This is a genomic window from Caulobacter radicis (genome assembly GCF_003094615.1).
Taxonomy (GTDB): Bacteria; Pseudomonadota; Alphaproteobacteria; order Caulobacterales; family Caulobacteraceae; genus Caulobacter; species Caulobacter radicis.
Genome location: NZ_QDKO01000030.1, coordinates 110,361 through 156,540, shown reverse-complemented (window position 1 = coordinate 156,540; position 46,180 = coordinate 110,361). Strand labels below are relative to the sequence as shown.

The 46,180-nt window shown below is 69.0% G+C and carries 40 protein-coding genes and 1 pseudogene (1 of these 41 running past the window's edge); 20 read left to right on the top strand and 21 right to left on the bottom strand.

The window, feature by feature from the left end; all coding sequences use genetic code 11:
• Positions 1-7,798 (top strand): calcium-binding protein (locus DDF62_RS17765; RefSeq protein ID WP_165832287.1); only part of this gene is annotated, 7,798 nt, incomplete at its 5' end.
• Between the two features lie 462 nt (positions 7,799-8,260).
• Positions 8,261-9,403 (top strand): tetratricopeptide repeat protein, encoded by a 1,143-nt coding sequence (locus DDF62_RS17760; protein ID WP_165832286.1) that lies wholly within the window; start codon positions 8,261-8,263, stop codon positions 9,401-9,403.
• Here DDF62_RS17760 and DDF62_RS17755 read toward each other — a convergent pair.
• The 9 genes from DDF62_RS17755 to dnaN all read right to left on the bottom strand — a co-directional run bounded on the left by DDF62_RS17755 (position 9,400) and on the right by dnaN (position 18,729).
• Entirely contained in the window at positions 9,400-10,251 is an 852-nt protein-coding gene (locus tag DDF62_RS17755; RefSeq protein WP_116490335.1) for a hypothetical protein, read from the bottom strand. The genes DDF62_RS17760 and DDF62_RS17755 overlap by 4 nt on opposite strands.
• A 73-nt stretch (positions 10,252-10,324) precedes the next feature.
• Positions 10,325-12,775 (bottom strand): DNA topoisomerase (ATP-hydrolyzing) subunit B, encoded by a 2,451-nt coding sequence (gyrB, locus tag DDF62_RS17750; protein WP_116490334.1) that lies wholly within the window; start codon positions 12,773-12,775, stop codon positions 10,325-10,327.
• Entirely contained in the window at positions 12,772-13,950 is a 1,179-nt protein-coding gene (recF, locus tag DDF62_RS17745) for a DNA replication/repair protein RecF (protein WP_116490333.1), read from the bottom strand. The genes gyrB and recF overlap by 4 nt, the downstream gene beginning before the upstream one ends.
• A gap of 54 nt (positions 13,951-14,004) precedes the next feature.
• On the bottom strand, positions 14,005-14,157 hold the full coding sequence (locus tag DDF62_RS25715; RefSeq protein WP_165832285.1) for a hypothetical protein: 153 nt from the start codon (positions 14,155-14,157) through the stop codon (positions 14,005-14,007).
• Positions 14,158-14,371: 214 nt separating this feature from the next.
• A complete protein-coding gene (locus DDF62_RS17740) occupies positions 14,372-14,749 on the bottom strand; it encodes a VOC family protein (RefSeq protein ID WP_116490332.1) in 378 nt (125 codons plus the stop codon).
• Between the two features lie 96 nt (positions 14,750-14,845).
• Positions 14,846-15,208, bottom strand: coding sequence for a hypothetical protein (locus DDF62_RS17735; RefSeq protein WP_116490331.1), 363 nt, complete (start codon positions 15,206-15,208; stop codon positions 14,846-14,848).
• Entirely contained in the window at positions 15,205-17,148 is a 1,944-nt protein-coding gene (locus DDF62_RS17730; protein WP_116490330.1) for a S9 family peptidase, read from the bottom strand. Before DDF62_RS17730 ends, DDF62_RS17735 begins: the two co-directional genes overlap by 4 nt.
• A gap of 19 nt (positions 17,149-17,167) precedes the next feature.
• A complete protein-coding gene (locus tag DDF62_RS17725) occupies positions 17,168-17,455 on the bottom strand; it encodes a GIY-YIG nuclease family protein (protein ID WP_116490329.1) in 288 nt (95 codons plus the stop codon).
• Positions 17,456-17,610: 155 nt separating this feature from the next.
• Positions 17,611-18,729 (bottom strand): DNA polymerase III subunit beta, encoded by a 1,119-nt coding sequence (gene dnaN, locus DDF62_RS17720; RefSeq protein WP_101716762.1) that lies wholly within the window; start codon positions 18,727-18,729, stop codon positions 17,611-17,613.
• Positions 18,730-18,950: 221 nt separating this feature from the next.
• Between dnaN and DDF62_RS17715 the strand changes: the two are divergent.
• Positions 18,951-19,118: pseudogene (locus DDF62_RS17715) on the top strand (DUF2061 domain-containing protein); the annotation flags it as partial.
• A gap of 217 nt (positions 19,119-19,335) precedes the next feature.
• On the opposite strand, the gene grpE reads toward DDF62_RS17715, so the two are convergent.
• Positions 19,336-19,953 (bottom strand): nucleotide exchange factor GrpE, encoded by a 618-nt coding sequence (gene grpE, locus DDF62_RS17710; RefSeq protein ID WP_058348953.1) that lies wholly within the window; start codon positions 19,951-19,953, stop codon positions 19,336-19,338.
• A 13-nt stretch (positions 19,954-19,966) separates the two neighbouring features.
• A complete protein-coding gene (hrcA, locus tag DDF62_RS17705) occupies positions 19,967-21,043 on the bottom strand; it encodes a heat-inducible transcriptional repressor HrcA (RefSeq protein ID WP_116490327.1) in 1,077 nt (358 codons plus the stop codon).
• A 138-nt stretch (positions 21,044-21,181) separates the two neighbouring features.
• Between hrcA and rph the strand changes: the two genes are divergently transcribed.
• Positions 21,182-21,901, top strand: coding sequence for a ribonuclease PH (gene rph / locus DDF62_RS17700; RefSeq protein WP_116490326.1), 720 nt, complete (start codon positions 21,182-21,184; stop codon positions 21,899-21,901).
• Positions 21,902-21,949: 48 nt separating this feature from the next.
• On the opposite strand, the gene DDF62_RS17695 is transcribed toward rph, so the two are convergent.
• From DDF62_RS17695 to DDF62_RS17670, 6 genes are all read right to left on the bottom strand, one after another.
• Positions 21,950-22,282 (bottom strand): hypothetical protein, encoded by a 333-nt coding sequence (locus DDF62_RS17695; RefSeq protein ID WP_133244947.1) that lies wholly within the window; start codon positions 22,280-22,282, stop codon positions 21,950-21,952.
• Positions 22,283-22,376: 94 nt separating this feature from the next.
• Positions 22,377-23,831 carry an FAD-binding oxidoreductase gene (locus tag DDF62_RS17690; RefSeq protein WP_116490324.1) on the bottom strand — a complete coding sequence of 485 codons (1,455 nt, stop codon included), beginning with the start codon at positions 23,829-23,831 and terminating at the stop codon, positions 22,377-22,379.
• A gap of 91 nt (positions 23,832-23,922) precedes the next feature.
• Complete coding sequence (locus tag DDF62_RS17685; protein WP_116490323.1) at positions 23,923-24,270, bottom strand: RidA family protein; 348 nt, start codon at positions 24,268-24,270, stop codon at positions 23,923-23,925.
• A gap of 52 nt (positions 24,271-24,322) precedes the next feature.
• On the bottom strand, positions 24,323-24,751 hold the full coding sequence (locus DDF62_RS17680; RefSeq protein WP_116490322.1) for a thioredoxin domain-containing protein: 429 nt from the start codon (positions 24,749-24,751) through the stop codon (positions 24,323-24,325).
• 43 nt (positions 24,752-24,794) lie between these two features.
• Positions 24,795-25,040 carry a helix-turn-helix domain-containing protein gene (locus DDF62_RS17675; RefSeq protein WP_116490321.1) on the bottom strand — a complete coding sequence of 82 codons (246 nt, stop codon included), beginning with the start codon at positions 25,038-25,040 and terminating at the stop codon, positions 24,795-24,797.
• 13 nt (positions 25,041-25,053) lie between these two features.
• Positions 25,054-25,584, bottom strand: a complete 531-nt coding sequence (locus DDF62_RS17670; RefSeq protein WP_116490320.1) for a DUF2975 domain-containing protein — start codon at positions 25,582-25,584, stop codon at positions 25,054-25,056.
• 367 nt (positions 25,585-25,951) lie between these two features.
• Between DDF62_RS17670 and rdgB the strand changes: the two genes are divergently transcribed.
• From rdgB to DDF62_RS17625, 9 genes are all read left to right on the top strand, one after another.
• Positions 25,952-26,557 carry an RdgB/HAM1 family non-canonical purine NTP pyrophosphatase gene (rdgB, locus tag DDF62_RS17665; RefSeq protein WP_116490319.1) on the top strand — a complete coding sequence of 202 codons (606 nt, stop codon included), beginning with the start codon at positions 25,952-25,954 and terminating at the stop codon, positions 26,555-26,557.
• 168 nt (positions 26,558-26,725) lie between these two features.
• Complete coding sequence (gene hemW / locus DDF62_RS17660) at positions 26,726-27,877, top strand: radical SAM family heme chaperone HemW (protein ID WP_116490318.1); 1,152 nt, start codon at positions 26,726-26,728, stop codon at positions 27,875-27,877.
• A gap of 55 nt (positions 27,878-27,932) precedes the next feature.
• Positions 27,933-28,805, top strand: a complete 873-nt coding sequence (gene rsmI / locus DDF62_RS17655; protein WP_116490317.1) for a 16S rRNA (cytidine(1402)-2'-O)-methyltransferase — start codon at positions 27,933-27,935, stop codon at positions 28,803-28,805.
• Complete coding sequence (locus tag DDF62_RS17650) at positions 28,802-29,206, top strand: YraN family protein (protein ID WP_116490316.1); 405 nt, start codon at positions 28,802-28,804, stop codon at positions 29,204-29,206. The genes rsmI and DDF62_RS17650 overlap by 4 nt, the downstream gene beginning before the upstream one ends.
• Positions 29,203-30,018 carry a SirB1 family protein gene (locus tag DDF62_RS17645; RefSeq protein WP_116490315.1) on the top strand — a complete coding sequence of 272 codons (816 nt, stop codon included), beginning with the start codon at positions 29,203-29,205 and terminating at the stop codon, positions 30,016-30,018. The genes DDF62_RS17650 and DDF62_RS17645 overlap by 4 nt, the downstream gene beginning before the upstream one ends.
• A gap of 127 nt (positions 30,019-30,145) precedes the next feature.
• Entirely contained in the window at positions 30,146-31,099 is a 954-nt protein-coding gene (gshB, locus tag DDF62_RS17640) for a glutathione synthase (RefSeq protein WP_116490314.1), read from the top strand.
• A 121-nt stretch (positions 31,100-31,220) separates the two neighbouring features.
• The gene (locus tag DDF62_RS17635) at positions 31,221-32,759 is read left to right on the top strand and encodes a YifB family Mg chelatase-like AAA ATPase (protein WP_116490313.1); all 1,539 of its coding nucleotides are present in this window, start codon (positions 31,221-31,223) and stop codon (positions 32,757-32,759) included.
• Between the two features lie 191 nt (positions 32,760-32,950).
• Entirely contained in the window at positions 32,951-34,480 is a 1,530-nt protein-coding gene (locus DDF62_RS17630) for a response regulator (RefSeq protein WP_116490312.1), read from the top strand.
• A gap of 40 nt (positions 34,481-34,520) precedes the next feature.
• Complete coding sequence (locus DDF62_RS17625) at positions 34,521-35,903, top strand: AmpG family muropeptide MFS transporter (RefSeq protein ID WP_116490311.1); 1,383 nt, start codon at positions 34,521-34,523, stop codon at positions 35,901-35,903.
• A 16-nt stretch (positions 35,904-35,919) separates the two neighbouring features.
• Here DDF62_RS17625 and DDF62_RS17620 read toward each other — a convergent pair whose 3' ends face one another.
• Complete coding sequence (locus tag DDF62_RS17620; protein WP_116490310.1) at positions 35,920-37,668, bottom strand: flavin monoamine oxidase family protein; 1,749 nt, start codon at positions 37,666-37,668, stop codon at positions 35,920-35,922.
• Positions 37,669-37,823: 155 nt separating this feature from the next.
• Positions 37,824-39,725: a peptide MFS transporter gene (locus DDF62_RS17615; protein WP_116490309.1), complete on the bottom strand. Its 1,902-nt coding sequence runs from the start codon at positions 39,723-39,725 to the stop codon at positions 37,824-37,826.
• 200 nt (positions 39,726-39,925) lie between these two features.
• Here DDF62_RS17615 and DDF62_RS17610 point away from each other — a divergent pair, with 200 nt between their 5' ends.
• The 3 genes from DDF62_RS17610 to DDF62_RS17605 all read left to right on the top strand — a co-directional run bounded on the left by DDF62_RS17610 (position 39,926) and on the right by DDF62_RS17605 (position 41,293).
• Positions 39,926-40,495 carry a DUF427 domain-containing protein gene (locus DDF62_RS17610; RefSeq protein ID WP_116490342.1) on the top strand — a complete coding sequence of 190 codons (570 nt, stop codon included), beginning with the start codon at positions 39,926-39,928 and terminating at the stop codon, positions 40,493-40,495.
• A 175-nt stretch (positions 40,496-40,670) separates the two neighbouring features.
• Positions 40,671-40,808, top strand: a complete 138-nt coding sequence (locus tag DDF62_RS25710; RefSeq protein WP_165828757.1) for a hypothetical protein — start codon at positions 40,671-40,673, stop codon at positions 40,806-40,808.
• Between the two features lie 68 nt (positions 40,809-40,876).
• The gene (locus DDF62_RS17605) at positions 40,877-41,293 is read left to right on the top strand and encodes an SRPBCC family protein (protein WP_116490308.1); all 417 of its coding nucleotides are present in this window, start codon (positions 40,877-40,879) and stop codon (positions 41,291-41,293) included.
• 123 nt (positions 41,294-41,416) lie between these two features.
• On the opposite strand, the gene DDF62_RS17600 is transcribed toward DDF62_RS17605, so the two are convergent.
• Positions 41,417-42,151: a phosphatase PAP2 family protein gene (locus DDF62_RS17600; protein ID WP_116490307.1), complete on the bottom strand. Its 735-nt coding sequence runs from the start codon at positions 42,149-42,151 to the stop codon at positions 41,417-41,419.
• Positions 42,152-42,313: 162 nt separating this feature from the next.
• Between DDF62_RS17600 and DDF62_RS17595 the strand changes: the two genes are divergently transcribed.
• The 4 genes from DDF62_RS17595 to DDF62_RS17580 all read left to right on the top strand — a co-directional run bounded on the left by DDF62_RS17595 (position 42,314) and on the right by DDF62_RS17580 (position 45,956).
• Entirely contained in the window at positions 42,314-42,685 is a 372-nt protein-coding gene (locus DDF62_RS17595; protein ID WP_116490306.1) for an RcnB family protein, read from the top strand.
• 249 nt (positions 42,686-42,934) lie between these two features.
• On the top strand, positions 42,935-43,942 hold the full coding sequence (gene cobS / locus DDF62_RS17590) for a cobaltochelatase subunit CobS (protein ID WP_116490305.1): 1,008 nt from the start codon (positions 42,935-42,937) through the stop codon (positions 43,940-43,942).
• A 166-nt stretch (positions 43,943-44,108) separates the two neighbouring features.
• On the top strand, positions 44,109-44,690 hold the full coding sequence (locus DDF62_RS17585) for a DUF805 domain-containing protein (protein ID WP_116490304.1): 582 nt from the start codon (positions 44,109-44,111) through the stop codon (positions 44,688-44,690).
• A 141-nt stretch (positions 44,691-44,831) separates the two neighbouring features.
• Positions 44,832-45,956: an NADH:flavin oxidoreductase/NADH oxidase gene (locus DDF62_RS17580; protein WP_116490303.1), complete on the top strand. Its 1,125-nt coding sequence runs from the start codon at positions 44,832-44,834 to the stop codon at positions 45,954-45,956.
• A 169-nt stretch (positions 45,957-46,125) separates the two neighbouring features.
• On the opposite strand, the gene DDF62_RS17575 is transcribed toward DDF62_RS17580, so the two are convergent.
• A protein-coding gene (locus tag DDF62_RS17575; RefSeq protein WP_116490302.1) for an Lrp/AsnC family transcriptional regulator crosses the window boundary here: on the bottom strand, positions 46,126-46,180 show its 3' end. It continues 404 nt past the right edge of the window; 55 of the gene's 459 nt are visible here — the last part of the coding sequence; its start codon lies off the right edge, out of view — the gene reads right to left on this strand; the stop codon is at positions 46,126-46,128.

The window sequence follows — 46,180 nt, the reverse complement described above, 5'->3', positions numbered from 1 at the left end:
CCGCCTGCTGTCCAGCGGCGCCTCCGTCACCGAGGCCCAGGCCGTCCGCTACGACCTGGCCGGCCGGGCGGTCTTCCAGGCCAACGCCAGCCTCAACGGCGCCACCTGGACCGTCGGCGACGCCCGCCAGACCCAGTACAACGCCTTCGGCGAAGTGGTCGCCCAGGGCGTCAACGGCGGCGCCCAGCAGACCTACGCCTACGACGCCGCCGGACGGGTCTGGCGCGATCTCGGAAACGACGGCGTCGCGCGCCTCCATGTCTACGACGCGGCCGGCAACCAGACCCTGACCATCGCCTCCTCGGGCGCCGACCTCTCGGCCCTCGGCCTGACCGGCGCCCTGGCCCTGGCCACCGGCGACGGCGCCCACGCCGTCGGCGCCGCCCCCGTCGCCGGCCTGACCACCACCATCACCGCCTTCGACGCCCGCAACCAGGCGATCGCCACCCGCCAGCCCTTGCGCGAGACCAGCGCCGGCGTCTTCGCCGCCATCCAGACCCAGAAAACCTACAACGCCTTCGGCGAGACCATCTCGCAGACCGACGCCCTCGGCGGCCAGAGCCTCTACACCTACAACACCCTGGGCAAGCTCCTGACCTCCGCCCTGCCCACGGTGAACGTCACCGACGAGACCGGCGCCGTCCACGCCGTCTCGCCCACCACCACCAACTACTACGACGTCTCCGGCCGCCTCGTCGCCCTACGCGACGCCAACGGCGCCCTCACCACAAGACAACTCCTCGCCGGCAGCGGATATGGCGACGACCAAGCGCTGTTCACCGTGGAGCGCCACCCGGACGGCGGCGTCGCCCAGATCGGCTACGACGTCTTCCACGATGCGCGTTTCGCGATCAACGAAGTGGGCGCGGTAGAGACCCGCACCTATGACGGCATGGGCCGCCTGGTGAGCCTGGCCCACACCTCCAAGTCCACGCCCCTGACCCTGCGGGGAACCACGGGCAAGGACGAGTTCGACATCCGCGGCCCGTCGGTCCTCGAAGGCAACGGCGGGGCGGACGTCTTCAGCTTCAACCGCGGCGTCGGCTCGGTGGTGATCAACGCGTCCGGCGGCAGGTCGAGCGGCGCCGTGCTCCAGTTCGACGCCGGGACCTCGCTGGCCGACCTGGCCTTCAGCAACGACTCCAGCGGCAATCTGGTCATCATCAACGCCCAGGGCGACCGGGTCCACGTCACCGACCAGTTCTCGACCGGATCCTACGGCGTCTCCCAGATCAAGTTCGCCGACGGCTCGACGCTGAGCCAGCAGCAGATCATCGACCTGGTGACCACCGGATCGGCCGGGAACCGGCGCCTCTACGGCACCGCGGGGGCCAACACCTTCGACAGCCGCGGCCAGGCGTTCTACGCCCAGGGTAACGGCGGGGCCGACGTCTTCCTCTACAATGCGGGATACGGCGCCCTGGAGATCGCCGCGACCGGTTCGGGCTCCATCCTGCGGATGGGTCCCGGCTTCACGGCCGAAAACCTGGCGATCTCGAGCGATGCCTCGGGCAACCTGATCATCGGCGGCGGCGCCAACGACCTGATCCAGGTCAACGGCCAGTACGGCAGCACGGTGGCGGGGATCGACCTCATCGAGTTCGCCGACGGCACGACCCTGACCCGCCAGCAGCTGGCGGAACGGGTGATGACCGGCTCGCCCCTCAACAGCAGCCTCTATGGCACCTCGGGGAACAACTACTTCGACGGCAAGGGCGCGGCCCACTACATCCGTGGCAACGGCGGGACCGACACCTTCGTCTACAAGGCCGGCTACGGCGCGCTGGAAATCGACCAGCAGGGCGGCAACAATTCGATCCTGGTGCTGGGCGAGGGCCTGACGACCTCGAACCTCACCTTCACCAACAATCTCGTCAACGACCTCATCATCACCGGCGCCAATGGCGACCAGATCGTCGTCAGCTATCAATTCTCCGCGCCCTTCGTCGGATCATTGTGGGGCGTGGGGCTCATCCAGTTCGCCGACGGAACGACGCTGAACCGTCAGCAGCTGGCCAGCCTGGTCACCACCGGATCGGCCGCCAATCCCAACATCTATGGCAGCAGCGGCGCGGACATCATCGACAGCAAGGGGCTCGCCGGCTTCGCCCAGGGCAATGGCGGCGGCGACACCTTCATCTACAACGCCGGTTACGGCGCGCTGACGATCGACAATCCCAACAGCTCCGGCTCCATCCTGCAGTTTGGCGCGGGCATCACCCTGGCCGGCCTGACCTTCAGATCCGATAGCAGCGACCTGATCATCACCGGCCAGGCGGGCGACCAGATCACCGTCGAATACCAGTCCGGCGGCTCCTACTACGGCATCAGCTCCTTCATGTTCGCCGACGGGACCACGCTCACCCGCGAACAGGTCGCCCAGATCACGACGCCGCTCTGGCCGTCGGGCACGTCGCTGAACGGTACGACCGCCGCCGAGACCCTGGTCGCGACCGCGGGCGTCACCTACATCAACGGCCGGGGCGGCAACGACACCTTCGTCTTCAACGCCGGACACGGCCCGCTCGAGATCACCCAGTGGGGCGGATCGGGAACGACCCTGCAGCTGGGCGCGGGGCTCACCCTTTCCAACCTGTTCTTCGACACAGCGGGCGGCGACCTGATCATCACCGGTCCCAACGGCGACCGGATCGAGATCAACGACCAGTTCGTCAGCGGAACCTACTATGGCGTCGCATCGGTCCTGCTGGCCGACGGCACGACGCTCAACCGCGCGCAGCTTGGCGCCATGGTGACGACCGGCTCGGCCGCCAATCGCAACATCTATGGCACGGACGGCGCCGACGTCATCGACACCCATGGCCAGGCCCACTACGTCGATGGTCGCGGCGGAGCCGACACGATCCTCTACAACGTCGGCTACGGCGCGCTGCAGATCAACCAGGGCAACGCCGCCAACGCCGTCCTGCGGTTCGGCGCCGGCTACACGCTGGCGGACCTGACCCTCCGCGCCACCAGCGGCGGCTCCATGATCATCAGCGCCGCCAACGGCGACGTGATCGAGATCACCAGCCAGTTCAGCAGCGGAGACTATTACGGCGTCAAGTCGATAGAGTTCGCTGACGGCTCCACGCTCAGCCGCCAGCAGATGCTGGATATTCTCTCGGTCGGCTCGGTCGCCAACCGCTTCCTCTACGGCACCACGGGCGTCGAGACCTTCGACAGCATGGGGGCGGCCCGCACCGTCAACGGCAAGGGCGGAGCCGACACGTTCCTCTACAATGTCGGTTACGGCGCGCTGGAGATCGACCAGTACCAGTACGGCGGCTCCGGCTCGGTGCTGCGGTTCGGCGCAGGCATCAGCCTGGCCAGCCTGACCTTCTCCGGCACCACCGGCGATGACCTGATCATCACCGTCGGCGGCAAGGGCGGGGTCAAGCTCACCGATCAGTTCTACATCAACTCCGCCACGGCTCCCTTCTCCTACGGCGTCGACACCATCGAGCTGGCCGACGGCACCACGATCGGCCGCCAGCAGATGCTGGCGCTGGCCACGACCGGCTCGACCGCCAACCGCCTGTTGTACGGAACGCCCGGGGGCGAAGTCTTCGACACCAACGGCGTGGCCAACTACATCAAGGGCAACGGCGGCGACGACACCTTCCTCTTCAACGTTGGCTACGGCGCCGTGCGGATCGAGGCCGATGCAGGACCGAGCGCGACCAGCACCTCGGTTCTGCAACTGGGCCCCGGCATCACCGCCGCCCAGCTGACCTTCACCGGCAGCGGCAGCAACCTGATCATCGCCAACGGCACGGGCGACAACATCGTCCTGGTCAACCAGCTGACCAGCGCGCGCTATGGCGTCAGCGAGATCCGCTTCGCCGACGGCAGCATCCTGAACCGCCAGCAGTTCATGGGCCTCTACGGCAGCACCCAGAGCCTCATCGACAGCTACACCTATGACGGCCTGGGCCAGCGGATCCGGCACTCGAACTCGCAGCTGGGCACCAACGCCCTGGCCGAGCGCACCGACTACGACCTCGACGGCCGGGTGGTGTCGCAGATCGACTTCAACGGCTATGCGACAACCTACGCCTATGCCTATGACGCCTCGCTGGCCACGACCGGCCTGGGCGTGTTCGGCGGCTGGATCCAGACCATCACCAACACCGCCGGCCTGATCTCGACGGCCCAGGCCGACTATTTCGGGCGCTCGCTCGGCGGCGTGGACTTCGGCGGCCGCACCTCGAACCTGACCTACGATGTGGCCGGCCGCCTGGTCCAGAAGACCAACAGCGCCGGCCAGGACCTGCGCTACACCTACTTCAACACCGGCGCCCTGGCCTCGGAGAGCAACCTGAGCTTCGGCCTGACCGGGGCCCAGTCGGTCCAGTCCTACGGCTATGACGTCGCCGGCCGGCGCACCCGCGAGACCCAGGTCGTCACGACCAGCGCCTATGACGAGTTCGGACAGGTCTACCAGGCCAGCCGCTCCCTGCAGGACGCGTCGATGACCTACGACGCGCTGGGCCGCGTCACGCGCCTGGTCGACAGCGGCGAGGACGCCGCCAATCCGATCGACATCAACTACGAGTACGACGCCAACAACAACGTCCGGCTCGTCGCCTCGACCTATCGCGACCTGGTGTCGGGGGCGCTGGTCAGCAAGAACCAGTGGTACCGCTACGACAGCATGAACCGCTTCGTGACCACCGGCGGCGCCCTGCTCGACGCCCAGGGCGCGGTCACCCAGGTGCGCGGCGCGGCCGGCAACACCATCGGCCGCGGCGAGACGGGCGTCGACCTGACCTACGACCGGGCCGGCCGCCGCATCTCGGCGACGTCGACGGGCAACGCCGAGACCTACACCTACACGCCCAGCGGCTATCTCTCGACGGTTCACATCAACGGCAAGCTGCGCGTGCAGAACGTGCGCGACAGCATGGGCCGCCTGCTCTCGCACAGCGAATACAACGCCGACGGCAAGATCGCCTACAGCGAGGATTCGACCTACGACGCCGGCTCGCAGGTGATCACCTCGCAGACCTCGACCCTGCAGTCGGACGGCGCGATCGTCACGGCCAGCACCACCTTCGACTACAAGGCCGATGTCGGCGGCGGCGTCTATACCGGCGCCTATATGGGCGGCGTCGTCACCCACAGCCGCACCACGGCGTCCCAGATCAAGTCGGGGCAGACGACGGCCCAGCCGACCAGCGACACCGTCAACACCTATGTCTGGTGGGACGGCCCCAAGCAGAGCGTGATCTCGATCCGGCCCGACATCACCAAACCGGCGGTCAACACCTCGACCTTCACCTACGACACCAGCGGCAACGTGGTGTCGGTGGCCATCCAGGACGGCCGCCCGCGCACGGTGCACTACGTCTCCAACGCCGCCGGCCAGATTTTGTCGCGCAAGGAAACCAGCGCCTCTTCCGCCAACCCGGTCGAGTACTACTACCGCTTCAACAACATCCAGCGGGCCAACATCGGCAACGACGGGGCCAACGGAAAGACCAACTACGCGGCCTCGATCGCCCAGCGCTCGGCCCCCGCGCAGAGCACGGCCTTCCAGGGCGGCTCGCCGTCGTCCTATGCCGACATGGACCAGCAGTACGACGCGCTGAACGCCAACTCCCTGGCCGAGGCCGAAGGCGCGCCGACCTACACGGTCGTGCCGGGCGACACCCTGCAGTCGATCGCCGCGGGCCTGTGGGGCGACGCCAGCCTCTGGTACCTGATCGCCAACTTCAACGGCCTGACCGGCTCAGAGACCCTGGTGCAGGGCACGCGGATCCAGATCCCGGCCCAGGTCACCAACGTCCACCACAGCAGCGACACCTTCCAGGCCTACGACCCGACCCGGGCCCTGGGCTCGGTCGCCCCCGATCAGGTGGCGCCGGTCCAATCGCGCAAGAAGCAGGGCTGCGGCGTCATCGGCCAGATCCTGGCCGTGGTCGTGGCTGTCGTGGTGACCTCGCTCACCGCCGGTGCGCTTGGCATACAGACCGCCTCCTTCCTGGGAAAGATCGCGATCGGCGCCGCGGCCAAGGCGGTGGGCGACGTGGCCGGGCAGATCGTGGGCATCGCCACGGGCGTGCAGGACAAGTTCAGCTGGAAAAGCGTGGGCATGGCGGCCATCAACGGCGCCGCCGGCGGAGCGGTGGGGGTTGGTGGCCCGGGAAATCTGGGCACGCAGATCGTCCGCGGCGTCGCAACCAACGTCGTAACGCAGGGGGTCGCCGTCGCCACGGGACTCCAGTCCAAGTTCGACTGGACCAGCGTGGCGGTCAGCGCCGTCGGAACGGCTGTCGGCGGCGGCGTCGCCAGGGCCGTGGGCGGCACGTCCTGGGCCCCGGCCGACTCGATCCGCAACATGGCCCTGGCCGGCACCGCCGAGCTGCTGGCCAGCGCGGGCGCGCAATCGCTGCTCACCGGCACTGACTTCGGCGACAACGTCAGGTCCATGCTGCCCAGCGTGGTCGGCAGTACGATCGGCCGGGCGATCACGGACAGGATCGAAGCCAGAAAGGTCAGGCCTATCGAGACGGTCTCGGTGGATCCCTCGACCGAGGTGCGTCTCTCCTCCAGCGGCAATCCCCCGCTCGAGGCGATCCGGCCGGAAGATCCTGGCGCCCTCACCCACGCTCCATTTGTCGATCTGGCCGATCTGACGACTGACTACGTTGGGAGCGGAACAGGCCTCGCTCCCATTCCCAACACTACGGCCAGCTTGGGGGGGGCCAACTCGGTCTACGGCAGCAGCGACCACACCATCGTGGACCCGATCGTCGTGTCCGCACGCAGGCCGGTCGTCGTGGAAGCAGGCGGTATTGCACGCGCTGCTCCCAGAACCGATAGCTTCGGGGCGACCCTGGACGTCACCACCTCCGGCGAAGTCATCGTCACGGCGGCGCCCCAGTCCTGGCTCAGGACTCAATACAACCGGGCGGTCGATTTCGTATCGTATTCCGTGCCGAAGGCCGCCAACGACTTCTTCCGGGGCCTGGACTATCAGCCTGCTCAGAAGCGATCGTGGGGACCTGCAACACTGCGCGGCATGAGCCGCTTTGAAGTGGCCACCGCAAACTACCAATACCGACTGAACGAAGGCTACAACGCAGCCGATCGGGGAAGAAGCGTTTACACCGCGCGCTCGGTGACGAACTCGGCGCCGGAAAACTTCGGCCTCACGGTCAATGGCACCGGGCGTATTGCTCTCAGCTGGATAGCCGGCGGCAGCGCGCCGATCAGCGGTACTTTCGACACGGTGATGTCCGTTGGCAGAGGTCAGGGCCTTTGGGCCAATTCTGCCACCCGCGCTGACTCCGACAGCCTCCAAACCCTGCTGTCGGTTGGATCCATGGCGATCAACCCGGTGCTGGCAGCTCGCGGCGTCGGAGGCGCGGCTCCGCTCGCCCTCGAGAAAGGAACCGTAACCTTCTATCGCGTGGATGATCTGGCCTTCCCTCCTCGGATCGCGTCAGATGGCACGATACCGGTGGTGATGACCAGAAAGACCGGTGAACGCGCACTATTTGTAGGCTTCGATGAAGACCGCGCGATGGAGTTCGCAATGGTAAACCGGAACGGCCAGGCGACGATTACATCGGGACAGGCAGACGCGTCGGTCTTGCAGCGCTTAAGACTTAATTCATGGTACGATAAAAGCGAAGGAGCACGCCTAAACCCCAACTCGCCGCTCTGGGTCGACATCCAAGCCCACGACCAATATGGGTTACGCACATCCCAACAGATACAGATGCTGAGGGAAGCCATTCACCCCGACACGGTCCGCGTTGTTGATGTTTCAAAGACTCAAAACAGGTAAATTAATGACAGATATATTCATAATAGCATTCCGCGTAGTCCATGGCGAAAATTCCATCATGCCCCCTCACTTCAAGGGCGCATACGTAAGTTGCTACGCGCTGTCTGATAATTATGAAAACGCGACCAAGTCATGCATCGCAGCCCTCAATACAGACGGCTTACTGATAGATGAAATATATAGCGACATACACTCTATGCGCATAGACCAGTGGGGACAACATATAATCGATCAATGGCCAGATCGCGTCGATCACCTCCCAGACCAAAACGAGTTCGAGAAGACGATAAGATCAGGAGGCGTTGTTTACGGACCATTTGGCGGCTTCACATGACAGCAAGAAAGCGCGGAAACACTCACATCGAGCCCTACCAGCCTTGCCGCCCTCATCGCCGCCCCATAGGCTGATCCCTCGCACCCTATAGTCCCGCGCTCCCATCACCGTTTACCTCGGCGCCCATGATGTCCCAAACCGTATCCGCGCCTGCCGCGTCCAGCTTCGAGCGCCTGTCGGGCTTCCTGCGTATCGATCCGTCGAACCTGCGGCTGATCGAGGACGCGGCCGGGGCGGCCGTCGAGGAGGGGCGCTGGGCGGAGGTCGCCGGGCTGGTCGAGCGCTATGCCGGGCTGGCTCCGCTGTCGCCGCGCCTGCGCAACCTGGCCGGGCTGGCGGCGATGGGCGAGGGCCGTCACGCCGACGCCGTGGCGCTGCTGGAGCCACTGCTGGCCGAGGCGCCGGAGGATCCCCGCCTGCGGTTCAACTTGGCCTGGGCCAGCGCCATGACCGCAGCCCCCGAGGCCGTCGTCGCCCTGGTCGACGAGGCCGTGATCGCCGCCGCGCCGGCCGCCGCCGCGCTCAAGGTGCAGGCCCTGCACCGGCTCGGGCGACTGGACGAGGCCCTGGCCGAGGGCGCGGCCTATGTGGCCGCCGGCGTCCAGGACCAGGCCCTGATGAGCGCCTTGGCGGTGGCGGCCGTCGACGCCGAGAACACCGAACTGGCGCGCGCCTACGCCCTCAAGGCCGGCGACACCCATGAAGGCCTCTCGACCCTGGCCGCCCTGGCGCTGGACCAGGGCGAGGTGTCCGAGGCCACAGACCTGTTCGATCGCGCCCTGGCCGTCGACCCGACCAGCGGCCGCGCGCAGCTGGGCAAGGGGCTGGCCCTGCTGGCCCAAGGCGACTCCGCCGCCGGCACGGCCCTGGTCGAAGCCGCGGCCACGCGCTTTGGCGACCATCTCGGCTCGTGGATCGCCGCCGGCTGGGGCCATTTCGCGCAAGGCGACCTGGTCACGGCCCGCCGGCTGTTCGACAAGGCGCTGGCGCTGGACGACAGTTTCGCCGAGTCGCATGGCGCCCTGGCGGTCCTGGACGCGCTGGACGGCCGGATCGACGCGGCCACGCGGCGCTGCCAGGTGGCCCTGCGCCTCGACCGCGCCTGCCTTTCGGCCGCGCTGGCCAAGAGCCTGATGGCCGCGATGCAGGGCGACGCCGGCGCCGCCGAGCGCATCCGCGCCGCCGCCCTGAACACCCCGCTGGGGCCCGACGGCCGCACCCTGGCCCAGGCCATGTCGCAGCTGGCGTCGGGCGTCGGCCGGGTCGTCTAGCGGTCGGCCCGTCCGTCGCGTTCGGCGCGCATGGTCGTGACGACCTGGCCCAGCTGGGAGCCGCCGGGCGAGTCCGGCTTCACCGTCTGCAGGCCGCGCAGATAGGCCCGGTCCATCGGCGAGGCGTCGCCCCTGCCCTCCTCGGTGAAGAGGTTCAGCACCGTGTTGAACCCGGCATAGTCCTGGTCGGCCCGGGCCGAGGCCACGCCCGCCAGCGCCACATAGTCGGCCAGCCCCGCCAGCTTGCGCCCGCCCATACGCCGGCGATCGACCACCACGAACTGGTCCTGGATCACGCCCACCACCGAGGTGCGCACGCGCGAGCCGGCGCTGCTGGTGGTATACATCAGCAGGTCATTGCCCAGGCCGTCGGCGCTGACCGCCCCGCGCATCACGTCGACCTCGGCGAAGTTGGTCCACACCCGCACCGGCCGGTCGGTGGTGGCGTAGCGCTCGAAGCTCACCGGCCGCTCGCGGTCGACCCAGAACTTGCCCGCCGCCCTGGCCTTGCGCACCAGCGTCTCGGGCTCGTCGGCCAGCACCACGGTGAGGTTGGGCCGGCAGCCCTTGGCCGCCATCCGCACCCCGGCCGCGCGCGCCGTCTGGCTGATGCGGTCGTGCAGGTAGCGGTTCTCTTCCGTGCGTCCGCCCGCCACGTAGGGGCACAGCGCCGCCGACCACATCATCACCTTGCCGGCCGGCGTCAGGGGCGTGGCCCGCCGCACGAAGGCCGGATATGGATCCACGCCCTTGGGCGAGACCTCGACCTCGTCGACCGCCGGCGGCGGCGGCGCCCCTTGCGGAACCGAAAGCGCCAGCATCGCGGCCGCCAACATCGAAACCGGCATGAAAAACCCTCCCAGGTCGCTCAACCTGGGAGGGTTTCACAGAACGTCGCTCGCCCGCAAGGGCCAAGCTTCGTCAGACGTCGACTTCGGCGTCCAAGGCGTTTTCCTGGATGAATTCGCGGCGCGGTTCGACCAGGTCGCCCATCAGGCGGCTGAACATGTCGTCGGCGTCGTCGGCGTGGTTGACCTTGACCTGCAGCAGGGTGCGGGCGTCGACGTCGAGGGTGGTTTCCCACAGCTGGTCGGGGTTCATCTCGCCCAGCCCTTTGTAGCGCTGGATGGTCAGGCCCTTGCGGCCGGCGTCGAGCACGGCCTGGACCAGGTCGAGCGGACCACGGATGGTGGTCGACTTGTCCTTGCGGCGGAACACGGCCGGCTTTTCGAACACCTCGGCCAGCTTGACCGCGCGTTCGGCCAGGCGGCGGGCGTCGGCGGCGTGCAGCAGCACGTCGTCGAGCACGATGCGTTCCGACACGCCGCGGCGCACGCGGCTGAACACGAAGCCGGTGTCGCCACGTTCGCCCGACCACGGACCGTCGCCCTCCTCGTTGTAGAGGTTGAGGCGCGCGGCCGCGGCGTCGGCGTTGGGGGTCTCGCCCAGCAGGCCGCCCAGGGCGGCCTGCTCGATGGCCGAGGCCGGAGCGCGGGCCGCCAGGCGGTCGATATTGGCCTTGGCCGAGCGGGCCAGCTGCACCAGGGCCAGGAGGTCCTGGCCGATCAGGCGCTCGCCCGAGCCCAGGTCGAGCTCGGCGCCGTCGACGCCCTCGTCCACCAGGAAGGCGTCCATCTCGGTGTCGTCCTTGAGGTAGCGCGACGACTTGCCCTTGCTGGCTTTGTAGAGCGGCGGCTGGGCGATGTAGATGTAGCCGCGCTCGATCAGCTGCGGCATCTGCCGATAGAAGAAGGTCAGCAGCAGGGTGCGGATGTGGGCGCCGTCGACGTCGGCGTCGGTCATCAGCACGATCTTGTGGTAGCGCACCTTGTCCGGGTTGAAGTCGTCGCGACCGATGCCGGCGCCCAGCGCCGTGATCAGCGTGCCGATCTGGTCGGACGACAGCATCTTGTCGAAGCGCGCCCGCTCGACGTTCAGGATCTTGCCTCGCAGCGGCAGGACGGCCTGGTTGTCGCGGTTGCGGGCCTGCTTGGCCGAGCCGCCGGCCGAGTCACCCTCGACGATGAAGATTTCGGACTTGGCCGGGTCGCGTTCCGAACAGTCGGCCAGCTTGCCGGGCAGGCTCGTGATATCGAGCGCGCTCTTGCGGCGGGTCAGTTCGCGCGCCTTGCGGGCGGCTTCGCGAGCCGCGGCCGCCTCGGCGATCTTGCTGACGATCTGCTTGGCTTCGTTCGGGTGTTCCTCGAACCAGGTCGAGAGGCCCTCGGCGACCATGCTTTCCACGGCCGGGCGCACTTCCGACGAGACCAGCTTATCCTTGGTCTGCGAGCTGAACTTGGGGTCCGGCACCTTGACCGACAGCACGCAGGTCAAGCCCTCGCGGCTGTCTTCGCCGCCCAGGTTGACCTTTTCCTTCTTCAGGATGCCCGAGCTCTCGGCGTAGCTGGTGATCACGCGGGTCAGGGCGCCGCGGAAGGCCGAAAGGTGCGTGCCGCCATCCCGCTGCGGGATGTTGTTGGTGAAGCACAGCATGTGCTCGTGGTAGCTGTCGTTCCACCACAGGGCCAGGTCCAGCTCGACCTTGTCCTTGCGGCCGCGCACGATGATCGGGGCCTTGAGCAGCGGAGTCTTGGCCTTGTCGAGGTGGCGCACGAAGGCCTCGATGCCGCCCTCGAAGAACAGCTTCTCTTCCCACGGCTCGGCGTCGCGGTTGTCCCTGAACCAGATGGTCACGCCCGAGTTCAGGAACGCCAGCTCGCGCAGGCGGTGCTCCAGGGTCTTCCGGTCGAATTCGATGAAAGCGAAGGTGTCCTTGGACGGGAAGAAGGTCACCTCCGTGCCCGTCAGGACCTCGCCAGCCTTGGGGCCGTCCTCGCGCACCGGCGAGACGCCGGTCTCCTTCAGCGAGGTCACCGCGTCGCCGCGCTCGAAGCGCATCTGGTGGACCTTGCCGTTGCGGTGGATCAGCAGCTCCAGCCAGTCCGACAGGGCGTTCACGACCGAGACGCCCACGCCGTGCAGGCCGCCCGAGACCTTGTAGCTGTTCTGGTCGAACTTACCGCCGGCGTGCAGCTGGGTCATGATGACCTCGGCCGCCGAGACGCCCTCGCCCTCGTGGATGTCGGTGGGGATGCCGCGGCCGTCGTCGGTGACCGTCACCGAACCGTCGGCGTTGAGGATCACCTGGACCTTGGTGGCGTGGCCGGCCAGCGCTTCGTCGATGGCGTTGTCGACCACCTCGTAGACCATGTGGTGCAGGCCCGAACCATCGTCGGTGTCGCCGATATACATGCCCGGGCGCTTGCGCACCGCATCCAGGCCCTTGAGGACCTTGATCGAGTCCGCGCCGTATTCGCCGGCGACGGCTTCTTCGGGAACTTCGGGGACTTGGCCTTCGGTATTCTCGGTCATTCGTCTTCCAGAGCCGTAGACTCAATGGGGGTCAGGCCGGCCTCGCTGACGCGAACGCCCAACGCCCGACCCTTGAGATGGTCGAACAGCGACTCGTCCGTGCCGGTGAGGAAGGCCTGGAGCTTGAGCGCCGTGAGTTCGTCGGCCAGAGCGGCTCGCCGGGTGAGGTCGAGATGCGCGGCGACTTCGTCGAGCAACACTATAGGATTCGGCGCGGATTCCGCACGCGAAAGTCTCGCCGCCTGGGCCAAAACCAGGTTCAAAATCAGCGCTTTTTGCTCTCCGGTGGAGCATTCCGAGGCCGGACGGTCCTTGTCGACGTGGAACACCGCCAGATCGCCCCGGTGCGGGCCTGTCAAGGCCCTGCCCGCGGCCCCGTCGCGCGGCCTTGCGGCGGCCAGGGCCTGGGCCAGCTGAAGCTCGATCTCGGCCGCCGGGACCCCGTCCAGGGCCATCAGCTCCCAGGCGCCGGTCAGGGTCAGGCGGGCCTGCGGAAACGGCCGGTCGCCGCGCCCGTCGATCTCGGCTTGAAGCGCCGTCAGGGTCCGCGCCCTCGCCTGCGCCATCAGCGCCCCGGCCTGCGCCAGACGAGCCTCCAGCACGGTCAGCCAGGCCGGATCGGCCGGCGCCCCGCCGTCGGCCGCGTCGCTCAGCAGCCGCATGCGCTCGCGCTGGGCCTTGTCGTAGGCGTTGGCGTGGCTGGCATGGGCCGGCTCGGCGGCGAACACCAGCCGGTCGAAGAACTTGCGCCGCTCCGAGGCGGCCTCGAGGAACAGGCGGTCCTGGGCGGGGGTCAGCCACATGGGCCGCACGTGGTCGGCCAGCCGGCCCGGCGGCACGGTCTCGCCCTCGAGGCGGACGATGCGGCGCGAGGCCCCCGCCAGTTCCGTTCCGGTGCCGACCTTCAGGACCTCGCCGTCGGCCTGCTCGATCTCGGCGGCCACGGCCCAGGCCCGGCAAACGCCCTCGCCCGGCATGCGGCGGCCCACCTCGGCCAGGCTCGACCCGCGCAGGCCCTTGCCGGGCGACAGCAGGCTGACGGCCTCCAGCAGGTTGGTCTTGCCCGAGCCGTTGGGCCCGAACAGATAGACGCTGCGCCCGCCGGTCAGGAGATCGGCGCGCTCGTAGGATCGGAAGTCGGTGAGCCGCAGGCGGGCGATGGTGGCGGACGCCATGGCGCCTCTGTAAGCCACGTCGCGGACGGCGTCACGCCTTGGCTGGCCTTGGGGTCACCCCTGGAAGCGGCGGCCCGCCCCGGCATGGGCCAGCAGGCGCGGCGCGCTGCGCAGGCCATGCACCAGGTGCGGCCCAGCCAGCAGCACCATGGCCCAGGCCCCGGCGCTGACCAGCACGACGGCGATACGATCCCAGGCCAGGCGCATGGGGTGTCTCCAGCAGCAAAAAGCGACACCGCCGCGCTACGCCCGGATCAGGGCGGAAAGGGGGCCGGAAAACGAGATCCTCCCCCTCTGGGGGAGGTGGCCCAGAGGGCCGGAGGGGGCCGTTTTCAGCTTCCGAGGCCTCGGCCGATCTCGCGAAAACTCCCCCCACCGATCGCTTCGCGATCGCCTCCCCCACGGGGGGAGGTTTCCTTGATCACTCCCCCAGCCGGTAGGCGCACAGCTTGTTGCCGTCGAGGTCGCGGAAGTAGGCGAAATAGGCCTTGGGCATCCGCTCGCCCGGCGCGCCTTCGCAGGCGCCGCCCAGTTCGATGGCCTTGGCGTGGAAGGCGTCGACCTCCTCGCGGGTGTCGAAGTCGAAGCCGCCCATCATGCCGTTGCCGATGCAGGCGGGATTGCCGTCATAGGGGCCCAGCACCCCGAACATGCCCACGCCCTTGCCGCGATAGAGCCGGCCGCCGGACGGATGCTCGAACAGGGGCTTCATTCCGATCGAGCCCAGCAGGGCGTCGTAGAAGGCCTTGGCCTCCTCCAGCCGGTTCGAACCGACGGTCATGTAGCTGATCTTGGCCATGGCGGCGCCTCCCGTTTTCTTATGAAACGGACGTTGGCATGAGCCAGCGGCGACGGGCAAGAGCGCTGTAAATCCCTACTCCGCCACCGGATTTCGCTAGACGAAATACCCGCGCGCCACCTCGACCTCGGTCAGGCGCCAGACCCCCGCCGCGCCCAGCAGCACGCGGCGCATCTCGACCTCGAACACCTCGCGGGCGACGGCGCGGTCGACCAGCTCGCGCACCGGAACCTCGAACGGCGCGTCCACGGCGATCGCCCGGTGCACGGCGGAGTTCATGGCCGCCAGGTCGACCGCCCCCTCCAGCGAGGCGAAGGCGCTGGCGACCGTCTCGGAGCGCTCGAACCAGGTCGAACAGTCCGAAAAGTCGATCGCTGCCCACAGGGTCAGCATCCGCTCGAAGAGGTCGTCGAAGCGGTCCTCGCGCAGCAGGCCGGCGGGACCACCCCGGCTGTTCACTGGGCCGCGCCGGTCCCCAGCACCTTCTGCAGGAACTGGGTCTCGACCTCGCGACGGCGGTCGTTGTTGATCTTCTTGGCGAAGCCGTGGCCCTCGTCCTTGAACTGGACGTACCAGGTCTCGACGCCCTTCTCGCGCAGCTTGGCGACCACCTGGTCGGACTCCGACTTGGGAACGCGCGGATCATTCCAGCCCTGCATGACCAGCATCGGCTTGGTGATCTTGCCGACGTTGTTCAGCGGCGAGATCGTCTCGAAGGCCTTCAGCATCTTCGGGTCGCGCTCGTCGCCGTACTCGGCCCGGCGCAGGTCGCGGCGATAGGCCTCGGTGTTCTGCAGGAACGACACGAAGTTGGAGATGCCGTAGCGCTCGACCCCGCCGGCCAGGCGGTCGGAATAGTGGGTCATCACCGCCAGCGACATGTAGCCGCCGTAGGACTGGCCGTAGACCACCACGCGGTTCGGATCGAGGTCCGGCTGGGTCTTGATCCAGTCCAGCAGCGCGCCGATGTCCTTGACCGAGTCCTCGCGCTTCTCGGCGTTGTCGAGGTTGAGGAACGTCTTGCCGTAGCCCGACGAGCCGCGGACGTTGGTGACGATCACCGCGGCCCCCAGCTCGGCCGTCGTGTGCTGGTGGAACGGGTTGAAGACCGGCCGCGACTGGCCTTCCGGGCCGCCGTGGATGTCGATGATCACCGGGGCCTTTTGGCCCGCCGCCAGCTTGGGCTTGTAGACGAAGGCCGGGATCGAGCGCTTGTCGAACGACGGGAAGCGCACCAGCTCGGGGCTGACCAGCGCCTTGGCGTCCAGGCCGCCCAGCTCCGAGGCCGTCCAGCGGGTCACCTGGCCGCTGGCCAGGTCAAAGCTCCAGGCGTCGCTGGCCGCCGTCGGCGTGGCCAGGCTGAAGCCGATCTTCGAGCCGTCTTCCGAGAAGGCGAGGTTGGAGACCACGCCGCCCGGCAGCTGCGGCTGCGGCAGCGCGCGGCGGGTGCGGAAGTCCTGCACCACCAGCTTCGAATAGCCGTCCTCGTTGACCACATAGGCCAGCACCCGGCCGTCCTTCGACAGCTTGAAGTCCTCGACGTCCCAGGGACGCTCGCCCGAGACCAGGTGCTTCTTGCCCGTCGCCAGGTCGAACTCGACCAAGCGCATGAAGTCCGAGCCCTCGTCCGACAGCATCAGCAGCGACTTGCCGTCCGGCGTGAACAGGCCGCCGTCGTACGAGACCTTGCCCTTGACCGGGTTCAGCTCGGTGGTCTTGCCGGTGGCCACGTCCAGCAGCCAGCGCCTGCTCTCGCCGATCGAGAAGTAGCGGCCCAGCAGCACGGTCTTGCCGTCGGGCGAGACGTCGATCGGCGAGACCTGGCCCTCGCCCTTGAAGATCACGCGGCGGCCGCCCTGCGCGGAGGGATCGCGCATCACGACGTCGTAGTTGGCCGAACCCTTGGTCGCGCGGCTCCAGACCAGCACCTTGCCGTCGCCCGACCAGGCCGGCGACTGGTTGCGGGTGCCCGCTTCGGTCAGCTGGACTTCCTTGCCCGAGGCGTCGCGCACGAACAGCTGGAACCACTCGTCGCCGCCGGTGTCCTTGGAGAACAGCACCTCGCCGCCCGGCAGGGTGTGGACGCCGCTGACCGGCTCGTCGTGGAAGGTCAGCTGGCTGCGGTCGGCGCCCGGGGCGGCGACCTGGTGGATCTGGTTGGTGTTGCCGAAACGCGTGACGATCAGCATGCCGCCGCCGGCCGCCCAGTCCTGGAAGCTGGCGCTGCGGGCGTTCTGGTAGCGCGCCAGGCTGGCCCGGATCGCCGGATCGGCGACGGGCACGTTCTCGAGGATCTGATTGCCGATCTCGCGGCGCTCGACGGGCTGGGTTTGAGCCAGGGCGAGCGTCGAGGTCGACAGCGCCAGGGCGAGGCTCAGGGCGAACAGGCGGGGTTTCACGAGGGCGTCTCCGGTCGATCTAGCAGTTCAGATCCTGGGCCAGATCGCGCCAGCCCGGGTTGGTGCGTTCGATGAGTTCCAGCTTCCACAGCCGGCGCCATTTCTTCATCTGGCGCTCGCGGATCAGAGCGGACTCGCGGGTGTCGTGGACCTCGTACCAGACGAGCATTCCGACGTCGTATTTTCGGGTGAAGCCCGGCCGGACTTTCTCCTGATGCTCCCAGATGCGGCGAGCCAGATCGTCAGTATGGCCAATGTAGAGCGTGCCGTTGCGGCGACTGGCGACGATGTAGACGTAGAACGCCACGAACTGTCCCCCTCGAACGCTCCCCACTTCCGTAAAATCCCCGCGAAAGCGGGGACCCAGGTGTTTTATCGTCGAGCGCCGAGGGTTTCAGAAAAAGCCTGGGTCCCCGCTTTCGCGGGGATTTTACGGTGAAAAATCGAATCCAGAATTCTCGGTCAGACCCGCAGCGGCATCAGCACGTACTTCACGCCCGGGTCGGTCGGGTCGACCACCAGGGTGGGCGAGGCCGGGTCGGCGAAGCGGAACTCGGCCTGCGGGCCGCCGATCTGGCCGCAGACGTCGAGCAGGTAGCGGGCGTTGAAGCCGATTTCGAAGGGCTCGCCGTCGTAGTCGACCTCGACCTCTTCCACGGCCTGGCCGGCTTCCATGTTGCGGACGGTCAGGGTGATGCGGCCCGGCTCGATGGCCAGCTTCACCGAGCGGCTCTTCTCGGCCGAGATGGTGGCCACGCGGTCGACGGCCTTGGCGAAGAGATCGTTGTCCAGCGTCAGGATCTTGGCGTTGTCCTTGGGGATCACGCGCATGTAGTCGGGGAACGAGCCGTCGATGACCTTGGAGGTCAGGGCGGCGCGGCCGAACTCGAAGCGGACCTTCTGGGGCGAGACCTGCAGGTCGATCGACTCGCCGGCGTCTTCCAGCAGGCGGCGGGCCTCGGCGATGGTCTTGCGCGGCACGATCACGCCCGGCAGGCCGGCCGAGCCTTCCGGCGCCGGCATCTCGGCCAGGGCCAGGCGGTGGCCGTCGGTGGCCACGGCGCGCAGCTTGGTCTCGCCGCCCTCGTTGACCGTGTGGAGATACAGGCCGTTCAGGTAGTAGCGGGTCTCTTCGGTCGAGATGGCGAAGCGCGTCTTGTCGATCAGGCGCATCAGCTCGTTGACGTCGACGGCGATGCGGCTCGAGAGGCCCTCGTTGCTCATCACCGGGAAGTCGCCGGCCGGCAGCACCGGCAGGTTGAAGCGCGAGCGGCCGGTCTGGATGACCAGGCGCGGGTCGTCGCCCGAGAAGTTCAGGGACACGTCCGAGCCGTCCGGCAGCTTGCGGACGATCTCGTAAAGGGTGTGGGCCGGGGCCGTGATCTGGCCGGGCACGTCGATCTGGGCCAGGCCCTCGTCGATGATCTCCATGTCGAGATCGGTGGCCGAGAACGAAAGCGTGTCGCGATCCGCCGACAGCAGGATGTTGGACAGGATCGGGATGGTGTTGCGGCGTTCGACGACGCTCTGCACGTGACCCAGCGCCTTCAGCAGCGCCGCCCGCTCGATGGTAAGCTTCATTTCTCGGTCCAAGCTGGACGCAGGGCCTGATCGATCAAGAGAATCCCCCTCGCGACGGCCCCATCGTCAATGGACCACGGACATTAGCGCAAACGCGCGGCGGGGGAAGAGCCCAGCGCGGCCTTTTGGCGCATCCGGCGGTGGGCGAATCCCGTTCTGGGCCCTTGCGAGGTCAAGTCAATTTCTTATATTGATAATCAATCGCAACAAGAGATCGCGCCATGCGCCTCGCCCTCAAGACCGCCACCTACGCCACCATGCACCTGACGGTGGCCATCGCCGTCGCCTACGCCCTGACCCGCGACTGGCGTGTGGCCCTGGCGGTGGGGATCGTCGAACCGATGGTGCAGACTGTCGCGTTCAACCTGCATGAGCGGGTGTGGAGCAAGGTGGGGAAAGAGAAGGCGGCGGCTTAGGGGCTGCCCCTAAACCGTAAAATCCCCGCGAAAGCGGGGGCCCAGGCTTTTTCTGCAACCCACGGCGCTCGACGATAAAACACCTGGGTCCCCGCTTTCGCGGGGATTTTACGGATAGGGGGCCGATGCCTGCGGCCCACCCAAAGCCCCCAAAAGAAAAAGCCCCCTCCTTTCGGAGAGGGCCTCTTCATCAAGCCTTCGTATCGAACGATCCGCCCGACTCCTCGCCGGAAGCCGCATAAGGGTTGGCCGCGGCGGCCGCCGGTTCGGCCGGGGCCGGGCCGGTGGAGCCCTTGGCGGCGACGGCGACCATGGCCGGGCGCACGAGGCGACCCAAGAGCTCGTAGCCGACCTGAAGCACCGCGACGACGCCGCCGGCGGCGACCTCGTCCGAGGGCTGCTCCATCACCGCCTGGTGCAGGTGGGGATCGAACTTCTCGCCCTTGGTCGGGTCGACCTTCTTGAGGCCGTTGCGCTCGAAGGCCGCCTGAAGCTCCTTCTCGGTCATCTCGACGCCGACGATGTAGTTCTTCACCGCCGCGTCCTGCGAATCGCGCGGGCTGGCCGCGGTGGCGCGCGACAGGTTGTCGGCCGCGCCCAGGAGGTCGCGGGCGAACTTCTGGATGGCGTAGGCGCGGGCGTCGTTCATCTCGCGCTCGGCGCGGCGCTTGACGTTCTCGGCCTCGGCCGCATAGCGCAGGGCCTGGTCCTTCATCGCCGCGATCTCGGCCTTCAGGGCCTCGATTTCCTGCGCCAGGTCCTCGGCTTCGAAAGCGACGTCTTCGGCCGGCGTTTGCTCGTCGGTCATTTCCAAACAGTCCTCATCCATCGATCATCCGGCCGAGCACGCGGGCGGTATAGTCCACCAGCGGGATCACCCGGGCATAGTTCAAACGCGTGGGGCCGATCACGCCGATCGCGCCCAGCACCTTCTGTCGCCCCGTCATATAGGGCGCCGCGATCACGGAGGAACCCGAAAGCGAAAAGAGTCGCGTCTCGGCCCCGATGAAGATGCGCACGCCCTCGGCGTCGCGCACGTCGTCCAGGAGGCCGATCAACTGGCCCTTCTGCTCCAGGTCGTCGAACAGCTGGCGCACGCGCTCCAGATCCTCGCGGGCGGCGGCGTCGCCCAGCAGGTTGGCGCGGCCGCGCACGATCAGGGCCCGCTCGCTCCCCTCCCCGCCGCCCCAGGCGGCCAGGCCGTCCTCGACGAGGCGGGCTGCGGTCTCGTCCAGCTGGCGGCGGGCGGTCTCCAGCTCGGCGCGGATCTCGTCCTTGGCCTCGGTCAGGGTGCGGCCGCGCAGGCGGGCGTTGAGGAAGTTCGACGCCTCCTGGAAGGCCGAGGGCGTCAGTCCCGCCCCGCCGCGCATCAGCCGGTTCTCGACCGTGCCGTCCTCGAAGACCATCACCGCCAGGGTCTGGCCGCCGCCCAGGGCCACGAACTCCACGTGCTTGACCCCGCCCTCGCGGACCGGAGTGACGACGATGCCGGCCCCGCCGGCCAGGCCCGACAGGATGGCCGAGGCCTCGTTCAGCGCCTCTTCGAAGGTGCGGCCCTTGGCGTAGAGGCGGCTTTCGATCTCGCGCCGCTCGTCCTCGCCGACGTCGCCGACCTCGAGAAAGCCGTCGACGAACATCCGCAGGCCCGCATGCGTCGGCATCCGGCCGGCGCTGGTGTGGGGCGCGTCCAGCAAACCCAGTTGCGCCAGGTCCTGCATGGTGTTGCGGATCGAAGCCGGCGACAGCTGCACGCCGCCCCTGGACAGGGTGCGCGATCCGACCGGCTCGCCGGTCTCCAGATAGCCTTCGACCACCCGGCGGAAGATGTCGCGGGCGCGGGCGTCCAGCTCGGTCAGGCCGGGCGTCCGAGCGATCGGTCCCGGAAAAAGCTGCGTCATGGCCCTTCGAGATAGGAACGGATGTCGAAAAAATCGAGCGGGGACTTGGAGGTTCCCGTTCGGGGGAGGATAAGCGGCGCCTTCAGATACGACCAGACCCTTCGGCTCCCCTGGAGCCTTAAAGACCGGAGTTTGCCCATGCGTCCGTCCGAACGCGCCCCCGACCAGCTTCGCGCCGTCACCCTGGAGACCGGCGTCAACCGCTACGCCGAAGGCTCGTGCCTGATCGGTTTCGGCCACACCAAGGTGCTGGTCACCGCCACGGTCGAGGAGAACGTTCCGGGCTGGATGCGCAACAAGGGCGCCGGCTGGGTGACCGCCGAGTACGGCATGCTGCCCCGCGCCACGCATACGCGCGGCCGCCGCGAGGCCGCCACCGGCAAGCAGACGGGCCGCACCCAGGAGATCCAGCGCCTGATCGGCCGTAGCTTGCGCGCCGTCGTCGACCTCAAGGCCCTGGGCGAGCGCCAGATCAGCCTCGACTGCGACGTCATCCAGGCCGACGGCGGCACCCGCACGGCCGCCATCACCGGCGCCTGGGTCGCCCTGCGCCTGGCCACCAACTACCTGCTGGAAGAGGGCGTGCTGAAGGCCGACCCGATCCTGGGCCAGGTGGCCGCCGTCTCCTGCGGCGTGTTCAAGGACACCCCGGTCCTCGACCTCGATTACGAGGAAGACTCTAACGCCGAGGCCGACGGCAACTTCGTGCTGACCGGCGGCGGCGACATCGTCGAGATCCAGGCCACCGGCGAGAAGCGCGGCTTCACCCGCGGCGAGTTCGACACCCTGTTCGGCCTGGCCGAAAAGGGCATCGGCGAGCTGTTCGCGTTCCAGCGCGCCGCGATCGGCGCGAAGTAAGACACCCTGGTCCTCGTCCCGGCGCAGGCCGCCGGGACGAGCCGACGACTACCAGGCGTACGGGTTGTAGATCTTCAGCCGGCCGCCGTGCAGCAGCTGGGCGGGCAGGAGCACCGTCGCCCACAGCAGCAGCGCCGCCCCGCCGGCCAGCAGCCACGCACCGGTCAACAGCGCCACCACCGAAACGCCGAAGAGCAGCACCCCCCAGGTCGTGCTGAGCAGGCAGACGAACAGGTAGGCCGCCAGCGACAGCTCGGACTCGATGGCCTTGGCGCACTTCGTGCACCGCATGACCACCCGCCGCTTCAGGCCCTGCCACGGGCCGCAGCCCTGTCCGCCCGCCCCGCAGGCCGGGCACGCGCCGGTAAGCTTCAGCCCCACCTTCAATCTCGATCTCCATGCGACCGGCCGCCAGTCTCGGCGCCGTCGACAGGGCGTCAACCCAAAGCTTAGCCGGCAAGGCGAAATCGCGTTTTCACGCCGCCGTCACGAAATACCGATCCCACAAGGCGTTGCGGAACAGGCCGCCCGGATCGAGCCGCCGCTTGGCCTCCGCGAACCGCGCAAGGTTCGGATAGGCCCGCGCCGCCTGGTCGGGCCGCGCGTGCAGCCGATAGGGCAAGTAGAACGACCCGCCGTGCGCCAGGGCGCTGTCGACCAGGCCCTGAGTCATCGCCCGCATCGCCGCCTCGGCCGCGTCGGTCTTCGGCTGAGAGAACGACATCACCCCCGCCACCCGCTCGCCCGGCGCGAAGGCCAGCACGCTGGTCGGGTCCGGCGCGACATAGCGCAGGGTGATGTTCAGCAGTTCCAGCCCCGACTTCGGGATGATCCGCCGGCAGTCCTCGAGGAAGCCGGCCAGCCCGTCGGGCGGCAGGAAGTATTCGTGCAGGATGTCGGTGCGGCGGCGGTCGTGGCCGGCCAGGGCGCTGACCGGCAGGGCGATCAGGGCGTTGCGGGTGACGACCTTGGGCTCCAGGCGCGGCTTGAGCTCGGTCTCGGCCCACCAGCGCGTCTCCTTCCAGGCGTCAGAGCCGATCTGGGCGCGATAGACCTGACGGGCCACGCCGGCCATGGCCTCCGAGCCGCCGGCCAGCGGCCTGGGCGCGGTGTCCACCGGCCGGTAGACCGCCATCAGCGCCTTCTCCAGAAAGTCGCGCCGGGCCACCGACAGCCGGCCATAGGCCATGACCACGCCCGGCGCCTTCACCGCCCCGGCGAAGCGCGGCCCGAAGTCCCGCGCCGGCATCTCCTCGTAGCGCGGCGCCAGGCTCGTGTTGCGCGCCATCTCGACCTCAAGGTCCAGGATCACCCCCACCAGGCCGTAGCCGCCCATGGCCAGGGCGAAGAGCTCGGGCTCGACCTCTCTCGAACACCGCACCACCCGGCCGTCGGCCAGCAGGATGGTGGCGGCCCGCACCGTCGAGCCCATCGGCCCCAGGGGCGCGGCCCAGCCGTGGGCGTTGACGCTGAACGTCCCGCCCAGGGTGAAGTCGCTGTTGGACTGGGTGACCTTGGGCGCGAAACCCAGCGGGTCGAGCACGGCGATCACGTCGCGCCAGCGGGCCCCGGCATGGGCGCGATAGGTCAGGCTCGCCGCGTCGGGCGCGCAGCCGCCCGTATCGAAGGTGACGGCGGTTCCGCCCCCCGCCAGGCTCTGCCCGCCCATCGAGTGGCGCGCGCCGCCGACGCAGACCGGGCGACCGGCGGCCGCGGCGTCCTTCAGCTCGCGCCGCAGCGCCTCGACCAGCGCCGCGTCGGGCCTGGCCTGCACGAGACGCGCGACCCGCGTGGCGTTCAGGCCGCTGGCGTCGTCGAGCACCAGGGGATCGGCGGCCGCGCTCGCGCCTTCCGCCGACGCCCAGGCCCAGGCCCCCGCGCCGGCCAGGACCACGCCTGCGACCTCGCGCCGAGTAAGACCGTCCGACATGCCGACTTCTCCCCACGCCCCTCGCGCGCCGGACCTTAGCCGTTCGGTTGCGAAGGTCGAGCCCTCGCGCCAGGGGTGATCGAGGCCGCCCCTAGCGCGCGGCGATCGCCGTCATCTCGACCGCCATGGTCGGCCGCGCCAGCCGCGCCTCCACCGTCGCCCGCGCCGGCGGGTTGTCGCTGTCCACCCAGGCGTCCCAGGCCTGGTTCATCTCGTCGAAGCCGGCCATGTCGGCCAGGTAGATGGTCACGCTGAGCAACTTGTCCTTGCTCGACCCGGCCTGCGCCAGGGTGTCGTCGATCTGGGCCAGCACTTCCCTGGTCTGCTCCAGCACCGACTGGCCGCGGGTCTCCTCGGCCACGTGGCCCGACAGGTAGACCACGCCATTGAAGGCGACCGCGTCGCTCCACCGCGCCGCCTTGCCGATACGTTCGATCATCTTGGACCCTCCCTCGAAATGCTGCCTTCCCCCTTGATGGGGGAGGGGAAACTCAACCCAGCGCCCGACGCGTCCAGTCCACGATCTGCGGCGCGCTCATCAGGCCGGCCGAGCGGGCGACCACCGCGTTGTCGCGAAACAGGATCAGGGCCGGAATGCCGCTGACGCCCAGGGCCGAGGCCGGCGCCGGGTGGGCTTCGGAGTTCAGTTTCAACAGGCGCACGCCCGGCTCCAGCTTGCCGGCCGCGGCGGCGTAGTTGGGGGCCATGGCCCGGCAGGGTCCGCACCACGGGGCCCAAACGTCGAGCAGCACGGCCGCGCCCTGCGTCAGGCGGCGGTGACGGTCGAGCCCGGCGGCGTCGACCTCGATCGGCAGGCCGGTGAAGACGGCGCTCTTGCAGCGGCCGCACCTGGCCGCGGCGGGGTCGCGGTCTTCGGGCAGGCGATTGGCCGCCCCGCAGGATGAACAGACGATTTGCATGAGCCACAGGTGTGGCCCGCCCGCCGGCTTCGCAAGCCTGGCGTCAGCCCCCGTCGCCTTCGCCGTCTTCGCCGCCGTCGCCGGGGCCATGCTCGAAGGTCATCAGGTCGCCCGGCTGGCAGCCCAGTTCGCGACACAGGGCGTCCAGCGTCGAGAAGCGGATGGCCCGCGCCTTGCCGGTCTTCAGGATCGACAGGTTGGCCAGCGTCACGCCGACACGGTCGGAGAGTTCGGTCAGCGACATGCGGCGTTCCAGCAGCACGCGGTCGAGATTTACGCGGATGGACATGCGACGCTCGCGATCAGATGGTCAGTTCGGCTTCGCGGCGAAGGCGGGCGCCCTCGCGGAAGACCTCGGCCAGGACGAAGACGACCAGGACCGAGAACCAGGCAGTCAGGGTGAAGGATCCCTCGGGCGACTTGTCGCTGGGCACCAGGATGCGAGTCAGGGCCGACAGCACGTAGCGGCCGATCTCCAAAGCGGCCAGCACGATACCCATGACCCGCAGCCGGCGCACGTTGTCGGGATGGAACGGGTCGCCCAGGATCATCGTGGCGAAGATCTTGCGCAGGCGCTCGACAATGGCCATCCAGCCGCCCGACATCAGCGCCCAGCCCCCCAGGGCCACGGCCGCCCCGGCCCCGTACTTGCGCAGGATTTCGGCCGCCTCGCCCGGCAGCATCGAGGCCAGCAGGTCGGGATTGAAGCTGAGCAGAAGCACCAGCACCGTCACTAGGGCCAGGAAACTGACCCAGACCCAAAGCGCGTAGTAGCTGACGTCGAGAATGATCTTCAGGAAGCTCGATACCGAGCCTGGCCCCAAGGCGCGCATGGGCTTGTGTCCCCGCCAACAGCGACTCGCCTCCCCAGGCGATCGCGGGATTGAAGTCTAGAGCGTGTGGGCCAGGAACGTCACGGCCGAGATCGGCAGGCCCGCGATCAGCACCAGGGTCGCCAGACGGACGGCCGAGGATTCCAGGAGGCTGAACAGGCGGGGCAGCGTCATCTTGCGGTTCCGGACAGGGGCGGATCGACGGCCGGCGCTGGGCCTTCCTCGATGTCGCCAGGATCGCCGGTCCTTGGCCATCGGACAATGTCGCTTATCGATAAACGATATTAAACTTTCGCAATGATCCGGCCTTGCGGCGCGGGCCTCTCGGGGGTCTAAACACGCTCGGTTTCCGTCCGAGGAGTGTGCGATGACCCTGAAACTGATCAACGGCCAGAAGATCGTCGCCGCCACCCACAATCCGGGCAAGGCCAAGGAGCTGGCCGCCCTGCTCGACGGCCGCTTCGAAGTTCTGGCCGCCGGCGCGCTTGGCCTGCCCGAGCCGGACGAGACCGAGACGACCTTCGTCGGCAACGCCCTGCTGAAGGCCCGCCACGCCGCCGACCTGTCGGGCGAGGTTTCCCTGGCCGACGACTCCGGCATGTCGGTCGCCGCGCTGGACGGCGCGCCGGGCATCTATTCGGCCCGCTGGGCTGGCCCGGGCAAGGACTTCGCCATGGCCATGGACAAGGTGGCCGAGCGCATCGAGGAGACGGGCTCGGAAGACATGAGCGCCTGGTTCACCTGCGCGCTCGCCGTCGCCTGGCCGAACGGCGGCCCGGCCGTGGTGGTGCAGGGCGAGGTGCACGGGACCCTGGTGTTCCCGCCGCGCGGCGACAAGGGCTTCGGCTACGACCCGATCTTCGTGCCCAACGGCTACGACCAGACCTTCGGCGAGATGGAGCCGCACCAGAAGGACGCCATGAGCCACCGCGCCGTGGCCTTCGAGAAGCTGAAGGCGGCGCTGTTTGAGTGACCACGCGCAGGCTGCGGGCCCGCCCTCGTCCGGAGTTTATCCTCGGGCCGACCGTTGGTCGGACCCGGGGGACAAGCTCAGGATGAGGGCTATTTCAGGCGTCGCAGTAGAAATCCTCACCCTGAGCCCGTCGAAGGGCGGGGATTTCGGCGCCTCCGAGGCCGCCGCATGACGCCCCTCGGCCTCTACATCCACTGGCCCTACTGCGCCCGCATCTGCCCCTATTGCGACTTCAACGTCGTGCGCGACCGGGGCCGGACCGACGAGCAGGCGGCGCTGGCCGACGCCATAATCGCCGACATGACCGCCCAGCGGGCCATGACCGGACCGCGCCGCCTTTCGTCGATCTTCTTCGGCGGCGGCACGCCCTCGCTGATGGATCCTGAGGCCGTCGCCCGCGTCATCGAGACGGCCAGGGCCCTGTGGACGCCGGAGGGCGATCTGGAGATCAGCCTCGAGGCCAATCCCACCGACGCCGAGGCCGGCCGCTTCGAGGCGCTGGCGCAGGCCGGCGTGGCGCGGCTGTCGCTGGGGGTCCAGGCGCTGGACGACGCCTCGCTGAAGATGCTGGGCCGCAACCACGACGCCGGCTCGGCCCGCCGCGCCATCACCACGGCCGCGCGCCTCTTCCCGCGCCTCTCGGTTGATCTGATCTACGCCCGCCCCGGCCAGACCGACGCGGCCTGGCGCGAGGAACTGGCGGAAATGCTGGCCTATGGCCCCGAGCACGTCTCGCCCTACCAGCTGACCATCGAGGCCGGCACCGCCTTCGACCGCGCCGTCGGTCGCGGCAAGATCGTCCCGCCCGACGAGGACCTGGCCGCCCAGCTGTTCGAGACCACGCAGGAGGTGCTGGAAGCCGCCGGCTTCGACGCCTACGAGGTGTCGAACCACGCCCGGGGCGCGGCCGCCCGCTCGCGCCACAACCTCGTCTACTGGCGGGGCGTCGACTATGTGGGCGTCGGTCCCGGCGCCCACGGCCGCCTGACGCTGGCCTCTGGCCCAATCGGCGGCAAGGTCGCCACCACCGCCCGGGCCAGGATCGCCGACTATATCGCCGCCGTCGCCGCCGACGGAACCGGCTTCGAGCGCGAGGACCTCACCCCCGTCGAGGCCGCCGAGGAGCGCCTGCTGCTGGGCCTGCGCATCGACGACGGCGTCGCCTTCGCCGAGATGGCCGCTCTGGACCTGTCGCCAGACACGCCCAAGGTGAAATCGCTGGTCGAGGCGGGACTTCTGGTCGATGACCCGGCGAGGTTGCGCGCCACGCGCCAAGGCCGATTGCTCCTCGACCGGCTGACAGGCGTGCTCGCGACCTGATAACGTCTCGCTTCACGGGCCCTGGCCCGACCCACTCAACGGAAAGTACCGCCGCTTGAGCCGTTTGCTTCCCCCGCCCGTCCTGTCCGACGCCCCGCTCGCGCCCGGCCTCTACCTGGTCGCCACGCCGATCGGGAACCTGCGCGACATCACCCTGCGGGCGCTCGACGTGCTGGCCGCCTGCGACCTGCTGCTGGCCGAGGACACCCGGGTGACCGGCAAGCTGCTCTCGGCCTACTCGATCCGCACCAGGCTGGAGCGCCACGACGAGCACGTGGCCGAACGAGCCATTCCGGCCATCCTGGAACGGCTGGAGGCCGGCGAGCGCGTGGCCCTGGTGTCGGACGCCGGCACGCCGATGGTGTCGGACCCCGGCTACCGCCTGGCCCGCGAGGCCATCGCGGCCGGCCATCCGGTGTTCCCCATACCCGGCGCCTCGGCGGCCCTGGCGGCCCTGACCCTGGCCGGCCTGCCCACCGACCGCTTCCTGTTCGCCGGCTTCCCGCCGCCCAAGAGCGGCGCCCGCAGAACCTTCTTCGAGGAATTCGCCAACGTCCGCGCCACCCTGATCTTCTTCGAGGGCGCCTCGCGGGTGGACGACACGCTGGCCGACATGGCCGCGGTGTTCGGCGCCGATCGTCCGGGCGCGGTGTGCCGTGAGCTGACCAAGCTCTACGAGACCTGCGTGCGCGGCCCGCTGGGCGAACTGGCCGTCGACCCGCGCTTCGAGGCGCCCAAGGGCGAGATCGTCATCCTGGTGGGCCCGGGCGAAGAGAAGGCCGCCAGCGCCGACGACGCCGAGGCCGCCCTGCGCGAGGCCATGGCCCGCCTGCCCCTGGGCGAGGCCGCCTCGGAGGTGGCCAAGGCGCTGGGCCTGTCGCGCAAGGACCTCTATCGCCAGGCCCTGGCCCTGAAGGAGGCCGGATGACGGCCCCGCCGCTGCGCGAGGTCCGCAAGGTCCGCGGCGCGGCCGCGCGGCGCTCGGGCCGCCGCGCCGAGGCCTGGGCCGCGGCCTGGCTGATGCTGAAGGGCTACCGCATCCTGGGCTTCCGCCTGGCGACCCGGGCGGGCGAGATCGACATCCTGGCGCAACGCGGACGCGTCTTGATCGTTGTCGAGGTCAAGAGTCGGACGAGCCTGGAGGCGGCGCTGGAGGCGGTGAGCTTCGAACAACGGATGCGCCTGCGCCGCGCGGGCGCGCTGGCCGCGGCTTCGCGCGCCGGCCTCAAGGGCATGGCCGTGCGCCTGGACCTCTTGGCCATGACCCCCGGCCGGCCGCCCCGCCACGTGGCCGACGCCTGGCCCGACGACGGGAGGGCCTGGGCATGACCCGCGACGAGGCCGAAGCCATCCTGACCCGCGCCGGCGAACTCGACGACGAGGCCTTCCCGCTGTTCGAGGCGGCCCTGGCCTGCGCCGCGCACGACGACCCCGACCGCGACGAGCAGCCGGCCCTGGATCTGGCCCGCTCGGCGGTCGAGCGGCTGAAGTCCCGCATGCAGAGCGAGTCTCCCGAGGAAGCCATCGCCGAGGCCATGGCCGGCGACCTGCGCCTGACCGGCGACCTTTTGACCTACGACCACCCCGACAACGCCGACGTCATCGCCATCGCCGAACGCCGCAAGGGCCTGCCGGTGGCGTTGGGGGTGTTCTACATCCACGCCGCCCGCGAGGTGGGGCTGGACGTCAACGGCGTCGACTTCCCCGGACACTTCCTGCTGCGCATCGAGACCGACGAGGGGCCGCTGGCCCTCGACCCGTTCAGCGAGGGGCGGGTGGTGCTGCCGTCCGAGCTGTCGCGCCGGGCCCTGCGCACCGGCCTGATGCCCGATGTCGCCGCACGCCTGGACCAGCTGATGGCCCCGATCTCGGACCGCGCCGTCTTGATCCGCCTACAGAACAACATCTTCGCCCGCGCCCAGCAGTCGCGCGACTGGGCCCGCGCCGAGCGCTCGGCCCTGCGCCGCGCCCTGCTCGACCCCACCGACCACCACCCCTGGCTCGACGTCGCCGCCGCCCGCGAGGGCCAGGGCGCCCTGGCCGGGGCGCTGCAGGCGCTGTCGCGCGCCCAGACGCTGGACGGCGGCGCGACCATCGCCGCGCGGGCGGCCCGGGAGCGGGTGAGATTGAGGCTGAACTGACACCCTCTCCCCCTGCGGGAAAGGGATTCAGCGATCGCCCCTCGCAATCGCCCCGCTTCGACTTAACTAGACACCAGCGCCGCGGAACCGTGTACCTGTGCGGCGTCCAGAAAGCCCCGGAGTCGTCATGTCGCTGAGAGTCGCCGTCCAGATGGATCCCGTCCTGGGGATCAACATCGACACCGACACCACCTTCCTGATGATGATGGAAGCCAAGATCCGCGGTCACAAGCTGTGGTTCTACACGCCCGACAAGCTGTCGCTGGAGGACGGCCGCGTCTTCGCCCGCGCCCAGCCGCTGGACGTGTTCGCCGAGAAGGGCGCCCACGCCAAGCTCGGCGAGACCGTGCTGCTCGACATGAAGGACGACGTCGACGTGGTGCTGATGCGCCAGGATCCGCCGTTCGACATGGCCTACATCACCGCCACGCACTTCCTGGAGAAGGTGCATCCGCACACGCTCGTGGTGAACAACCCGGCCGAGGTGCGCAACGCCCCCGAGAAGCTGTTCGTCACCGATTTCCCGGGCGTGCAGCCGCCGACCCTGATCACGTCGGACCACGAGGCGATCTACGACTTCCGCGCCCGTCACGGCGACATCGTGCTCAAGCCCCTCTACGGCGGCGGCGGCTCGGGCGTGGCTCGTCTGCTGGCGGACGATCCCAATCTCGACGCCCTCCTAGAACTGCACGCGATGATCGGCCGCGAGCAGGTCATCGCCCAGAAGTTCGTCCCGGCCGTCAGCAAAGGCGACAAGCGCGTCCTGCTGGTCGACGGCGAGCCGGTCGGCGCGATCAACCGCGTGCCGGCCGCCGGCCAGGTGCGCTCGAACCTGCGCGTCGGCGGCCGCGCCGAGGCCGTCGAGCTGACCGCTCGCGACAAGGAACTGTGCGCCATCATCGGCCCTGAACTGAAGAAGCGCGGCCTGCTGTTCGTCGGCATCGACGTGATCGGCGACTACCTGACCGAGATCAACGTCACCTCGCCCACCGGGGCCCAGCAGCTCAAGCGGTTCAGCGGCATCGACGCCGCCGCGGTGCTCTGGGATCGGATCGAAACCATCCGATCAACCCCTGCTTGAGGAAGTCGCCGTAGACGACTGAATCGTCACACTTTCCTGAAACGTTCATTTTTCGTTCTTGCTCCGAGCCGACAGCCATGCTTGGCTTGTGGATAAGTCGAACGTTGTTTCAGGGGGAACGATGGCGGCAAAGGTCGTCACGGTTGCATTCGAGGGCGTCGAGGCGCGCCGCGTCGACGTCGAGGTGCAGCTGACCGGCGGCGTCGTCGCCTTCGCTGTCGTCGGCCTGCCCGACAAGGCCGTGGCCGAGAGCCGGGAGCGGGTGCGCGGGGCCTTCGCGGGGCTTGGCCTGTCGATGCCGGGCAAGCGCATCGTCGCCAACCTGGCTCCCGCCGACCTGCCCAAGGAGGGCACCCATTTCGACCTGCCCATCGCCCTGGCGCTGCTGGGCGTCATGGGCGTGATCCCGCCCGACGCGCTGGACGGCTGGGCGGCCATGGGCGAGCTGTCGCTGGACGGCCGCATCGTCGCCTGCGCCGGCGCCCTGCCCGCGGCCATGGCGGCCGGGTCCATGGACCTGGGACTGATCTGCCCCGAGGCCTGCGGGCCCGAGGCGGCCTGGGCCGGCGGCACGCGGATCCTGGCGCCCCGCTCGCTGGTGGCGCTGATCAACCATTTTCGCGGCAGCCAGGTCCTGGGCTCGCCCGCGCCGGGTCCGGTGATCGAGGGCGAACGGGCGAAAGACCTGCGCGACGTCAAGGGTCAGGAACAGGGCAAGCGGGCGCTGGAGATCGCCGCGGCCGGCGGCCACAACCTCTTGTTCGTCGGCCCGCCGGGCTCGGGCAAGTCGATGCTGGCCCAGCGCCTGCCCGGCCTGCTGCCGCCCCTGACCTCGCAGGAGCTGCTGGAGACCTCGATGGTCCATTCGGTGGCCGGGCTGATCGCCAGGGGCGCGCTGACCAGGGCCCGGCCCTTCCGCAGCCCGCACCACAGCGCCAGTATGGCCGCCCTCACCGGCGGCGGCCTGCGCGCCAAGCCCGGCGAGGTGTCGCTGGCTCATAACGGCGTGCTGTTCCTTGATGAACTCCCTGAATTCGGCGTCCAGGCCTTGGACAGCCTGCGCGCGCCGCTGGAAACGGGCGAGGTGATGGTCGCCCGCGCCAACGCCCACATCCGCTATCCGGCCCGGGTGCAGCTGGTGGCGGCGATGAACCCCTGCCGCTGCGGCCACGGCGGCGCCGGACGCGGCGCCTGCGGCAAGGCCCCGCGCTGCATCCGCGACTATCAGGGCCGGGTGTCGGGACCGCTGATGGACCGCATCGACCTGGCCGTCGACATGCCCGCCGTCACCGCCGCCGACCTCGCCTTGCCCGCCGCCAGCGAGGGCTCGGCCGAGGTCGCCGCCCGCGTCGCGGCCGCCCGCCGGCTTCAGGCGCAGCGCGCCGAAGACGTCATGCCCGGAACGCCCGAGACACTGAACGGCCGGGCCGAGGGCGAACTGCTGGACCGCATCTGCGCCCTCGACGAAGCCGGCCGCGCCCTGCTGACCCGCGCCGCCGAAGCCGGCCGCATCAGCGCCCGCGGCTGGACCCGCACCCTGCGCCTGGCCCGCACCATCGCCGACCTCGAAGGCGCGGACTCGGTGAAGCGGGTTCACGTGGCCGAAGCCCTGGCGCACCGGCGGACGAGCCCGGCGGGGGAGATGGAGGGGGTAATCTAGAAACCTCCCCCTGTGGGGAAGGCGGCCGAAGGCCCAGCGGGGGGCCGTTTTCAGCCTCCGGGAAGCCGGCTGATTTTCTGATTACTCCCCCCACCGATCGCTGTGCGATCGCCCCCCCACAGGGGGAGGCTCCTGAAGCATCGCCCCCGCCTCCACCGCCCCTTAACCCCCGCGCCCTACACTCCCGCGCCATGACCAAGACCCGCGACGCCGTCTCCGCCGAGCAGTTGGCCACCCTGAGCCACGAGTTCCGCACGCCCCTGAACGGGGTGTTGGGCATGGCGCGTCTGCTGGAAAACACCCGCCTGACCGCCGAGCAGCGCTCCTATGTCGCGGCCCTGCGCGAGAGCGGCGACCACCTGCTCTCCCTGGTCAACGACGTGCTGGACTTCGCGCGCCTGGGCGCCACGGCGCTGGAGCTGCATCTGGCCCCGGTGAACCCCGAGGACCTGCTGCGCCAGGTGGCCGAGCTGATGAGCCCGCGCGCCCACGAAAAGGGAATCGAGATCGCCTGGGCGGTCGAGCGCGGCCTGCCGCCGCTGCTGGCCGACGAGGGCCGCCTGCGCCAGGTGCTGCTGAACTTCGCCGGCAACGCCGTGAAGTTCACGGAAAAAGGCGGCGTGCTGATCACCGCCCGCGACGCCGGCGCCGGCCGCGTGCGCTTTTCCGTGGCCGACACCGGTCCGGGCGTCGCCCCCGAGGCCCGTGAGAAGATTTTCGAGGCCTTCGTCCAGACCGACCCGTCGCACCAGGCCCAGCTGGGCGGCGCGGGCCTTGGCCTGGCCATCGTCGCCCGCCTGGCCGGCGCCATGGACGGCGAGGCCGGCGTCGCGGAAAACCCCGGCGGCGGCGCCGACTTCTGGTTCGAGGCCCCGTTCGAACGCCATCACCAGGCCCCGGCGGCCCCGCCGCTGGAAGGCCGGTTCGTCGCCGTCGTCTCGCCCAACCCCGTGGTCCGCGAGGCGGTCGGCGCCCAGGCCATCGCCAGCGGCGCCTGGGTGAAGAACCTGGCCGGCCTCGACAAGGTCGAGACCCTGCCGGCCCAGACCGTGCTGCTGGTCGACGCGGCCCTCGCCGGGCCGCTGGCCGCGCCCGCCGGCCGCGCCGCCGTGGCCCTGCTGACCCCGGACCAGCGCGACCTAATCCCCAACCTCTCCAAGGCCGGCTTCTCGGGCTACCTGATCAAGCCGCTGCGCCGCACCTCGCTGGCCGCCCAGGTGCTGGGCGCCAAGCCGATCGACGCGGCGCTGGAGGCCATCGTCACCCCCGCCGAGGCCCAGGACGACCGCATCGCCCCGGCCGCCGCGCCGGGCGCCCGCGTCCTGCTGGCCGAGGACAATCCGATCAACGCCCTCCTCGCCCGCACCCTTCTGGAGCGCGAGGGCTGCACGGTCGACCGCATCGCCAGCGGCGACGAGGCCGTGGCCGCCCTGTCGCGCGGAACCTACGACCTGGTGTTCATGGACCTGCGCATGCCGGGCCTGAACGGCCTGGAGGCCACCCGCGCCGTCCGCGCCAAGGGCGTCGACACCCCGATCCTGGCCCTGACCGCCGACGCCTTCGACGATGACCGCCGCCAGTGCCTGATGGCCGGCATGGACGACTTCCTGGTCAAGCCGCTGACCCCCGCCGCCCTGCGCGACGCCCTGTCCCGCTGGACCGGCCCCGACCGCCCGCGCCGCTGGACGAACGACGCGACGCGCGCCAAGGTCGCCGGCTGACGGGACGGTCCCACCCTCCCCGTCCACTTCGGGGAAGACCATGACCGAGCAGACCAACGAGACGGCCGCTACCGACGTGGCCAAGCCCGCTCGCAAGCCGCACGGCTGGCGCGAGGTGCTGGCCGCCCTGCGCGAACCGCGCGTTCTGGTCACCCTGCTGCTGGGCTTCTCGTCGGGCCTGCCGTTCATGCTGGTGGGCAATACCCTGGGCTTCTGGCTGCGCGAGCAGGGCATCGAGCTGGCCGCCATCGGCTTCCTGTCGTGGGTGGGCATTGCCTATTCGCTGAAGTTCCTGTGGGCGCCGATCATCGATCGCGTGGACCTGCCCCTGCTCGGGCGCCTGGGCCGCCGGCGCGGCTGGATGGTCCTGACCCAGATCGTCGTCGGGATCGGCCTGTTCGGCATGGCCGCCGTCGGTCCGGGCGGCCACCTGTGGACCTTCGCCCTGCTGGCGGTGATCACCGCCTTCGCCGCCGCCAGCCAGGACACCGTCGTCGACGCCTGGCGGATCGAGCGCGCCGAAAGCCCCGACGACCTGGGCCTGCTGACCGCCGCCTTCCAGTTCGGCTACCGCATCGCCATCCTGGCCACCGACGCCTGGATCCTGGTGGCGGCCGCCAAGCTCGGCTGGCCGACCTCGTACCTGCTGTGCGCCGCGGCCATGGGCATCGGCCTGACCGCCACCCTTTTCGCCATCGAACCGGCCCGCACGCCCGCCGCCGCCAGCGGCGTGGCCGCCGCCCCGCTGTGGACCCCGCGCGGCTTCTTCGACGCCGTGGTCGGTCCGTTCGTCACCTTCTTCCAGACCCATGGCCCGATGGCGCTGCTGATGCTGTGCACCGTGGCCCTCTACCGCCTGCCCGACTTCCTGATGGGGCCGATGGCCGCGCCGCTCTACACCGACCTGGGCCTCGCCAAGGAGATGATCGGGGCGGTGCGCACCTCGTTCGGCCTGGTCGCCACCTTCGTCGGCATCGCTCTGGCGGGCCTCAGCGCCGTGAAGCTGGGCTTCGAAAAGACGCTGGTGCTGGGCGCGGTGCTGGGCCCGGGCTCGAACCTGGCCTTCTCGGCCATGGCTCTGGCCGGGCCGAACATGCCCGTCTTCATCGGCGCGATGATCGTCGACAACATCTCGACCGGCTTCGCCGGCGCGGCGCTGGTGGCCTACATGTCCAGCCTGACGAGCCTTGGCTACACCGCCACCCAGTACGCCCTGCTGTCGAGCACCTACGCCATGCTGGGCAAGTTCCTGAAGGGCTTCTCAGGCGCCGTCGTCGAGGGCCTGGAGAAGAGCTTCCCGCTGATGACCTCGTACGCGATCTTCTTCGCGGGCACGGCGGCGGTCGGCATCCCGGTGGTGATCCTGTCGATCGTGCTGTCGCACCACCAGAGCAAGGCCAAGGCGGCCCAGGCCTCAGCCTGAGCCGCCCGGTCCATCATCAGCAGCTGCAGATCAGCGGATAGTTGGTCGTGTCGGCGATGCTCGTCATTCCGAAGTAGTCGACCAGCACCGACTCGGCCGTGCAGAAGGCGCCTTCGACCCAGGCCTGGTCGTTGGAGTAGGCCTCGCCGATGATGAAGAGGTTGGCCGCCGTCGCGCCGGGCACCAGGCCCGTGGGCTGGCGGATCCTCTGCATCACGTCGCAGATGTCGTAGTGCGCGGCCCAGGCGTGGTAGCCGGCCCCGAACGGGTTCAGCGAGAAGTCGTTGAAGATCGCCTCGACCGGCCAGGGGATCTGGCCAGCGGCGTTGGGATCGCCCCAGTGCACCTTGGCCAGCTCCAGCAGCACCATGCGGATCATGGTGTCGGTGGCCTTGCGCGGGCCGAACAGCACCTGGTGGTCCTGGTCGATCGGCACCTTGCGGCGCTCGGTGACGTCGACCTCCAGCTCCTGCCAGAACTGCACGTACTGCATGTCGTCGTACGAGGCGAGGACGCCGTAGGCGGGGTTGGCCGCGCCGTCGCTGTTGTTCCCGAAGTAGTAGACCTGGCGCAGCGGCAGGTCGGTGATGGTCGGGCCGAAGGTGTTGGGCGCGCCCGTCAGGCTGGGCGGATAGGGCACGCCCGGATCGTTCCACCACGGGCGGTCGAAGAACAGCATCACCCGCATCGACGGCTGGCGGATCACCCCGTCGATGTAGAGCTGCACGCCCTCGGCGTTGAGGATGTCGAGCGTGCCTTCGGGCATGTCGGCGTATTGCGTGGCCTCGGCCACCAGGTCCAGCGAGGCTGGCGGCATGGCCAGGAAGGCGTTCTGCGTCGTCTGCACCGCCCCGCCCTTGAACGGCGTCTCGGCGCTGGCCAGGCGATAGTTGACCGTCTCGCCCTCCAGCCAGATCGAGTGCAGGCGGGTGCGCTGGGTCAGGGTGAAGGCCACCCCGGCGTCCTGGGCGGCCTTCAGGGTCTGCTGGTAGAGCTCGACGAAGACCTGGGAATAGCCGCCGCTGAGGGTCTTGAACGCCCCGCCCGGCGCGAACTCGCCGTTATAGACGGCGGCGTTGGCGGCGTTCCAGTTGATGACGTTGGAGGTGTAGCCGCCGGCGTCGGCGGCGTACTCGTAGCCCTCGTTGCCGGCCTGGTCGTAGAAGACGTTCCAGTAGCCGATGTTGCCGGCGATCGAGCCCGGCGGATAGACGAACGAGTTGAAGGTCGGCGGCAGCCGGCCCGAGCCGTAGAAGGCGCACTGCTGGGCGCGGGTCTTCACCGGCGCGTCGCCCGTGATCAGGGCCGAGATGTTCGAGAACAGGGTGGCGGCCGGCTGCTCGTTGTTGCCCGGCGTGTTGTAGGGCGCGGGATGGGTCGCCAGGTCGTTCTGGTAGATGTGCTCCTCGCGCAGGAACAGCAGCGGATTGTCGGTGGTGTTGAAGTCGATGATCTTGCCGGCCAAGCCCAGCTTCTCGATGGTCAGGGTCACCAGCTGGTGGCCTTCGCTCTTGGTCGCGTCCCACTGGATGAAGCGCATGCCGCCAGCCTCGATGTAGGACTGGCGCGGGTCGTCGTTGCAGAAGTGGGTGACGATGCGGCCCGCCGGCAGGCGCGTGCCCGAGCCCGGGCCGTCGAAGGCGTAGTCGCCCCATTCGTAGAGCTGGATCGTGTCGCCCGCCACGGCCTTGCCGCCGGTGACCAGCCGCCAGGCCGTGTAGAGGCCCGCCGGCCCCGCGCCGAAGATCGTGTAGGTCGTTCCCATGGCCGTCTCCCCGTTCGGCCGCCAACGCGACCCTGACGTGCATCGACGTCACTTCGCGCGGCCGGCGAACAGGCGACTGTGCGAAACCCGACAGGGCCAAAGAAAAAGGCCCCGGATCGCTCCGGGGCCTTCGTCTTCAGTGCGGTGCGCCGAGATCAGTCGGCGACCGTCGCGGTGTCGGTCGGGGCGGCGTGGTGCTCGTCCGCGCCGTGCGACCACTTCTTGAGGAAGGGCGAGGCGATCAGGAACAGCACGCCGATGCCGGCGGCGATCAGGCCGATGACGTTGAACACCTGCAGCGAGGTGCGCAGCGCCGCTTCGGGGTCCAGCACCTGGCCGCCGACGGTTTCCACCGTGGTCAGGCCGGCGATGAAGCCGCCGACATACTGGGCGATGGCCACGGCCATGAACCACACGGCCATGATGAACGACACCATCGAGGCCGGCGACAGCTTGGTCATCTGCGACAGGCCCACGGGCGACATGCACAGCTCGCCGGTGGTGTGCAGCATGTACATCAGCACCAGGAAGAACAGCGGCATGCGGAAGGCGCCGTCGGCGAAGGTCGAGCCCCACTGAAGCACCAGGAAGCCGAGGCCCACCTGCAACAGCGCCAGGCCGAACTTCACGACGGGGTTCGGGTCCTTGTCGCGGCGGCCCAGGAAGGTCCACAGCGCCGCGAAGACCGGGGCGAAGATCAGGATCCAGCCGGCGTTCAGCGCCTGGGTCTGGGCGGCGTTGAAGCTGGAATCGATCCACAGCGTCTTGGCGGGGTCGATGGTCGCGGCGGCGAGCTGGGCCGGGGTGGCGAAGGTAACCGCGCCGCCGAACCACTGCACGGGGGCCGAGGTCAGGTTGAGGTTGACGTTGGTGGCCGCGAACAGGTTCAGCGACGAGCCGGCCTGCTCGAACAGGGTCCAGAACACCACCGCGCCGAAGATCAGGAACAGGGCCAGGGCCAGGCGCTCGCGCTCGACCTTCTGCACCTTGGCGAACATGAACCACAGCACGTAGCCGATCGAGCCGATCATGCCCGCCACCAGGGTCACGCCGACGATGGCGCTGCGCTGGACCAGGAAGAACACGCCCAGCACGCCGAGCAGCGACAGGGCGTAGATCGCGTGCTCGCGGGTCAGCGGGCCGGCGACCTTCTCCTTCAGCTTCTTGGGCTCGGGCGCCTCGCCCTTGCCCAGCAGCCAGGGCTTGCCCAGCACGAAGACGACGAAGCCGGCCAGCATGCCCAGGCCCGCGAGGCCGAAGCCCGCCCACCAGCCGACCTTGATGCCCAGGAGGCCGCAGAGGATCGAGGCCCAGAACGAGCCGAGGTTGATGCCGTAGTAGTAGAGGGTGAAGCCCGGGTCGCGACGCGGGTCGCCCTGCGGGTACAGCTGGCCGACGATGGTCGAGATGTTGGGCTTGAGGAAGCCGACGCCGACGATGATCAGCGACAGGGCCAGCCAGAAGATGTTCAGGTAGGTCGGATCACGGCCCTCGACGCCCAGCTGGTACTGGCCCTTGGGCAGCACGGCGGGCAGCGGGGCGGCGGCCGGCAGGTCCTTGATCTCGAAGTCGCCGGCCTTGGTGGCCGAGACGTCGTAGGGCTTGCCCGCGACCACCAGCTTGGCGACCCGTTCACCGCCACGGCCCTCGGCCTGGAACTGGTAGGTCTGGCCGGCATAGGTCAGGGTCTGGGTGGCGGGCTTGCCTTCCACCGCCATGGCCAAGTGGCCGGCGACCAGCAGGATGGCGCCGAAGGCCACGGCCTTGCGGGTGCCCAGCCACTTGTCGGCCAGGAAGCCGCCGATCAGCGGCAGCAGGTAGACGAGGGAGGTATAGGAGCCGTAGTGACCGTTGGCGACCTTCGGCTCGAAAAGGAAGTGCTGCGTCAGATAGAAGATCAGGATGGCGCGCATGCCGTAGTAGGAGAACCGCTCCCACATCTCGGCGAAGAACAGAATGATCAGCCCTTTTGGGTGATCCTTTATGAGCTGCATGAAAACCGGCAGGCCCGTCACCAATGTGACGAGAATCCCGGCGACAACGACAATGCTATTCATTCTCGACCTTGACTGTATTCAAGTCAGATAGGGCGACGCCAACGGTCGTTTCGCCCTCCCCTCCCCAGTTCGCGGGGAGAAGATCACGCGGCTTTCCGTTTCACAAGCAAAGGCTTGCCGGGAGGGAGCGGTTGGGGCGCGCCGCGCGTTTCACTGGCTGCAAGTTCCGCAACGACACCCTCAACGCCTGGGGAACGCCCATGCAATCGTCAGATCCCAACCATCCGATCACCTGCGCCCGCGAGAGCGGCCGGGTCCGCGTGCTGTTCGAAGGCCACGAGATCGCCGACAGCGACGACGTCCTGGTGCTGCGCGAGGCCGACTATCCGCCCGTCCGCTACTTCCCGCGCGACGACGTGGCGATGGCCTTCCTGCGCCGGTCCGACAAGACCACCCGCTGCCCGTACAAGGGCTCGGCCAGCTACTACACGATCTATCGCGACGGCCAGATCATCGAGGACGCCGTGTGGTCGTACGAGGCGCCGCTGCCGGGCATGGAGCGACTGACCGGGCGCCTGGCCTTCTATCCCCAGCACGTCGACTTCCAGAACGATGCGCTGAGCCCGGCCGAGACGGCGACCATCCCGCCGGGAACCGCCCCGCGCGACGCCCGCGACATCGACGAGATCGTCCGCCACACCGACAGCGGCTCGGGCGCCAGCCAGGCCGAGCACTGGGACGCCAACGTCTCGATGCCCGACGACGAGGCCTGGGAAGGCGACGAGGACCAGGTCATCGGCCGCCCATATCATGGGACGGGCTCGATCTGAGGCCGCCCGCCCTGCGGTGAAGTCGGCTGGGCGACACAAGTCACTGTGTTGGAACGCACATTTTTGTGAGTCCGTGGCTCTGTTGCTCTTGCCAAGCGTTGCAACCCAGGAGATCGTATCAAATGAAACCGCCCGCTCCCGCCCCCAAGGGAGAACAGAGGCGGGGGAGGAAGACATGGCCTATCTCAGCATGGGCGCGCGCCACGACAGCGCGTCGCCGCGTCGCCGAGTTCGTTGGAGCCGCGTGGCCGTCGTCGGCGCCAGCATCGCGCTCTGGGCCGGCCTCATCGCCCTGGCCACCGTCCTCTTCTGATCCTGCGCGCCTGATCCTGCGTGGACGGCCCGACGGCGGCGCGCTCCGCCGATGACGAGGCCGCTCGCATGACCCTGCATCCCTGCCGTCCGATCACCATCGGCGTCGCGCGCCCAGCCGACGTCGTCTATGCTTATGCGGCCGATCCGGAGACCATGGCCGACTGGGCCGCCGGCATCGGCGACGGCCTGCGCCGGGCTTCCGACGAAGACGGCGTCTGGATCGCCGACACCCCCGTCGGCGAGGCCCGCGTGCGTTTCTCGCCTGCCAATCCCTTCGGCGTCCTCGACCACTGGGTGACCTTGCCGGACGGAACCGAGATCTCGGTGCCCCTGCGCGTCGTGGCCAATGGCGACGGCGCCGAGGTGACGCTCACCCTCTTTCGCCTGCCCGACATGGACGACGCCGCCTTCGACCGCGACGCCGCCGCCGTGACCCGCGACCTGGAAACATTGAAAGCCAGGCTGGAACAATCCTCCCCCTGAAGGGGGAGGTGTCGGCGAAGCCGACGGAGGGGGATGTGGTCTGTTAGCCAGCAACCTCCTCGACGTCAGCAGGAACTTCCCCCTCCGACCTTTCGGGCAACCTCCCCCATCAGGGGGAGGGTCTCAGGTCTCCGCCAGCGGCGAGCGGAAATATCGCGCCCAGCCCCAGGCGGCCAGCCAGCAGGCCATCGCCCAGGCCGCGCCGACACACCAGCCGGCCAGCACGTCGCTGGCCCAGTGCACGCCGAGATAGACGCGGCTTAGCCCCACCAGCACCGAGAAGAACACCGCCGCCGCCAGGGCCAGGGCCTTGACCCGGCGCCGAGGCGCGAAGCGCGCCGCCAGGGTCCCCAGGGTCAGGAACACCACCGCCGACAGCATGGCGTGGCCGGACGGAAAGCTGGGATTGGCCGCCTCGACGGCGCGATAGATCAGGTCCGGGCGCTCGCGCAGGAAAAGGTGCTTGAGCCCCTGGCTGATGCTGACGCCGCCGACCGCGCCCACGACGACCACCAGCGCCTCGGCCCAGCGGCGCAGGCTGGCGCAGATCGCCAGGGCCAGCAGCACCAGCAGGGTCAGCACCGTCACCGAGCCCAGGGCGGTGACATCGGCGGCCGCCGTGTGCAGCCATTCCGGACCGATCAGCTGGTGCGGCTGGCCCGGCACGCGCAGCGCCTGCAGGATCTGGAAGTCGAGCGCGCGGGTGTCGCCCTCGGCCACCTCGTCGGCGATGTTCAGGAAGGCCAGCAGGCCAAGGCCCGCCACCAGCAGGGCGGCCGTGGCGGCGACTTCGCGCCTTGCCGCCTTCAGCAGCAGGGGCAGGTTGCGGCGGGGATCGAGGCGGAGCTTGAGCGGCATGCACCCTCAACGCGCGAAAAGCAGATCGGCCGCAACCGGTATTCGTCGTGTATAGCTACAATGTTTCATGAAAGAAACATGAACCGTTCCTGAGTTGCTTCGTTCATCACCAGTCCAAATCGACCTCACTAAGGTGGAGGCATCGAAGGGAAAGGACTTGTCATGAAACGTCTCATCATCACCGCCGTCGCCGCCTCGCTGCTGGCCGGGACCGCCCTGTCGGGGACGGCCATGGCCCAGCCCCGCCACGACGACCGTCACGACCGCTATGAACAGCAGCGCGCCTACGAGAAGGGCCGCAAGGACCAGGCGCGCTACGAGCGCAAGCAGGACCGTCGCGAGTATCGCCGCTGGGCCAAGGGCCAACGCCTCGACGCCCGCTATCGCGCCGACAGCTACTACGTGAAGGACTACCGCCGTCACGGCCTGCGCCAGCCGCCCCGCGGCTACCGCTGGCAGCGTGTGAACGACCAGTACGTCCTGGCGGCCATCGCCACCGGCATCATCGCCTCGGTGATCATCGCCAACAACTAGGGACCTTCGGATCCTCAAGACGAAGGGCGGCGGAGCAATCCGCCGCCCTTTTCGCATGCGCCAGGATCCTCCCCCTGAAGGGGGAGGTGGCCCGAAGGGCCGGAGGGGGAAGGGTTTCCGCAGCCGTAGCGCTGGCCAGCCTCGCAGCAACTTCCCCCTCGGTCGCTTCGCGACAGCTCCCCCTTCAGGGGGAGCATCTTCTTGCAATTCCCCCTTCCCCTCCCTGGGGTGGAGCGCTAATCGAAAAACATGCCCGAACTGACCGACAGCCACGCCGCCGATCCCCTGATCACCCTGGTCCCGGACAAGTGGGTGACGCTTCGCGACGCGTTCGGCGTCGACAGCGACATGAAGGTCCCGGCCTTCTCGCACCGCGACAGCCACGTGCCGGAGATCGACAGCGCCTATCGCTTCGACCCGCAGACGACCAAGGCCATCTGCGCCGGCTTCGCCAAGGACCGCCGGGTGATGGTCCAGGGCTATCACGGCACCGGCAAGTCGACCCACATCGAGCAGATCGCCGCGCGCCTGAACTGGCCGCTGGTGCGCGTGAACCTCGACAGCCACGTCTCGCGCATCGACCTCGTCGGCAAGGACGCCATCGTCCTGAAGGACGGCAAGCAGGTCACCGAGTTCCGCGAAGGGATCCTTCCCTGGTCGCTGCAACGCCCGATCGCCCTGGTGTTCGACGAATACGACGCGGGCCGTCCGGACGTGATGTTCGTCATCCAGCGCGTGCTGGAGGCCGGCGGCAAGCTGACCCTGCTCGACCAGAACCGGGTCATCCGCGCCAACCCGTATTTCCGCCTGTTCTCGACGACCAACACGATCGGCCTGGGCGACACCACGGGGCTCTATCACGGCACCCAGCAGATCAACCAAGGCCAGATGGACCGCTGGTCGATCGTCACCACGCTGAACTACCTCGAGCACGACGTCGAGGCGGCCATCGTGCTGGCCAAGAACCCGCATTACGACACCGCCGAGGGCAAGCGCACCCTGGCGGCCATGGTCCGCGTGGCCGACATGACCCGCAACGCCTTCATGAACGGCGACATCTCGACCGTCATGAGCCCGCGTACGGTGATCACCTGGGCCCAGAACGCCGAGATCTTCGACGGCGACATCGGCCTGGCCTTCCGCCTGACCTTCCTCAACAAGTGCGACGAACTGGAACGCCCGACCGTCGCCGAGTTCTACCAGCGCGCCTTCGGCCAGGACCTGCCCGAAAGCGCCGCCCGGGTGAAGGTGGCGTAAGGCCGAACCGCGCCCAGGAAAAGACGAAGGCGGCCCCCGCGAGGGAGCCGCCTTTTTTCTTGGGCCCATGGCGGCGCGGTCGCGCTGGAACGCGACGCCCAACCCGCTTGCCTAGCGGCGGCGGACGCCCCTAAGGCTGGATGGCAAGCTTTACTGGAGCGCGTCCATGCTCGCCTCGATCCGCCACGGGTTCGCCAACCTGGCCCGCTTCTCCGGACGCGACCCGCGCGAGCGCTTCTGGCCCTATGCGCTGGTCATCGTGGGCGCGGCCTTCGTCGCCATGTTCCTGAGCTTCGGCGTCGGCTTCGCCGGCAGCTTCCAGAAGACGATCGCCTATGCCGAGGCCCATCCCGACAAGGCGACCATCACCCGCTCGGGCGGCAGCGTGTCGGTCACCATCCACGAGCCCTCGCCCGAACTGATGCCCGACATGGCCCCGATGTTCCTGGGCCTGCGCGTGGCCGTGCCCGTCATCGCGCTGCTGCTGGCCGCCGCCGTCGCTCGCCGCCTGCACGACACCGGCCGCTCGGGCCTGTGGGGCCTGCCGCCGGTGGTGTTCCTGGGGATCGGGCTGGCGCTGTTTCCCTCGCTGTTCCAGCGACTGATGGCCGGCGACGAAAGCGCCATGGGCCTGTTCCTGCCGCTGTTCGCCAACAACCTGGCCTATCTGGCGTCGCTGGGCCTGCTGGTCTTCCTGCTGTGCAGGGACGGCAAGCCGGACGCGAACCGCTACGGACCGCCGGCCTGAGCGCACGCCAGAACCGCTCGGATAACGGGCATTGTGCCTCCAGGGCACAGGTCTTGCGCCCGAACGGCACTTGAGACGCGGGGGGCGGACCTACACCTCTGCCGCCTCCATTCCCTTTCCTCCCCGAAAGAGCCCGCCTTCATGTCCGCCCTGTTCACGCCCTTCCGCCTGAAGGACGCCACCCTGCGCAACCGCATCGCCATCCCGCCGATGTGCCAATACAGCGCCGAGGACGGCGTCACGACCGACTGGCACCTGCCGCACTACGCCGGCCTGGCGCGCGGCGGCGCGGGCCTGGTGATCGTCGAGGCCACGGCCGTCTCGCCCGAAGGCCGCATCAGCCCCGGCTGCACCGGCATCTGGACCGACGAGCAGGCTGAAGGCCTGGCCAGGATCGCCGCGGCGATCAAGGCCGCCGGCGCCGTTCCCGGCATCCAGATCGCCCACGCCGGCCGCAAGGCCAGCGCCAACCGCCCCTGGGAAGGCGACGACCATATCGCCGACGGCGACCCACGCGGCTGGGAAACCATCGCCCCGTCGGCGATCGCTTATGGGCAGGGCCTGTCCAAGGTTCCGCGCGAGATGACCCTGGCCGACATCGAGCGAGTGAAGGCCGACTTCGCCGCCGCCGCCCGCCGCGCCCGCGAGGCCGGCTTCGAGTGGCTGGAGCTGCACTTCGCCCACGGCTACCTGGCCCAGAGCTTCTTCTCGCATCACTCCAACCACCGCACCGACCAGTATGGCGGCGACGCCCTGGCGCGCGGCCGGTTCATGGAAGAGACCCTGGCGGCCGTCCGCGCCGAATGGCCCGAGAACCTGCCCCTGACCGCTCGCTTCGGCGTGCTGGAATATGACGGCCACGACGAGCAGACCCTGGCCGAGTCGATCGACCTGACCCGCCGCATGAAGGCCGGCGGCCTGGACCTGCTGAACGTCAGCGTCGGCTTCACGATCCCCAACACCAGCATCCCGTGGGGCACGCCGTTCCTGGGCCCCATCGCCAAGCGCGTGCGCGAGGAAGCCGGCCTGCCGGTCGCCTCGTCCTGGGGCCTGGACGCGCCGAAGCTGGCCGAAAGCCTGGTCGCCAGCGAGCAGATGGACCTGGTGATGATCGGCCGCGCCCACCTGGCCAACCCGCACTACCCCTACGAGCTGGCCCAGGAACTGGGGGTCGAGCGCCCCACCTGGGCCACCCTGCCGGCGCCCTACGCCCACTGGCTGGAGAAGTACCGTCCGGCCACGGAACTGGCTGCGGCGGCGGAGTAGCGCCCCCTCTCCCGGAGGGGAGAGGGAGGGGCCCGTCGCATCGCGACGGGAGGGTGAGGGGTGACGGCGCACGACGGCGTGCCGGCACGCCGGTTGAAGGCGTAACCCCTCATCCTCCCACGCCTGACGGCGCGGGCCCCTCCTTCTCCCTATGGGAGAAGGTGAAACTCTACAGCGGCACCGCGAAGGTCTGCTTCACGGTCTGGGCCGGGATGTCGGTCTTG

What these genes read in the sequence shown, in the direction of transcription:
- DDF62_RS17760 (WP_165832286.1), top strand. Translation starts at nt 8,261, where the DNA reads ATGTCCCAAACCGTATCCGCGCCTGCCGCGTCCAGCTTCGAGCGCCTG.
- DDF62_RS17755 (WP_116490335.1), bottom strand. Translation starts at nt 10,251, where the DNA reads ATGCCGGTTTCGATGTTGGCGGCCGCGATGCTGGCGCTTTCGGTTCCG.
- gyrB (WP_116490334.1), bottom strand. Translation starts at nt 12,775, where the DNA reads ATGACCGAGAATACCGAAGGCCAAGTCCCCGAAGTTCCCGAAGAAGCC.
- recF (WP_116490333.1), bottom strand. Translation starts at nt 13,950, where the DNA reads ATGGCGTCCGCCACCATCGCCCGCCTGCGGCTCACCGACTTCCGATCC.
- DDF62_RS25715 (WP_165832285.1), bottom strand. Translation starts at nt 14,157, where the DNA reads ATGCGCCTGGCCTGGGATCGTATCGCCGTCGTGCTGGTCAGCGCCGGG.
- DDF62_RS17740 (WP_116490332.1), bottom strand. Translation starts at nt 14,749, where the DNA reads ATGGCCAAGATCAGCTACATGACCGTCGGTTCGAACCGGCTGGAGGAG.
- dnaN (WP_101716762.1), bottom strand. Translation starts at nt 18,729, where the DNA reads ATGAAGCTTACCATCGAGCGGGCGGCGCTGCTGAAGGCGCTGGGTCAC.
- grpE (WP_058348953.1), bottom strand. Translation starts at nt 19,953, where the DNA reads ATGACCGACGAGCAAACGCCGGCCGAAGACGTCGCTTTCGAAGCCGAG.
- hrcA (WP_116490327.1), bottom strand. Translation starts at nt 21,043, where the DNA reads ATGACGCAGCTTTTTCCGGGACCGATCGCTCGGACGCCCGGCCTGACC.
- rph (WP_116490326.1), top strand. Translation starts at nt 21,182, where the DNA reads ATGCGTCCGTCCGAACGCGCCCCCGACCAGCTTCGCGCCGTCACCCTG.
- DDF62_RS17690 (WP_116490324.1), bottom strand. Translation starts at nt 23,831, where the DNA reads ATGTCGGACGGTCTTACTCGGCGCGAGGTCGCAGGCGTGGTCCTGGCC.
- DDF62_RS17685 (WP_116490323.1), bottom strand. Translation starts at nt 24,270, where the DNA reads ATGATCGAACGTATCGGCAAGGCGGCGCGGTGGAGCGACGCGGTCGCC.
- DDF62_RS17680 (WP_116490322.1), bottom strand. Translation starts at nt 24,751, where the DNA reads ATGCAAATCGTCTGTTCATCCTGCGGGGCGGCCAATCGCCTGCCCGAA.
- DDF62_RS17675 (WP_116490321.1), bottom strand. Translation starts at nt 25,040, where the DNA reads ATGTCCATCCGCGTAAATCTCGACCGCGTGCTGCTGGAACGCCGCATG.
- DDF62_RS17670 (WP_116490320.1), bottom strand. Translation starts at nt 25,584, where the DNA reads ATGCGCGCCTTGGGGCCAGGCTCGGTATCGAGCTTCCTGAAGATCATT.
- rdgB (WP_116490319.1), top strand. Translation starts at nt 25,952, where the DNA reads ATGACCCTGAAACTGATCAACGGCCAGAAGATCGTCGCCGCCACCCAC.
- hemW (WP_116490318.1), top strand. Translation starts at nt 26,726, where the DNA reads ATGACGCCCCTCGGCCTCTACATCCACTGGCCCTACTGCGCCCGCATC.
- DDF62_RS17650 (WP_116490316.1), top strand. Translation starts at nt 28,802, where the DNA reads ATGACGGCCCCGCCGCTGCGCGAGGTCCGCAAGGTCCGCGGCGCGGCC.
- DDF62_RS17645 (WP_116490315.1), top strand. Translation starts at nt 29,203, where the DNA reads ATGACCCGCGACGAGGCCGAAGCCATCCTGACCCGCGCCGGCGAACTC.
- gshB (WP_116490314.1), top strand. Translation starts at nt 30,146, where the DNA reads ATGTCGCTGAGAGTCGCCGTCCAGATGGATCCCGTCCTGGGGATCAAC.
- DDF62_RS17635 (WP_116490313.1), top strand. Translation starts at nt 31,221, where the DNA reads ATGGCGGCAAAGGTCGTCACGGTTGCATTCGAGGGCGTCGAGGCGCGC.
- DDF62_RS17630 (WP_116490312.1), top strand. Translation starts at nt 32,951, where the DNA reads ATGACCAAGACCCGCGACGCCGTCTCCGCCGAGCAGTTGGCCACCCTG.
- DDF62_RS17625 (WP_116490311.1), top strand. Translation starts at nt 34,521, where the DNA reads ATGACCGAGCAGACCAACGAGACGGCCGCTACCGACGTGGCCAAGCCC.
- DDF62_RS17620 (WP_116490310.1), bottom strand. Translation starts at nt 37,668, where the DNA reads ATGGGAACGACCTACACGATCTTCGGCGCGGGGCCGGCGGGCCTCTAC.
- DDF62_RS17615 (WP_116490309.1), bottom strand. Translation starts at nt 39,725, where the DNA reads ATGAATAGCATTGTCGTTGTCGCCGGGATTCTCGTCACATTGGTGACG.
- DDF62_RS17610 (WP_116490342.1), top strand. Translation starts at nt 39,926, where the DNA reads ATGCAATCGTCAGATCCCAACCATCCGATCACCTGCGCCCGCGAGAGC.
- DDF62_RS25710 (WP_165828757.1), top strand. Translation starts at nt 40,671, where the DNA reads ATGGCCTATCTCAGCATGGGCGCGCGCCACGACAGCGCGTCGCCGCGT.
- DDF62_RS17605 (WP_116490308.1), top strand. Translation starts at nt 40,877, where the DNA reads ATGACCCTGCATCCCTGCCGTCCGATCACCATCGGCGTCGCGCGCCCA.
- DDF62_RS17600 (WP_116490307.1), bottom strand. Translation starts at nt 42,151, where the DNA reads ATGCCGCTCAAGCTCCGCCTCGATCCCCGCCGCAACCTGCCCCTGCTG.
- DDF62_RS17595 (WP_116490306.1), top strand. Translation starts at nt 42,314, where the DNA reads ATGAAACGTCTCATCATCACCGCCGTCGCCGCCTCGCTGCTGGCCGGG.
- cobS (WP_116490305.1), top strand. Translation starts at nt 42,935, where the DNA reads ATGCCCGAACTGACCGACAGCCACGCCGCCGATCCCCTGATCACCCTG.
- DDF62_RS17585 (WP_116490304.1), top strand. Translation starts at nt 44,109, where the DNA reads ATGCTCGCCTCGATCCGCCACGGGTTCGCCAACCTGGCCCGCTTCTCC.
- DDF62_RS17580 (WP_116490303.1), top strand. Translation starts at nt 44,832, where the DNA reads ATGTCCGCCCTGTTCACGCCCTTCCGCCTGAAGGACGCCACCCTGCGC.